A 55,513-nucleotide genomic window follows, 5' to 3' on the forward strand; every position below is an offset into this window, starting at 1 on the left:
AGGCCCATGTGGGGGTGCGGGGGCACCTGCATGCCCGGCTCGTCGGCGATGTCGTCGGGGCCGTAGTGGTCCACGAAGCACCACGCCCCCACCATCCGCCGGCCCATGTTCGGTAGCAGGCGGCGGACGACGGTGCTGCCGCCGAGGGCGGTCTCGCGCGGGGCGAGGAGTTCGTGGACGGGACCGCCCGGGGTGTCGGCGCGGCCGCCGCGCACGGTCGGGGTGGCGAGGTCGGGATCAGCCATGGTGGGCCCCGTTTCCGTGGGTCGAGCCGCGCGGGGCGGCCGGGACGATGGGAGTGCCGGCGGAGACGGCGCGGGTGACCGGGGTCCGGTCGGCGATGTCGAGCAGACGGGCGCGCTGGGCGTCGTCGAGGTCGCCGAGGAGGTCGATCCGCCGGGTGATGCGGACGGCCTTCTCCGGGCCCTTCTCGTAGCCGAGGTGGACGCGCACGGTAGTCAGCGGCCACTGCTTGCGCTGGGCGTACATCCGCAGGGTGATCGCGGTGCAGGAGCCGAGCGCGGAGAGCAGCAGGCCGACCGGGGTGGTGGCGGTGTCCGCGCCGCCGGCCGACGCGGGCTCGTCGGCGGACAGCCGGTGGCGGCCGGAGCGGATGTCGACGCGGTAGTCGTCGGCGGTGCTGGTGGCGACGGCGGCCGCGGCGCGGACGAAGCCGGCCTCGGCGTCCGGGACTCCCCCGGCCGCTGCGGCGGTCACAGCCCGAACCGCTCGTGCTGGGCGGCCGGGACCAGGTCGTGGTACTCCGGGTGCTTGGTCAGCCAGCCGCGGATGAACGGGCAGTACGGGAGCACGGCGAGGTTGTTGGCGCGGGCGTCGTCGAGCGCGGCGCGGGCGAGGACGCCGCCGAGGCCCTGGCCGCCGAATCGCGGGTCGATCTCGGTGTGGATGAACGCGATCTCGTCCGCGTGGCGGTGATACTCGGCGAAGCCGGCGAGTTCACCGTCGGAGGTGATCTCGTAGCGGGACTTCTCGGGGTTGTCGGCGACGGTGGTCGTCGTCATCTCGTCCTCCTTGGGGGTCGGGGGGTCGGGCCCTGGCGTCGTAAGTAATTTAGCATTCAACTAAAGATGGATCAAGGCCGCCCGGCGCGAAGGAGAGGATGTCGGGCGGCGGGCGCTACCGCCCGGCCAGCGCCCGCGCGCGGACCGCGCGGCGCAGGGTGTCGAGCTGGTCCACCAGTCCGCGCCGGGCCGCCACAATGAGGTCCGGATCGGCCAGACAGGCCTCGGCCGCCCGTACCGTCCGCTCGGTGGCGGCGAAGAGGGGGAACCCCACCGCGGTGAGCACCCGGGCCAGGGCGGGGCCGCGGCGGGCGGCGGCCGGTCCCAGCTCCTCGAAGTAGCGCGCGGTCAGCCCGTCCAGCAGCTCGGCCTGCTCGGGCTGCCACAGCCCCCGGGCCGTGGCGTCGGCCAGGTAGGTGGAGAGCTCGCCGTGGAACAGCGCCTGCCAGGCGGCCTCCTTGGCCGCCGGGTCGGGCAGCGCGGCGCGGCAGCGGGCGGCGCCCTCCTCGCTGGTGTCGCTCGGGTCGGCGGCCAGCTCGGCGGCGATCTCCGGCTCCCCCGCCGCGCCGAGCACGCACAGGCGCAGCAGCAGGTGCCAGCGCAGGTCCGGGTCGAGCACCGGCCCGCCGGGTACCGTCCCGGCCGCCAGCCAGTCGCGGAGCTCCGCGGCCTGCCCGGCATCGGCGGCGCCGATCACGCCGCGGACCGCCACCAGGCGCAGGCCGGTGCGGTCCGGCTCGCCCTCGGTGCGCCGCAGCAGGGTGCGGCAGACCCCGGCCAGCGCGGCCAGGGCCGCCGGACGCCCGGCCGGCGGGAGGGCGCAGTCGGCCACGAACTCGCGGGCGAAGGAGAGCACCGTGTCCGCCAGGTGCACCGAGGTCTCGCCGGGCAGGTGGGCCGCGACCAGGTCCAGGTACGCGCCGGGCGCGAGTTCCCCGTCGCGCACCTGGTCCCGGGCGGCGTTCCAGAGCACCGCCCGGGCCAGTTCCTCGGGCACGGCGCCGAGCGAGGTGCGCACGGTCCGCCAGGAGCCGGGATCGAGGCGGACCTTGACGAAACCGAGGTCGGTGTCGTTGGGCAGCGTCAGCTCGGCGGTGTCCACCCGCGCCCCGGCACCGTCGGCGGCGAGGTCGAGCGGCACGCGGTCGGCCAGTTCCAGGGCGCCCTCACTGGTGCGCCGGTAGTGACCCACGGTCAGCCGGTGGGGTCGCAGGACGCCGTCGGCCGAGGTGTGCTCGATCCGGCCGTCGGTCAGCCGCAGGGTGTCCACGCCGGTGGTGCGCAGCCAGCGGTCGGCCCAGCCGTGGACGTCGCGGCCGCTCGTCGCCGTCAGTGCCCGGAGCAGGTCGTCGAGGGTGGCGTTGCCGAAGGCGTGCGCGTCGAGGTGGTCGTTGACTCCGGCCAGGAAGGCCTCCTCGCCGAGCCAGGCGACCAGCTGGCGCAGCGCGGCGGCGCCCTTGGCGTAGGAGATGCCGTCGAAGTTCTGCAGCGCCTGGGCGGTGTCGTCCACGGTGGCGGGGGCGACCGGGTGGGCGGAGGGGCGCTGGTCGGCGTCGTAGCCCCAGGTCTTGCGGCCGGCGGCGAAGCCGGTCCAGGCGCCGGTGAAGCGGGTGGAGGCCGCGGTGACGTGGTGGGCCATGTACTCGGCGAAGGACTCGTTGAGCCACAGGTCGTCCCACCACTTCATGGTGACCAGGTCGCCGAACCACATGTGCGCCATCTCGTGCACGACCACCATGGCGCGCTCCTCGCGCTTGGTATCGGGCACGGCGGAGCGGAAGACGTAGTCCTCGCGCAGCGTGACGCAGCCGGGGTTCTCCATCGCACCGATGTTGAACTCCGGGACGAAGCACTGGTCGTAGCTGTCGAAGGCGAACCGGCGCCGGAAGACCCGGTGGTAGTGGTCGAAGCCCTGCCGGGTGGTCTCCAGCAGTTCGGCGGCCTCGGCGTCCAGGTCGGCGGCGAGCGAGCGGCGGCAGTGCAGGCCGAGCGGGATCCCGTCGTGCTCGGCGCGCACGGAGTGCAGCGGGCCGGCCACCACCGCGACCAGGTAGCTGCTGATCGCCGGGGTGGGCGCGAACTCCCAGCGGCCGGGCGCGAGCTGGTGGCCCGTGCTGTTGCCGACCACGGTCCACGGCCGCGGCGCGGTGACGGACACCGTGTACCGCGCCTTGAGGTCGGGCTGGTCGAAGCAGGCGAACACCCGCGGGCCGTCGTCCAGGAAGGACTGGGTGTAGACGTAGTCCTCGCCGTCGGCGGGGTCGGTGAAGCGGTGCATGCCCTCGCCGGTGCGCGAGTAGGCCATGTCGGCCTCGACGGTGAGTTCGTTCTCGGCCGCCAGACCGGTCAACGGGAAGCGCCCGGCCCGCAGCGCGTCGCCGTCCAGCTCGCGGCCGTTCAGCACCACCCGGCGGAGCCTGGACGGCTTGACGTCCAGGAACGTCCCGGCGCCGGGGGCGGTGCAGCCGAAGCGGATCACCGTGGTGGAGCCGAACACCTCCCGGCCGCGGGTCAGGTCGAGGTCGAGGTGGACGGTGCGGACGTCGAGCAGCCGGTGGCGCTCGACGGCCTCGGCGTGGGTGAGGACCGTGACATCAGCCATACCGGCCATGCTGCGCCATCGGGCGGTGGGCGGCACCCGCTTTTCGGCCCCGGACGCCCCCGGCCGGTCCCCCACTCCGCTACTCGGCGGCGCGGCGGGCCGCCTTGACGCGTTCGGCCAGCTCGGCGGCCGGCAGGCGGCGAAGGGTGACGCCGTGGCGGGCCGCCAGGTCGTCGGCGGGGGCCGGCGAGGCCTCGGTGATGTCGAGCACCAGCATGCTGTGGCCCTCGTCCACCTCCTCGCTGAGCACGATCAGGCCGGCGCCGCCCTCCTGGTCGCGGCGGGCCTCGGCGGCGGTGCCGAGGGCCGTGCCGGCCGCCCAGCCCAGCAGGACGCCGAGCGGGCCGCCGGGCAGACCGGCGAGCCCGCCGGCCACGCCCGCGCCCACCGTCGGCGCGCCCGCCCCGCGCACCTGGCCGGCCCGGAAGTCCAGGGTGCCGTCGGCCAGGCGCTCGACGATCGCGGACTGGTGCAGGCCCGGCAGGTGGGCGGCCCCGTCGAAGGCGGCCCGGCAGGCGGCGCGGTCGGTGAAGTCGAGCAGCAGGACCTGGTGGTTCTCGCTCATGGTCGCGACGGCTCCTCGCTCGGCGGTGGTCGGCGGTGCTCGGCGGTCGGTCGGCGGTCGGTCCGCGGTGCTCGGCGGTCGGTCGGTCCTGCGGCGTTGCCGGGCACCGCCGGACCAGTCCAGCTTGGTCCAGGACCGGGCCGTCCGCCCACCGGGGCGGGTCGGGACACTCGGCGGGGTCGGTCACCCGGCGGGGTTGGTCCTGCGGACCTTGCCCCTGGTGTCGGCCAGGAGGTAGCCGCTGTTGTGGTACTCGTCGGAGACGTAGACCCGGATGCTCGCCACGCCGTCGCCCGTCCAGGTGTCGATGATCAGGTAACGCCTGGTCGGGTCCTTCACGTTGAGGGTGTCGTCGGCCTTCTTGAGCAGCGCCGGGATGACGTCCCAGTCGTACTGGGCGAGGTCCACCGGCTTGTCCTTGCCCATCGACGAGCCGGTGCGCGTGGTGACCTTGCCGTCCCGGTAGTCGTACCAGTCGTAGCCGCGACCGTCGGCGGTGGGCACCTGGGCCATCGCGTAGTCGGGGTAGACGGTGAGCTGCTTGACCTTGGTGCCGCCGCTCTGTGCGGTGATGGCCGCCACGACGGTGCGGACGCCGGCCGGGGTCAGCAGGTCCTTGGACGCGTTCGCCGGGGGCTTGGCCGGCGGGGTGGTGGGGGCGGGGGTGGGGGTGGAAGCGGAGGTGGAAGCGGGGGCGGTGCCGGCCCCGGGCGGCGCGGGGGGCGGGGTCGTGGCGGGGCCGGTGGACGCGGCCGTGCCGCCCGGGGGCGGGGCGGCGGCCGGGTCGGCCGCGCCACCGGGCCCGTCCGGGCGCAGTGTCCAGGCGAGCACGCTCGCCAGCGCGACGCCGGCGACCGCGAGAGTGACCGTCGCGCCGGCACGGCGGCGGGTGGGCGGCGGGGGCGTCGTGGCGGGGCCGGTCCCGCCGAGGAACTGGGTCCCGGTGTCGTCGACGGGCCCGCCGCCCGGCCCGGGGACGTACGCCGTGCCCGACGGGCCGGCGAAGGATCCCGAGGAGGGCTCCGCGTACGGCCCCGGGTAGGGCCCGGCGCCCGGGGGCGCCGGCGCCCAGTACGGCTGCGGCACCACCGGAGCCGCGCCCGCGTCGGCGGCGGCGAGGGCCTGGTCGAGTTGCACGGCGTCCGGGCGGGCCGCCGGGTCGCGGGCCAGCAGCGCCGTCAGCACCGGGCCCAGCGGGCCGCAGCGGGTCGGCGGTGGCAGGGGCTCGTCGAGGACGGCCGCGAGCGTGGCCAGCGAGGTGGCGCGGCGCAGCGGGTGGTGGCCCTCGACGGCGACGTAGAGCAGCATGCCGAGCGACCACAGGTCGGAGGACGGGTTGCCCTCCTCGCCGCGGATCCGCTCCGGCGCGATGTACTCGGGCGAGCCGATCAGCGCGCCGGTGGCGGTGAGCGCGGTGGCGTCCTGCATCGCGGCGATGCCGAAGTCGGTGAGCACGGGGGTGCCGTCGGCGCGCAGCAGCACGTTGCCGGGCTTGACGTCGCGGTGCTGGATGCCGGCCGCGTGCGCGGCGCGCAGCGCGGCGAGCACGCCGCGGCCGATCCGGGCGGCCTCGGGGACGGTGAGCGGACCGCGGGCGATCCGGTCGGCGAGGCTGCCGCCGGTGACCAGCTCCATGACCAGCCAGGGGTGGGGGTGCCCGGGGGTGTCGACGATGTGGTGGATCACCGCGACGTTCGGGTGCTGGAGGCGGGCGAGCGCGCGGGCCTCGCGCAGGACGCGCTCGCGCAGTTCGTCGGCGGCGGTGGGGTCGGCGGCGGCCATGGCCGGGTCCGGCGGGCGCACCTCCTTGAGCGCCACCTCGCGGTGCAGCATGGTGTCGCGGGCGCGCCAGACCAGGCCCATGCCCCCGCCGCCGAGGCGTTCCACCAGTTCGAAGCGGTTGTCGATGAGCCGCGTCTCCGGCCCCCCAGTGTTCATGCCGCACATCGTAGGGGCCGCCATGGACAGGTGCGCCGACCGCCCTTGCGGCCGGACGGTCCGTGGACACCCCGCCCGCACCGGAGTTGGGCGCACGGCGCCGATCGGGCCCGGGCCCACGGGCGGACGGCGGCGGACGCCACGGCCACCTGGGCGAGGGGGGAGGGCCTTCCGGGTGGCCGTGGTGCGGGCACGGACCGGGTCGCCGGGCCGGCTCGTTGGGCCCGGTATGTCTGCACACGTCCGCAGGGCCTCCTGGGCCGCGCTGTCCCTGCTGGTCCTCGTCCTCCTGGCGGTGGCCGTCGGGAGCGACCACCGCCCGCCGCCCGGGCCGCACTCCGGACCGCCGCCGCCGGACACCCCGCGCGGCTGGGTGGTCGCCGCGAGCGCGGCGAACGTACGGCGCGAGCACTCGGTCGACGGCACGGTGCTGGGCCTGGCCCGGTGCGGCGAACCGGCCGAGATCGTCGACACCTGGATCTCCCCGCTGGGCGCGCGCTGGAGCCGGATCGTGGTGGCGCCCAGCGGCCTGACGGGCTGGGTCCTCTGGTCCCTGCTCGACCACCCCGCCCGGCCCGGCGAGCCCGGACTCCCCTGCCCCGCCCCGCCGCCCGGCGGGTAGGGCGTGTCCGCGCGCGCCCCGGGCGGCGCGGGGGCGGGGGTTCCGGGCCGGGTGCGGGCGGGTAGGGGCCGCTTCGAAGCGCGGGGCAGCGCGGGACGGACGGAGGTGACCCGGGTGGGCGGGGACGGGGCGGGTGCCGGGGCGCGGCCGGCCGGGCCGGGGGACGCGGACGAGCTGCTGCGGCTGCGGGTCACGGTGCTGGACGGCGGGCCGCTGGACGAGGAGTGGCGCGCCACCTTCCACGAGGACATGCGTGCCCGGCTGGGCCGCGACCCGGACCTGCTCGCCTTTGTGGTGCCGGCCGGCGGCGGGCTGGCGGCCTGCGCGATCGGCATCGTCTACCGCGGCTACCGGGGCCCGAGCCACCCGACGGGGCGGTGGGGGGGATCCACACGGTGGTCACCGGTGCGACCTGAAAGCTGCTGGATGCCAGCGCGCTGGCCCCTGAGGTGGGGTCAGCGTCTCGCTCAGTGATCGCCATAGCGAGTCCCCTAGGGAGCGTGCCGGACCGGTAACGGACCTGTACGAAGCCTCCTGACAGGAAGCCCCAAGGGCGGATGGGCCACCATCGGCTACAGGGCAAGGGGAAGGAACCGAAGGATGAACGCAAGTGAACCTCCGATGAGGTGCCGTGAACAGTGACCCGCGCAGTGGTTTGCAGTCGGCGGGAACAGGGCTAGGGCTGAGAAGCCCAAGTGACCAGAGGCGCCGGTTGCCTCCTGGTGTGATCACCACTGCCCCGGCTTATAGGAGGCGTCCTACCGGTTCCGACTCTGGCGCCAGTGGAACAGGAAAATCCCGTAGGAGTCCGGAGCGGATGCGCGCCGGTAAGCCCGAGGCAACAACGGCAGAACTCTCCTGCGGGGGAAGGATGACCCGAGAAGCGAATGCCACCAGGACGAAAGTCCAGGGGAAATCACGGCGCACGGCACCTCAGCCAGCTGTGTATAACCCGGTGGATACCGGCCAGATGGTCGGACTCGAAAGAGTGCCCACGCGGGTCAGGTAGGGCTTGAAGAGACGTTGGGCAGACGCCCTCACCAGGGTTCGAGTTAGACACTTGAAGGAGGCAAGCATGGCCAAGCAGGGCGAAGTCGTGTCGACTCCCCAAGTGAACGAGGCCCTGGGCGATGCCGAGCTGTGGCTCAGCTTCGACTGGAAGGCAGCTGAGGCGGACGTACGGCGGCTGCGCCAACGAATCTTCAAAGCAGCGCAGGATGGAGACCTGAAAAGGCTCCGCAGTCTCCAAAGGCTCATGTTGCGGTCCCGGTCGAATCTGGTCATCAGTGTTCGGCGGGTCACACAGCGGAGCCTGGGACGTCGCACCCCCGGAATTGACGGGGAACTGGCCCTGAGCCATAAGGCGCGCGGATCGCTCGTGAGGACACTCGGCGAGGTCCACGCGGCAGACTTCAGGCCCGTACGGCGTGTGCACATTCCAAAGGCCAACGGAAAGCTCCGGCCACTCGGCATCCCGGTCATCAGGGACCGAGTTCAGCAGGCCCGAGTGCTTAACGCTCTTGAGCCTGAGTGGGAGGCGCGATTTGAAGCCAGAAGTTATGGCTTCCGTCCTGGCAGAAGCTGTCAGGACGCAATGGCAGCGATCTTCACGATCATCGGTCGAAAGAGTGCCCTACGACCTTGGGTTCTGGATGCCGACCTGTCAAGCGCCTTCGACCGGATCAACCATGAATGCCTCTTGGAGACCATCGACGGATTCCCGGCCGCCACGGCCGTCCGTCGATGGTTGCGAGCTGGTGTCATGGAGAACGGGCGCTTCGCACCCACGGAGGAAGGGGCGCCGCAGGGTGGCGTCATCAGTCCTCTTCTCCTGAACATCGCTCTGCACGGATTGAGTATGGCCGCTGGCGAGGACGACTCCTTGAGTGACCATCACAAGAGGAAACGCCCAATGCTCGTTCGTTACGCGGACGACTTCGTGGTGTTCTGCTCCACGGAAGAGGAAGCGTTTCGAATCAAGGGTTTGCTTGCTGCCTGGCTGAAGCCCAAAGGGCTGACGTTCAATGAGGAAAAGACCTCGGTTCGTCATGTCACCGAGGGCTTCGACTTCCTCGGGTTCAGTTTCCGGAAGTACGGCAGCGGGAAACTCGTGATCAAGCCGAGCCGCGCGGCGGTCACCAGGGTCAAGGAGAAGGTTCGCGAAATGACCAGGGGGCTGGCGACGGCCCCGACTGAGATTGTCATTAAGCAACTGAATCCCTTGATCAAGGGGTGGTCCACCTACTACAGGGGAGCGGTCTCGTCCGAGACGTTCTCCACGCTTGAGAATTTCATGTACAAGCGGATGTACAGGTGGGCCAAACGCAGGCATCCGAAGAAGAGCGCCACATGGGTCAAGGCGAACTACTTTGGGGCCTACCACCCCGGCCGGAAGGACCGCTGGGTCTTCGGAGACCGGAAAAGCGGAAGGTACCTACAGAAGTTCAGCTGGACCAAGATTGTGAGGCATGTCCCGGTGATCGGAAGGTCATCCCGGGACGACCCCAACCTCAAGGAATATTGGGCCAAGCGCACTGCGGTACGCCCCCAACCTATCGCCGACCGGATGGTGATTTCACTGGCGGCGAGACAGAAGGGGGTCTGCCCGTTGTGCGGACTGGACTTGATCGCCGGCGCAGGCTACGAGCCTGACTCGGTCCGAGAATGGGCCGAATGGTTCACAGCAAGTCGCCGAACGATCAACCGGCACCATCTCGTTTACCGGTCCCACGGAGGGGCCGACGAAAAGTCCAACCTGGTACTGATCCATGCAGATTGTCATAGGCGGCATCACGCCGCCAACGACCGCCACACCCCCGAGGAGACCGCGAATGCAATGCTGTGACGCCCTGCTTGAGCCGGGTGCGGTGAGAGCCGCACGCCCGGTTCTGAGGGGGGCCCCGTCGCTGAGAGGCGCGGGGCCTACCCGACACCCGGCGCACCGGCGGCGCGGGCACGCCCGGGCCGTCACGGCGGCGCTGGTCGAGGCGTTCGGAGCACGCGGCTGCGGGTCGGTCGAGCTGCGGGCCACCGAGGCCGGTGCGCCGCTCTACCGGACGCTCGGCTTCGGCCCGGTGGACGGGTACATGCGGCTGAACCTCGGTCCCGGCCACTGACGCGGCCCGGCCCCGTGGAGCCCCGTCGTTCCCCCACCGAAGGAGGCCCCCCAGATGGAGCACCGCCCGTCCGACCACCCGTCCGACCACCCGTCCGGCCGCTCGCCGTTCGCCGCCGTGCTCGTCACCGATGTGCTGGGCCGGGTCCTGCTGCTGCGCCGGCCGGACGGCCGCTGGGAGTTGCCGGGCGGCCCCGTCCGGCCGGCGGAGGCTCCTGCGGCGGCGGCCGTCCGCGCGCTGGCCGCGGTCTGCGGGGTGGCCGCCGAGGCGGTGCGTCCGCTCGGGATGTTCGAGGACGGGCTCCTGAACGGGTCCGGAGGCACGGCGCGGCGGCAGGTATTCGCGCTGGCGGCGCACGCACCCGGCGCGCTGGACCGGCTCGTACTCCCCCAACACGCCACGCACGCCTGGTTCTTCACGGACAACCTGCCCGGCGTCTCCCCTGCCGCCGTGCGCTTCCTGCGGGCGTACGCGCCGGCGCGCCCGCACCTGCCGCGCCCCCAGTGGCTGGCCACCACGCCCCGCGCGTGGCTGTGCACGGCCGCCGTGGTGACCACCCCGGACGGGCGGCTGCTGATGGTGAAGTCGCGGGTCCGGGAGCCGGACCGGCGCCCGGACGCCGGGCGGTGGAACTTCCCGGGCGGGGTGCTCGACGCCCATGAGGACTCGCCGACCGGCGCGGCCCGCGAGCTGCGCGAGGAGACCGGACTCGACCGGCCGCCCGGGCCGCTGCTCGCGGTGGTCTGGCAGCACCCGGCAGCGGGCGCGGACCACCCGATCGTGCAGTTCTTCCACGACTTCGGCACCGCCGACCCGGCCGCGGTCCGGCTCGGCTGTCCGGACGGGGAGATCACCGACTGGGCCTGGCTCCGCCCGGACGAGGAGCTGGACGCCGCGGCCGGCCCGGCCCGGGGGTACGCGGCGCGGCAGGCACTGGCGGCCCGCGCGTCCGGCCGCACCGCCACCGCCGCCTACCCGCCGGGGCCGTTCGAGTCCGCACGTTGAACGAACGGACCGGTTCCGGGACCCGGCCTGCCCGAACGGACAGCTGGCCGGGCAGCGCGGACGCCGACCGCCGGGAAGGCCGGAAGGAAGCATCAGGAAGCATCAACTCTGCTGCAGAGCACGTGGGTTGACATCCACACCAGCCGACCGCCTCCCGGCCGGTGGGCTTCGTCACCGCCGCTCGTGCCCGCGCCACCTACCGCCGGGCAGTTCAGCGACATCGCCGCCCAGGAGATGGGCGGCGGCCCGGGCACCGACCTCGACCTGGCCACCGTGCTGCGGACCGGGCGCGACCCGCAGGGGCCGGGCCGCTACCAGACCCTGGTCTGCCCCGGCACCCTGGACGGCTTCCCCGTACTGACCTTCACCGCCCCGTGGACGCTGGCCGAGGCCGAGCTGAACGCCCCGCGCGCCCGCTATCTGCGCAACCTCGCCTCCGGACTGGCCGACGCGCACGGCTGGTCGGCGCGCCGAACGGCCGCCTATCTGAGCACCCGCCCGGGCGCCGCCGGACACTGGACCGTCGACGCCCTGCTGGCCGCGCTCACCGGCCGCACCGGAGGCTGAGCCTCCACAGCGGGTTCCGGCCGCAGAACCATGACCATTCGTCATCATCATTGCCCTATCGGCCAATTCGGTGGGCAAGCGGCCGTTCGATGACGGATGATCGGCACGCGGGCCGCTCCGACCGGGCGGCGGCCGGCCGAGCGGACGGGGGCAGGGCGGCATGGAGGCGATGCGGGTCTTCGCACTGGTGGCGGCGACCGTCACCACCGGAGTGACCTCCGGACTCTTCTACACCTACGCCTCGCTGACCCCGGGGCTGCGCACCGCCGACAGCATGGCCGTCGTCCAGGTGATGCAACGGCTCAACGTGGCCGTGCTCAACGGGTGGTACCTTCTGGGCTTCGTCGGCGCGCTGGTGTCCACCGGCGTCGCCGTCGTGCTGCACCTGCCGAGCGACGGGCACCGGGTGCTCCCCGCGGCGGTCGGCGCGCTGGTCTGCTACACCGGCGCGCTGGTGGCGACCAGGGCGGTCAACCTTCCGCTGAGCCAGGCGCTGGCGGAGGCCGGCGAGGAGCCGGGCCGGACGGGGTACTCGGAGCCGAACGACCCGGGCGGGGCACGGCGGGTGCGGTGGTGCGCGGTACGGGCGCTGCTGTCCACGGCGGCGCTCGGGTTCCTCTGCTGGGCGCTGGTGATGCACTGCGACGTCAGCCCGACCTGACTGGCACCGCAGGGCGGTTGGGACGAACGCCCGGGCGCGGTCAGCCGGCCGCCAGCACCACTGTGGCCGGACCGGGCCGGGCCGGCTGCGCCGGTTCGCCCGGCAAAGCCGCTCCCGCCGCCGACTCCCCGGCCGGGGCGGCCGGTCGGCGGTGTTCCTGCGGGGTGATCCCGCGCACCCGCTTGAACGCGGTGCTGAGCGCGAACGCGTCGCCGTAACCGACCCGGCGGGCCACCGCCGCGATGGTGAGCTCCGGGTCGCGCAGCAGGTCCGCCGCCATCGCCAGCCGCCAGTTCGCCAGATAGGCCATCGGCGGCTCGCCGACCAGCGCGGTGAACCGCCGGGCCAGCCCGGCCCGGGAGACCCCGACCTCGGCGGCCAGCGCCGCCACCGTCCACGGCCGGGCCGGATCGTCGTGCAGCAGCCGCAGTGCCGGTCCGACCACCTCGTCGGACTGGGCCCGCAGCCAGCCCGGCGCTTCCGGGGCGGCGAGCCAGCCCCGCAGCACGCCGACCACCAGCAGGTCCAACAGCCGGTCCAGCACCACCTCCTGGCCGGGATCGGCGCGGGTGACCTCGGTGGCGAGCAGCCGGACCAGGGTGTCCTCGGTGGTGTCCACCCCGGCGGGCCGCACCAGCAGGGTCGGCAGGTGGGCCAGCAGCCGGCGGCCGATCTCGTGCTCGGCCAGGTAGGTGCCGGTCAGCATCACCGACGGGCGCTCGTCGCCCGGCCGGGTCTCGCCCCAGGTCCGCACGCCGAGCGCCATCGAGGTGGCGACGCTGACGCCGTCCCGGGAGCAGATCTGCCCGGGGCCGACGACGATGTCCGGCTCGCTGCCCCGGTCGTCCGCGACGGTGTACGCCTCCGGCCCGCGCAGCAGCGCCAGGTCCCCCGGCCGCACCAGCACCGGCTGCCCGCCGTCGGGCAGGATCCACGCCTCGCCGTCCAGCATGGTGAGCAGCGACAGCGGCGCGCGGTCCTCGATCCGCAGCGCCCACGGCGTGCTGAGCACGGAGCGCAGCACGAACGCGCCGCGCGCCTTGGGGCCGTCGAGCAGCCCGGTCAGGGTGTCCATGACGGGCAAGCCTACGAACCGCCGACCCGGGCGATCAACGACGGGCCGGGGCCTCTTGCGGCCCGGGCGACCCGGGCGACCCGGAGGACGCTCGTGCCGTGGGTGGACCCGTCGGCGAGGCGCCGCACGGCGGCGGAGAGGTCCGTGAGCTCGTACTCGGCCGTGATGTCCACGCGCACCCGGCCGTCGGCGATGAGGCGGATCGCGCGGCGGGCGCTGTCGGCGAGGCGCTCGGGACCGGTCCGGGCGAGCAGGTGGCTGGTGCAGGTCAGCAGGGACTTCCCCTGCGCGAGCAGGTCGTCGGCGTCGGCCAGGACCGGCCCGAAGCCGCCGGGGTTGCCGTACGCCACCAGACGGCCGTGCGGCGCGAGTCGTCCGAGGCCGTCCTGCCGGGTCGGGCCGCCGACCGCGTCGAGGATCACGTCGAACGCCTGCTCGCCGAGTCCGGCCGGGAGCTCCTCGCACAGGAGCACCTCGTCGTAGCCGAACCGGGCGGCGTAGCCGGCCCTGGCGGCGCTGCCGGCCACACCCACGATCCGGCCGGCGCCCGCCGGCCGGGCGAACTGGGCGGCCAGGGTGCCGACCGAGCCGGCGGCGGCGTGGATCAACACGCTCTCGCCGGGCCGTACCCGCGCGGCGGTGCTGACCAGGTCGTAGGCGGTCGGCGCACCCCAGCCGATGCCCGCCGCCGTCCGCAGCGGCAGGTCGCCGATGTCGAGGGCGAGGACGGCGGGCGCCACGACCACCACGGCGCAGGCACCCGCGGTGGTCAACGCGGCGACGCGCTCACCGATCCGGGCCGGGTCGACGCCGGCACCGACCGCGACGCTGTGCCCGGCCGCCCCGAAGCCGGGCACGAAGGGGCGCGGCACCGGAAAGTGGCCGTCCCGGACCAGGATGTCGCCCCACTGGACCCCCGCGTAGGCGACCCGGATCGCCGCCTGGCCGGGGCCGGGCACGGGCTCGTCGAGTTCGGCGACGCGGTAGAGGTGACGTCCGCGGTGCACGCCAAGGTCCAGATCGCCTCCCTCACCGACGAGGGCCGGGCGCTGCTGGACCGCGCCTACCAGGAGGTGACCGTCCTGGAGCGCGCGCTGACCGAGGCGTTCACGCCCTCCGAGCGCGCCGCGCTCTGCGACCTCCTGGAGCGGGCCACCACCGTGCTGGTCCAGCAGACCCGCCGCACGACTGCCCCTCCCCTCGCCTGAGCCCTCGGCCACCGCGCGGGGGCCCGCCGCACGGCGGGGGCGGGGCTCAGGCCTCGAACGCAGCCGCGGCCAGGCGGGCGATCTCGGCGGCGACGGCGGCCGGGTCGGGGGCGACGGTGACGCCGGCGACGCCGTCCAGGCCGGGGTGGGCACCCACCCGGACCCCGTGGCGCGCGTGGCGCAGCAGGTCGAGGTCGTTGATGTCGTTGCCGAAGGCGTTGTAGCGCTCGATGCCCAGGGAGGTCAGGGCCTCCCACTTGGTGGTGGCGCCCGGGGCGAAGTCGGCGATCGACTCGTCGAGGTGGTGGTTGACGGTCATCCCGAGCACCCGGCCGGCCTCGGCGAGGGCCGCCAGGTCGGTGGCGTCGACCACGAGGAACTTCACGACGGCGGGCAGCTCGGCGAGGTCGACCCGGCGGGCGAGGCGGCCCTGGTCGACGCGGCCGAGGATGGGGTGGTCGGCCGGACCGGTGTAGGCGTAGTCCCAGGGGCCGTCGGCGAGGTAGCCCGCCCGGAACCGCTCGGCCTCGATCAGCAGCTTGCCGAGGTCGCCGGCGTCGAACGCGGCCCGTGCCCGGACCTCGCCGTCGACGGAGACCAGGCTGCCGTTGCCGCCGATCAGCGTGGCGCCGGGGAAGGCGCCGTCCAGGACGGGCAGGAGGTCGCGGACCGGCCGGGCGGAGGCGAAGACCAGCCGGTGGCCGGCGCGTTCGCAGGCCTCCAGGGCGGCGAGGATCCGGCCGTCGATCGTCCTCCCGTCGAAGCAGAGGGTGCCGTCGATGTCGAAGACCGTGGTGCGGGCGGCGGAAATGATCATGAGGGGATGGTAGCGAGCACGGGACGGCGGCTGATCAGCGGGCGGTGCGGCGGCGGGTCAGCAGGGCGCCGGTGAGGGCGGCCAGGGCGGCGGTGCACAGGACGGTGCGGGCGATGTTGGCGGCCGTCCAGGTCGGCGCGAAGGCGGCCCGGACGGCGGCGAGGTCGGTGATCGCGGCGGGGTCGCCGGCGGCGGCGAGCCGGTCGTTGAGCGGGACGTTGACGGTGCCGGTGAGGACGAGCGCGGCGAGGTAGAGGACGGTCGCCACGGCCGTCCACAGGGCGGCGGCGCGGTGGCCGGAGCGGTGCAGCAGCCAGGTTCCGACGGCGGGCATGGCGAGCGCGCCGACGAAGACGGCGCCGAAGACCGGGTTGGTGATCGCGGTGTTGATGTTCTGCATCGCGGTCACATAGGTGCGGTCGTCGCCGGCGGCGAGGCCGGGCATGACGGAGACGTCGAAGGCGAAGAAGAGGCCGGACATCAGGCCCATCGCGGTGGCGGCGGTGGCGAGCACCGGGCCGGTGGCGGCGAGCTCGCGGGCGGGGGCGGCCGGGACGGCGGGGGCGGTGGTGACGGCGGACACGAGGGGCTCCAGGAGGGTCGGCCCGGCCCGGGGATCGCGTGCGGCACGCGGATCCCCGGGCAGCGGGTCTCAGACGGACTTCGGGGGTGCTTACGGGGTGCGTCGGGGTGCTTCCGGGGTGCGCCGGGGTGCTCAGACGTCCCAGACGCCGGACGCGGCGGCGGCGCGGGCGTAGTCCGCGAAGTCGCGCGCCTCCCGGCCGAGCGCCCGCTGGACGCCGTCCGTCAGATGGGCGTTGCGGCCGTCCAGGATCATCGTGAACAGGTCCGCGAACTCGCCCGGCAGGCCGACCGTCGCCAGCACCGCGCGGTACTCCTCGACGGTGACCGGCGTGAAGCGGATCTCCCGCCCGGTCGCCGCGGACAGCTCGGCGGCGGCGTCCGCGAAGGAGAGCAGCCGCGGGCCGCTCAGCTCGTAGACCTCGCCGTCGTGGCCGTCCTCGGTGAGCGCCGCCACGGCGACGTCCGCGATGTCGTCCGCGTCGACGAACGGCTCGACGGCGGCACCGGTCGGCAGCGCCAACTCGCCCGAGAGCACCGGCTCCAGGAAGAAGCTCTCGGAGAAGTTCTGGGAGAACCAGGAGCAGCGCACCACGGTCCAGCCGGTGCCGGCCCCGGCGACCGCCGCCTCGGCGGCCTGCGCCGCCTCCTCGCCGCGCCCGGAGAGCAGCACCAGGCGCTCGACCCCGGCCTTGGCGGCGCGGTGGGCGAAGGCCTCGACGGCCTCCACGGCGCCGGGGAAGGAGAGGTCGGGGTAGTAGGCGAGGTAGGCGGCGGTGACGCCGTCGAGGGCGGCGTCCCAGGTGGTGTCGTCGTCCCAGTCGAACGGGACCGGCGCGGTGCGCGAGCCGATCCGGGCGGTGTGGCCGAGCGCGGTCAGGCGCTCGGCCACCCGCCGGCCGGTCTTGCCGGTCCCACCGGTGACCAGGACGGTCCGGGCGGCGGTGGTGGTGGGCTGCTGGGTGCTGGTGGTGTTCTCGTTCATGGGCATCAGTCAACTCCGCGCGCCGCCGCCCGGACATGGTCGTCGCGCTCAGCCGCATGTGTGCGCGTCTACGGCCGCGCGGACACCGGGCGGACGGCCGTGACCACGGTGGCGTCGAGGTCGTCGTCGTAGCCGAGGGCGGCGGTGAGGCCGGCGGCGGTGACCACGCCGAGGGCGGCGTCGGCCTGCTGGTCGCTGGTCTCGAAGAGCAGCGCGCCGCCCGGGGCCAGCCAGTGCGGCGCTTCGGCGGCCACCCGGCGCAGCACGTCGAGACCGTCGGCGCCACCGTCCAGGGCCGGGCGGGCCTCGTGCAGCCGGGCCTCGGCCGGCAGCAGGTCGATGTCGGCGGTCGGCACGTAGGGGACGTTGGCGAGCAGCACGTCCACCCGGCCGCGCAGGCCGGCGGGCAGGGCGTCGAAGAGGTCGCCCTCGAACACCTCGGCGCCGCTCGCGGCGAGGTTGCGGCGGGCGCAGCGCACGGCCGCCGGGTCGAGGTCGGCGGCGTACAGGCGCACGGGGTGGCCGGCGCCGGCGGCGAGCGCCGCGCCGAGGGCGCCGGTGCCGCAGCACAGGTCGACCACCAGCGCGTCCTGGCGCGCGAGCACGGCGGCGGAGCGGGCCAGGAACTCGCTGCGCCGGCGGGGCACGAAGACGCCGGGGTCGACGGCGATCCGCAGACCGGCGAACTCGGCCCAGCCGGCGACGTGTTCGAGCGGCCGGCCGGCGGCGCGGTCACGGACCATGGCGGCGAGTTCGACGGGCGTCGCGGCGGCGGCGAGCAGGATGCGCGCCTCGTCCTCGGCGAAGACGCAGCCGGCGGCGCGCAGCCGGGCGGTGACGGCGGAGCGGAGGGAGACGGACGGGTGGACAGGCAAGGGAACCCCTCGGAGCACAGGTGGGAGGACGTCGTCCGACCCGGGGCTCCTCGCGCATACGTCGCCGGACGGCGGACGGTCCCGCGCGCTCCGGACGGCCGCCGGCGCTACGGCCTGGCGTGGTCCTGCACGAGGGTGTCGCGGTCGCGGCCGGGGAGCACCCGTTCCGGCACAGCGGTCATGGGTTCTCACCTCCCCGTCTCTACACGTACGTGCTGCGGCGCCCGACACCCTACCGCACCCGGCGCGCCCCCGCGCGCCGTTCTCCGCGCCGGTCCCCGGGTGGTACACAGGCCCGATGACGATCCGGCAGGCGAATCCCCCGGCGCCCGGCGCCGTGCTGTGCGACCTCGACGGCGTGGTCCGCCACTTCGACCACCACGAGGTGGCCCGGCTGGAGACGGCCGCGGGGCTCGCCCCGGGGACGGTGTTCGAGGTGGCGTTCGCCGAGGAGCTCGGCCACCGGCTGGTGCTCGGCGGGCTGACGCGGGCGGAGTGGACGGCGGAGATCGCCGGCGGTCTGGGTGCCGGGGTGCCGGCCGGGCACGCGGCGGCGCTGGCGGCCGCGTTCACCGGCTCCCCGGTCCGCGCGGACGAGGAGGTCGTCGCCCTGCTGCGGCGCGCCCGGCGGCGGGCGCCGGTGCTGCTGGTGACCAACGCGACGGTGTGGCTGGAGGAGGATCTGGCGGCGCTCGGGCTGGCCGATCTGGCCGAGGGGGCGGTCAACAGCGCCCGGGTCGGGGCGGCCAAGCCGGACCCGGCGATCTACCGGGCGGCGGCCGAGCGGGCCGGGGTGGCGCCGGAGGGCTGTCTGTTCGTCGACGACAGTGCCCGCAACGTGGCCGCCGCCGCGCGGCTGGGCATGACGGCGGTGCACTTCCGGGCGCCGGCGGACCTGGCCCGGGCGCTCGCCCCGCTGCTGGACTGACCGACGGCGCCGCCCCGTTCCTCCCGGGAGAGGGGCGGGGCGGCGGCGCACCGGGGGCTTCAGCCGGTCGTCGAGGGGGTGGCCCGCGGCTGGACGGTGCAGGCCGCGGTCGCGTGCCGGCCGGCGAAGGCGAGCAGGCTGCCGAGGACGTGGCGGCAGACCGCTGCCTCCTTCTCGTTGCGCGGCCCCTGGGCGGCGGCCGGCTGGGCGGTGCTCAGCGGCACCGCCAGCAACGCGGCGGCGAGCAGCAGGGCGGACCCGATCGCGCGGGCGGCGGATCTGGCGAGTGTCATGGCGGCGGACCCCTTGTCGGGTGGGCGATGGGACGAGCCACTGACTACCGCACGCCGCACCCCGCCGACCGGACGCTGCGCCGTTGGTGAGCGTGTCCCCGAGCGTTGTCCCCGAGCGTTGTCCCCCAGCGTGTTCCCGACCGTTGTCCCCGACCGGGGCGGCTCAGTCCGGGGCGGCTCAGTCCGGCGGGCAGGACGCGCCGGGCGAGGCCAGCACCCGCGCCGCGCACCGGTGCCCCCGTGCGGCGGCCTCGCGCAGCCCGGCCGCGCCCAGCCCGGTCCCCGTCAGCCGGCCGTCCAGGAAGGCGGCGAGGAAGCCCGCCGCGAAGGCGTCGCCCGCGCCGGTGAGGTCGCGGACCTCGCCGACCGGCGGCACCGGCACGGTGAACGGCCGCTCCCCCGGCACGTCGACGGTGGTCGCCTCGGCGCCCGATTTGGTGACCACCGTGGTGGCCGCCAGCCGGGCCCGCTCCGGCCCGGGCCGCCCGTCCACGAGCAGCCCCAGGTACGCGGACTCCGAGCGGTTGGCGAACAGCAGGGTGGGCGCGAGTTCGGTGGCGAGCGCCAGGAAGCGCTCGCGGCCGAAGCCCTCCAGCATCCCGGTCGAGGAGGCGTCCAGCGAGGTGGTGCCGCCGGCCGCCCGGACCCGGCGCAGCGCGTCGACGGCCGCCGTGCCGACCGGCTCCCCGTCGAAGGAGTAGGCGGGCACGTGCAGGTGGCCGAGCCCGTCCAGCCAGGCGTCCGGGACGCGCTCCAGCAGGGTGGCCGCGCCCCGGTCGGGGAGCATGGTGCGCTCGCCGGCGTCGTCGATCAGCACCACGATGCTGCCGGTCCGGCCGCGCCGCGCGACCCGCACGTCCACGCCGTGGCCCGCGAGTTCGGCGGTCAGGCCGTGCCCGGCCGGGTCGTCGCCGACGCAGCCGAGGAAGCGGGTCGGGCACTGGCCGGCGGCGAAGGCGGCGACGTTGGCGGCGCTGCCGCCGCGCTGCCGGAAGACCCGGGCGGCGGAGTCGGTACCGTGCCGCAGCGGGCCCGAGACCCAGACGACGATGTCCTCGACGAGGTCGCCGAGCACTCCGAGCACCGGTCAGCCCTCGCTTCGGGCGGCGGCCAGCGCGGTGGCGATCTCGCCGCCCAGCCGGACGTTGCCCCGGTAGACCTCGACGTTCACCTCCAGGCTGCGGCCCTGGGTGTCGCGCTGGATGTAGTCGAGCAGGAACGGGGTGGAGGCGTTGCCGGTGACGCCCTGGCGCTCGGCCTCGGCCCAGGCACGGGTGAGCAGCGCGTCCAGCTCCTGCGGCGGGAGCTGCTTGGCCGGGTCGACCGGGTTGGCGATCAGCACGGCCTGCGGCAGTCCGAGACCGTCACGGGCCTCGATCACCCGGGCGGCCTGCTCGGGGGTGTCGACCTGGTAGGCGATCCGGTGGCCGGAGTCGCTGACGTAGAAGCCGGGGTAGTTGCGGGTGCGGTAGCCGATGACCGGGATGTTGAGGGTCTCGAAGCGCTCCAGGGTGGCCCGGATGTCCAGGATGGACTTCACCCCGGCGCTGATCACGGTGACCGGGGTGGCGGCCAGGGTGGTCAGGTCCGCGGACTCGTCGAAGCTCTCGGAGGCGCCGAAGTGGACGCCGCCGAGGCCGCCGGTGGAGAAGACCCGGATGCCGGCGCGGTGCGCGAGGAAGGCGGTGGCGGCGACGGTGGTGCCGCCGTGGCGGCCGAGCGCGGCGACCACCGGCAGGTCGCGCAGGCTGGCCTTGTCGAGGTCGTCAGCCCCGGACAGCTCCTCGATCTGGCCGGCGGACAGGCCCACCGTGGGCACGCCCGCGTAGACGCCGATGGTGGCCGGGACGACGCCGGTGGACCGCAGCCGCCGCTCCGCCTCCAGCGCGACCTCCAGGTTGCGCGGCCGGGGCAGCCCGTGGGTGAAGATCGTCGATTCCAGGGCGACGACGGGGGCGCCGGCGGCGACGGCCTCGGCGACTTCGTCGGAGATGCGGATGGGCAGTCCGGTCATGGCGGTGTGCTCCCTGTGAGGCTGCCACCACGGTGTGGCAGCGGTGGCTTCAGCGTAGGGAGCGATCACATCGGGATCCAGGATGAATACCGGCCCTTCTCATAGACTCCGGCCTATGAGTCTCACCCTGCGCCAGCTGGAGGTCTTCCTCACGGTGGCCGACACCCTGCACTTCGGCCGGGCCGCCGAGCGGCTGCACATCTCGCAGCCGACGGTCAGCCAGGAGGTCGCCCGGCTGGAGCGGACGGTCGGGGTGGAGCTGTTCGACCGCAGCCGGCGGGCGGTGCGGCTGACCTCCGCCGGGGAGGTGATGGCCGCCGAGTCCGCCGGGCTGCTGGCCCGGGCCGACGCGCTGCTCGCCCGGGTGCGGCTGCACGAGGAGACCCGGCTGGGCACGGCGCGGATCGTCGCCTCCCCCACCGTGGTCAACCGGCTGCTGCCGGCCGTGGTGAGCCGGGCCGAGCGGGAGCTGCCGGACCTGGTGCTGGCCGAGCTGTCGGTGGACACCGGCCGGGTCTCGCCGACGCTGGCCGCCGAGCTCGCCGACCTCGGCCTCGGCCGTTTCCTGGACGACGTGCCCGGCTACCGGCGGGAGCGGATCGCCGACGAGCCGGTGCGGGTGGCGCTCAGCCGGGACCACCCGCTGGCCGGGCGGGACGCCGTGCGGCTGGACGAACTGGGCGATCTGCCGCTGCTGTTGTGGCCGCGCGAGCAGAGCCCGCGCTACTACGACCATGTGCTGGCGCTCTGCGCCGAGCGCGGGGTGGAGCCGCCGGTGCTGGTCGGCCCGGCCCGGATCGTCGGCTCCCGGCTCTACCTGCTGGCGCAGAGCCGGGCGTTCTCGCTGGTGCCGGCCTCGATGACCGGCCACCTCACGGGGGACGTGGTCACCGTGCGGCTGGCCGGCCGGGCCGCCCTGCCGCTGGAGCTGCAGTGGCGCCTGGACGACCGCCGCCCCGCGCTCGCGGCGCTGCGCGAGCTGATCCGCGAGGAGGCGGCCGTCCTGGAGGCGTGCTGACCCGCGCCGACCGCTCAGAACCGGAGCGACCAGCCGTTGATCGTGCCCGGGAAGTAGCCGCCGACGTCGGTCACCCGCAGCCGCCAGACCCCGGCCGCGGTGTGCGCGGAGGCGTCCACGCCGTAGACGCCGGTGATGTCCGTCCGGATCTCGCCGGGGTCGGTGGCGTGCAGCAGGAACACCGCGCCGTCCGGGGCGACCAGCTCCACCTTGAGGTCGCCGGACCACCAGTAGGAGATGTCCACGGCGACGTCGAGATCGCGCGGGGCCCTTCCGGACACCCCGGTGACGGTGACCGGCGACTCCACCGTGCCGACCCCGTCGAACGGCACCGGGCCGGGCGCGGCGAACCGCGGGCCGCGTGGCCGGTTCGGCACGGTGCCGGTGTACAGCAGGCGGTCCGGGGAGCCCGGGCCCAGGTCGTGCAGCGAGCCGACGGTCGCCGCCGTGGTGAGCGCCGAGGCCACCTGGGCGGGGGTGGCGCTCGGGTGCGACGCCAGGTACAGCGCGACGGCGCCCGCCGCGTGCGGGGCGGCCATCGACGTCCCGGACATGTCGGTCCCGATGCCGCCGTAGTCGACCACGTACCACACCGAGGTGATGTCCACGCCCGGGGCGTAGAGGTCCACCAGGGGGCCGTAGTTGGAGAACGACGCCTGGACGTCGTCCCGGTCGCTCGCCCCGACCGTCAGGGCGCTCGGCACCCGGGCCGGGGAGTGCCCGTCCGCGTCGATGCCCTGGTTGCCCGCGGCGACCGTGTAGGTCAGGCCCGAGGCGATGGAGCCCGCGACCGCCGCGTCCAGCGCCGGGTCCGGTTCGCCGCCCAGGCTCATGTTGACCACGGCCGGGCGGACGGCGTGCGCGGTGACCCAGTCGATGCCCGCCACCACCTGCTCCGTGGTGCCCTCGCCCTCGTCGTTCAGCACCCGCACGGAGACGATCTTCGCGGCCTTGGCGACCCCGAAGCTGCTGCTGGCCACCGTCCCCGCGACATGGGTGCCGTGGCCGTGGCCGTCGTCCGCGACGGTGTCGCCGTCGATCGCGTCGTAGCCGTAGGAGGCCCGCCCGCCGAACTCCTCCGAGGTGATCCGCACCCCGGTGTCCACGATGTAGGCCGTCACCCCGGCGCCCGCCGTGTCCGGGTAGGCGTAGCGGTCGTCGTAGGGGAAGCGGCGCTGGTCGACCCGGTCCAGGCCCCAGGACTCCGGCGAGGTCTGCACACCGTCGGCCCGCACCCGGCGGTTCTGCGAGACCAGGGCCACCGCCGGGTCGGCGGCCAGCCGGCGGGCCTGCTTCGCAGTGAGGTCGGCGGAGAAGCCGCGCAGCGCGGCGTCGTAGCTGCGGCGCACCGTGCCGCCGTAGGAGCGGGCCAGCGCCGCCGCACCGTCCGCCACCGAAACCGCCTTCCCCGCAGCGGGTTCGAGCACGACCAGATAGCTTCCGGGGACGGCGGCGGGCGAGCCCTCGCCCGCCACCACCCCCTCCGGGACCGCCGCCGAGGCGGGGAACACCCCGCCGGCGCCGATCGACAGTACGGCGACCGCGCCGAGAACCGCGCAGGCCCTGCGCAGGCGTTGCCCTGGAACCGTCATCGGACCCCCCTCCGGTGTAGACCTCAAGACTGATGCACCGTCAGATTGATGGCAACCGGCGGCCGTTGTGCTTCGCCGACGACCCACCCGGGGTCCGCGCGGACCGGTGGTGCGCAGCGCGCCGGGACTGACACCGCGCCGGGCGGTGCGCTATCTTCCGTACGGAATCGCCCCGTTGGGGCGGGTTGCCGACCGGGTGGGGGCAGGCACCATGCAGAGCGCGCACGGCGTCACCGGACCGGACAGGGGGTCGGGCAGACCCGGCGGCGCCCCGGTCGCCGCCTTCGTACGCGGCCCGTTCACCGGGCTGGACGCCTCCGACCTGCGGGAGCTCGGGCGGCTCGGCACCCGGCGGGTCTACGCGCCGGGCGAGGCCCTGATGATCGAGGGCGAACCGGGCGACCGGGCCGCCGTGCTGCTGACCGGCTGCGTCAAGGTGGTGGCCGCCGTCGAGGACGGCGGCGAGGCTCTGCTCGCCGTCCGGCTTCCCGGTGAACTCCTGGGGGAACTGGCCGTGTTGGACGGCGAACCGCGCTCGGCCAGCGTGCTCGCCGTACGCACCAGCACCACCCGGGAGATCGGCGGCCCGGCCTTCCTCGACTTCCTCGCCGACCGGCCCGCCGCCGCCCTCGCCGTCCAGCGCTCGGTGACCCGCAAGCTCCGCTCCGCCACCCGCCACCGGATCGACGCCGGCCACGGCACCGGGCTGGCCCGCCTCGCCCGCACCCTGCACACCCTGCTCGGCTCCTACGGCACCCCCGTCGACGACGGCCTGCGGATCGACATCCCGCTCAGCCACGCCGACCTGGCCGCGCTCGCCCGGCTCTCCCCCGCCAGCGTCGAACGCTCGCTGCGCACCCTGCGCGACCAGGGCGCCATCCGGACCAGCTACCGCGAACTCGTGGTCCGCGACCGGGCCCTGCTCGCCCGGGCGGCCGGCGTGCCGCTCCCGCCGGACGGCGGTGGCCGGGCGTGAGCGGCGCGACGGGCAGCGGCGCGACGGGCAGCGGCCCGATGGCCCCCCGGCTGCGCCGGATCTGCCTGGTCGTCGACATCGAGGCGTACAGCGGCCGCCCGTACCGGGTGCAGCAGAAGGTCCAGGAGCGGCTGGACCGCGCGCTGGACCACGCCTGCGGCCGGGCCGGCGTCGACCGGGCGCGCTGCGAGTCCCAGGACCGGGGCGACGGCCAGTTGCTCCTGCTGCCGCCCGACGCCGACGAGGCGAAGGCGCTGCCGGGCCTGGTCCTCGGCCTGCGCGACGCGCTGCACACGCTCAACCTGGCGCCCGGGACCGCCGGCCGGCTCCGGGTGCGGGCGGCCCTCGCCCAGGGCGGCGTGCAGCGGGCGGCGCTGGGCTTCGTTGCCCGCTCGGTGGAGACGGCCTGCCGGCTGCTGGACAGCCAGGAGACCCGGGCGGCGCTCAAGGGCACGCCGGACACCGATCTGGCGCTGGTGGTCGCCGACGACCTGTTCACCGACGCCTTCGCGGCGGGCGGGGACGGCGTACCGGTCGAGGAGTTCACCAGCATCACGGTGGCGATCCCGGCCAAGCGCTTCGAGGCGCGCGCCTGGGTGTGCACGCCCCGCTCGGGCGAGCTGGTGGCCCTGCCCTCGCCCGCCCCGCCCGGCTCCCGCCGCCGGGCGGCGGGTTCGGCGCTGCTGCGCGGCCTCGGCGACGCGCTGGCCGGCGCCGCCCTGGGCGCCACCCCGCCGCACCACCCGCACGGCCCGCACGACGACCGGGCGCACCACGACAGCGACGGCGGGGACGGCGGACACGACGGGCACGGGCACCACGGGCAGCACGGCGAGGAGGGGCACCACGGCCACGACGGGCACGACGCCGGGCACCAGCCGGACCACCACACCGTCGAGCACACCGTCGAGCACACGGACCACCACGACGACCACTGGCCGCACCACGACGGCTGGGACACCGACGCCTGGTCCGCCGACCCGCACCACCACGACCCGCACCACGAGGACGCCGGCACCGGCTACGACGACCACCACGGCGATCACGGCCAGCACGGGCACGAGCCGTACGACGGCGGCTCCACGGACCACTGGTGGCACGGCCCGCACCACTGAGGCCCGGGGTCAGTGGCCGCCCTTCGGCTCGGTGCAGCCGCCGTCGAGGTAGTAGCCGTGCGCCTCGACGGTGACGGCCTTGCCGAGCCGGCCGGCGACGCAGGGGCCCGCGCCCGGGATGGCGACCTCGAACGAGACCTCACCGCCCGCGAGTCGGACCTGAGCGCTGTTGCGCGGGTAGCCGAGCGACTCCAGGATGCCCCGGAGGTCGTCCTGGGTCAGCGCTCCCGTGGCGGCGCGGGCCTTCACGGCGTCGGAGATGCGCTTGCTGTGCGCCTCGCCCCGGCAGCGGTCCGCCGCGCTGAGGGCCGCCATCTGCTTGTACATCGAGTTCTCGGCGTACTTGGCCGCCCACCAGTCGAGCGTCTCGGACGCGCTCGGGGCGGCGGAGGACGGGCTCGGCCGGGCGGACGCGCAGCCCAGCGCCGCCACCTGGGGGAAGAGCCGGTCGTGCTCGGCGACAAGCTTGCGCACCTGCTCGGCGTAGTCGGGCGCCGCGGGCTCGGACGCGGACGCGGCGGACGCGGTCGGGGCTGCGGACGCGGTCGGGGATGCGGCCCCGCCACCGCCGCCGGCCTCGGTGACCCGCACGCTTCCGCAGCCGGTCACCGCCACCACCCCCGCCAGCACACCCGCCGCCGCCACCGCCAGACGCCTCATCAGCCAGCCCTCCCCGGTCCGTCCCGCACCCCGTCCGGGCGCTTCGTACGGCACCCATCATGCCGGACTCCGCCCGGCCGCTGTCCGGCCGACGCCCTGAAGCTCGACGGCGACCGCCGCGTCCGGGCCCGGGTCGGACGTCGGTGGCCGCCGCTCATCACCGCACCCGGTGCGCGCCGGGCCGGTGGTCGCCGCAGAACCAGCCTCCCGCGTACGGCCGCGCCGGTGCGCCGCAGCGGGCGCCGCGGCCCGCGGAGCAGATGTCCGGCACGACCGGTGCGAGCGGCGGTCTGGTGATCGGTCGCGGGACCTCGACGGCGGCCGGCAGCGGGACGGCCAGGGTCCCGCCGTTGTCGAGGAAGGCGTCGAGGTCCTCGGCCCGCGCCCAGAAGCGGCGCAGACCGCGGCCCGCCCGTACGGTGAGCGGCAGGTAGGAGCGGGCGAGGATGTCGCGGACCAGCGCGTCGAACTGCCGGGGTCTGGGGTCCCAGCGCGGATGGCGCCGGCCGCAGCTGCCCTGCCGGCGCGCGGGGCAGGGGGTCGGCATCCGCTCGCACCGCTCCAGCGCGAGGGCCCGGACGCCGCCGCGGACCAGCAGGTGGCGGTCGTCGCGGATGGCGGCCGCCGGCAGGTCGTCCGTGCGGGTCCAGTGCACCGCGTCGATCAGCGGGGACCTCGGGTCGACGGTGTGCCAGACCGGGGTGATGCCGTCGGCGCGGGACGCCCCGTCGCGGTGCCGCGCGGTGGCCGCCGTGATGTACGACAGCTGCGGTGCGAAGCCGTACCGCTGTCCGGCGGCGCCGGTGACGAGCACGTCCGTGCGCCGCCGGCCGTCGGCGCCGACCGCGTCCACCTCGGCGGTGTGGCCGGCGCTCTCGGCCGCCCGGACGTAGCGCTCCTGGTAGGCCTTGTGCTCGTCACTCCGGTCGGCGCGGAGAACCGGGTTGCGCTCGGAGGTTTCGCTGTCGAAATCGTCCATGGCATCTCTTCTCCGCCTTCGCCCACCGGGGTAGGCTCGGGCACGAAAGGGACCGCGGCTGTGATTCCAACGCGCGTGTGTCCCCGGATGCCTCCGAATTCCGGGCTCCTTTGGACGGTTGTCCTGATCCCGTGCCGAATTCCCGGATTTTCCCGGGGAATTGACCGGACCGGCGCGGTGGACGGCGCGTTTCCGGTCGATTGCCCGGTATGCGGCCGCCCGGAATCGGCCACCGCGCCTCCGCGCGGTCCCCCGGCGGCCCGTCAGCGTTGCGCGTCCCGGCGGCGCAGCGGCGGCCGGTCGATCACCTCGACGTACATGATCCGGTCGTCCACGACGTCCAGGACCAGCATGCCGGTCGGGGGTTCCAGGGTCACACAGCGGTGGCCCTCGCCGAACGGCTGTCCCTTCGGATGAGGTGCCGTTCTGAGGCTCTGGCAGAAGTCGTCGCCGCAATCGCACTCGCCCACCAGGCGGAGGTCCCGCGCGTGGGCGGCGAGGTCGTGTTCTCCCTCCTCCTCCAGGAGGTCGGCCACCTCGGCGGCGAGGTCCGGAAAGACGTCGCGGAGGAAGGGGTGTTCCTGTTCCATCCGGTGAAGGCTAGCCGCAACCGCCCCCACCGCCGTACGCCCTCGGGAACGGTCAGGCGGGCGGGGTGGCGAAGTAGATGCCCTCGCACAGTTCGCGGGCGATCCGGGCGTAGCGGCCGACGTCCCGCAGGGGGCCGTCCTCCAGGCGGCGCCAGTCGCGGGCGGCGCGCGCCGCCGCCCGGCGCAGGTCGGCGGCGGAGGTGTCGGCGGGCAGGCGCAGCCGGGCGGCGGGGGTGCGGCCGGTGGCGAGGGCGATCAGGGCGGCGGCGGTGTCCTCGTCGAGTTCCAGCCGGTGGCCGGCCACCGCGGCGAGGGCCCGGGCGAGTTCGTGGCGGCGCAGTTCCGGGTGGCGGCGTAGGTCGCCGATCCGGGCGCGGGCCTGCTGCAGCACGTCGGCGGGCAGGCCCTCACCGGTGCCGAGGGCCGCCTCGACCGCGCCGAGGGCGGCGGCCGAGCGCAGCGCGTCGGCGGCGTCGACGAAGCGCAGCCGCAGGTGCTCGACGACGGCGGCGATGCCGGAGGCCGCCCGGAACTCGGCGAGCAGGGCGGCGGCGCCGATCGGGCGGCCCTCGGCGCGGGCCCGGCGGGCGGCCGTCAGGGCGGTGTCGACGCCGTAGACGCCGAGCAGGCCGAACAGCCGCTCCCGTTCGGGGCGGGTGAGCGGTGCGCCGTCCCAGTCGAGGAAGCGCCGGCCGGAGTAGAGGGCGCGGCGCAGGTCGGCGGCGGGGGCGTCGGCGAGCCGGCGGACCAGGGCGGCGTCCGGCTCGGTGAAGTCGTCGCCGAGAGCGGTCTGGGCGAGCAGGCCGACCACCGGGAGCACCGCGTCGACCAGTCCGGCGAGCCGGCCGGCGTTGGTCGCGGCGACCTGCCGGGCGCGCGGCCAGGGGTCGCCGTGGCCCTCGCCGAGCAGGTCGATCCGGCTGAGCACGCCGACGGCGTTGAGCGCGGTCATCCGGCCGTCGGCCTGGGCGCGCAGCGCGCCCAGCGCCTCGGCGTCGCCCGCGCCGGGGTGCGGCATGACGTAGATCATCGCGTCGGCGCGGGCGAGGGCGTCCAGCGCGGGTTCGTCGAGACCGCTGAGCGAGTCGAGGCCGGGGGTGTCGACGAGCACGCAGTCACCGGCGGGCCGCAGCCCGGCGGCCTCGACGACGACCTCGGCGATCCGGTCGGCGCCCACGCCGAGGTCCCGGGGGTCGCGCGGCAGGCCGCCGGGCTGCCAGTGGGCGGTGCCGTCCCGCCGCCGGATCTGCAGCCGGTTGAGCCGACCGGGCCGGAACCAGGCGACCACGGTGGTGCACTCGGTGGCGGCGGAGGCGGCGAGCCGGCGGCCGAGCAGGGCGTTCACCAGGGTGGACTTGCCCGCGTTCATCCGGCCGCCGACGGCGATCCGCAGGGTGCGCTCGGCCAGCCGTTCGTGGACGGCGCGCACCCCGTCGGCGGCCGGGCCGGGTGGCAGCCGGCCCGCCAGTTCGGCACAGAACCCGGCCACCACCGGGGCGAGTTCGGCGCCGGGCACCGGGACGCTCACCGGGTCACCGCCGGGGCGGAGGCGCCCGCCGGCGGAGCGCTGCCGCGCTGCTCGCGCTCCAGCAGCCTGGCCAGCCGCTGGGCGGGGCGGCGCAGCCCGGCCACCTCCTCCTTGCTCTCGCGCAGCTCCTCCTCCCAGAACCTGAGCCGTTTGGCCGCGCTCTCCACACCCTTGAACCAGGAGACCAGGCTGTCGATCCCGTTGGCCTCCTTGCGCAGGTCCTTGACGAACTCCTTCGCCTCCGCCAGGCGCTCCTCGGCCTGTCGCGCCCGATGGCCGAGCAGGGTGGAAAGGCACCACAGGACCGGCACGGCGACCGCGCGCGGCGAGCGGCCGCAGGAGACCGCGACCACCGCCCCGCGGACGCGTCCGCCACTGCCGAGCAGTTCCTCCAGCGGGGCCGTGGCGGCCCGGGCCCGGGCCCAGTCGGCGGGGTCGGTGACCAGGTCGGACTTGGTGTAGGCGAGGACGATCGGCAGCGGGGTGGACTGGTCGTCGCCGACGGCCCGGTGCAGCAGCACGACGGTGCGGCGCACCTCGTCGTGGGAGTCGGGGTCGGTGGCCAGACGGTGGGCGTCGGCGAAGACGACCACCGCGTCGGCGCGGGTGAGCCGCTTCAGCAGCTTCCGGGTCTCCGGGTCGTCGGCGGCCGAGCTGGTGAGCGCGCCGCCCCGGTAGTCGGCCCAGTGGAAGCCCAGGAGCTCCTTGCGCCCGTACTCCAGGCCGGCTTCCAGGTCGGTGCTCCGGGAGGTCGGCGGCGGGTAGACGCCCTTCGCCAACTGCTTGCCGCTGGCGATGAGTTGGTCGGCCGTTCCACGGTCGGCGGTAACCATCCGGAAGCCCTTGCGGCCGGCCGCGAGGTGGGTGAACATCGCGGCGAGGTAGGTGCTCTTGCCCGCGCTGCTGTGGCCCAGGGCGACCACGCGCAGGTTCGCCAGGTCCATGCGGTCAGCTCCGGTCCGGGTCGGGCGTGCCGGTGGTGGCGCCGAGGCCGTGGGCGAGGGCCAGCCCTTCGTCGCGCAGGGCGGTGAGCGAGCCGATCCGGCGCTCGGCGCGGTCCCGGGCGGCGCCGAGGTCGGCCGCGGCGGTGGCCAGGTTGCGGCGGTGGTCGGCGAGTCGCCGCTCCAGGCGGAGCCGCTCGTCGGCGATCGCCTGGTCGAGCGCGACGGCGAGCCGGTCGGTCAGTTCGTCGACGTGGCCGGTGATCTGGGCGGGGATCTCGGTGCTCAGTTCGGTGAGCACCCGGTTGAGGTGACGGGTGGCGTCACCGCGCACCCGGCCGAGTTCGGCGCGCTGGCGACGGCGGCGGGTGAGCACGGCGAGCATCGCGTAGCTGGCGACGGCGGGCAGCAGCACGCTGCTGGTGACCAGGGCGACCACGGTGCCGAAGGTGGCGGCGGTGCCGACCGACGGGATGACGCTCTCGATGACCCCCAGGGGTCCGCCGTCGCGGTGCGTGGAGAGCACCATCTCCGGCAGCGCGGCGCCGCGTTCGGCGCGGATGACGGCGCCGTCCTCGACCACCGCGAGCTCCGCGCCGGCCCGCCCGCCGTCCAGCACCGTGGCGCACTCGCGCCGCACCCGCTCCTCCAGGACGGCCAGGCCGCGCCGGGCGGCGTTGTCCAGCTGCAGCCAGACCGCCTCCACCTGGGCCTCCAGCTCGGCCGGGAACTCCTGGGCCAGCGCGGTGGGTTCGGAGGTGGCGATCTTCGCCTCGGCGTGCTGGCGGACGTCGTTGAGGCTGCGCCGGAAGCCGAGCTGGAGGGTGTTCTTGAGGTCGCGGGCGCCGGTCGTCAGGGCGCGCCGCCACTGGGCGCTCTCCGGCTGGAGCAGGCGCAGCGCCTCCTCGGCGCGCTCGACCTCGGCGGCCAGGGTGGGGTCCTGCTGGAGCGAGCGCAGGCGCAGCTCCTGCTCGGCGAGCGGGGCGGCGAGCGCGGCGAGGGCGACGTGCACCACGTTGGCCAGGCGCAGCTCGGCGGCGCGGGCGGCGATCCGGCGGCGCAGCAGCGCGTCCAGCGGCTCGAAGCCGCTCTCCTCCAGCAGCTCGGCCGCGTCGTCGAGTTCGCCCGAGTCCGCGGCGTCGGCGGCGTCCCGGCGGGCCCGGTTGCTGACCGGGAACCAGGGGGCGTCGGCGTGCCGGGGGGCGTGCCGGGCGAGCAGTTCGCGGTTGCGTTCGAGGACGGCGGGCCAGGCGTCGTGGCTGTCGGTCTTGGTGAGCACGAACACCGTCTCGGCGGTGCGTTCGGTCGCCCGGGCGAGGAAGTCCAGTTCGGAGCGGGTGAGTTCGCTGGAGCCGTCGACGACGAAGACCAGCGCGTCGGCGTTCTCCAGGGCGGCCAGGGCGAGTTGGGCGTGACCGCTGACCAGGCCGCCGACGCCGGGGGTGTCGATGAGCTCCAGGCCGGCGGCGAGCACCGGGACGGGCAGTTCGACCTCGACGTGGTGCACGTCGAGGCGGTGCGGGCGGCCGGTGACCGGGTCGACGGCGGCGTACTCGGCGATCCGCTCCAGCGGGATCGGCTCCGGGCGCGGCGCGGCGTCGGCGGCGTCGGCGTCGGCGTCTACGGCGGAGGTGCCGGGCAGCAGGAAGGCCTCGGCGCGCGGGCGTTCGCCGTGCCGGACGACGATGTGCACGCCGGTGGCGACGTCGGCGTCCACCGGGAGGAGGTCCCAGACGCCGACCAGGCTGTTGATGGTGGAGCTCTTGCCGCGCTTCTTCTCGCCGACGACGACCAGGGAGGCGGCGCCGTCGGCGGCCCGGGCGGACTCCGCGCGCACCCGCCGGGCGCCGTCGGCGGCGCTGGTGGACCGGTCCTCGCCGGGGTCTTCGGCGGCGGCGGCGCGGGCGGCGCGTTCGAGGAGGTCGGCGGTGCGGGTCGCGAAGTCCAGGACGCGGGCGTGGGAGGGGGCTTCGGGGCGGGGCGGGGTCATGAGGGTTCTCCCGTGGCGGGGTCGGTGCGGTCGCCGGGGTCGGCGGAGGGGTTCTTCGGCGGGTCGACGGGCGGGGCGGCGGGGGGCGTGGCGGCGGGGGGCGTGGCGGCGGGCGGGGCAGTGGGCGGGGCGGCGGGCTTCGGCGGTTCCGGGTCGTCGTCGAAGTCGCCGAACATGCCGGACAGGTCGGCCTGCTGCGGGTCGACCGACCGGGTGCGCCAGTGCGGCTGCTCGGCGGGCGGCCGCGCTGCGCCGGCCTCGGGCGCGGCGGAGCGGAACGCGTCCGGCCCGGGCGGTACGGGTGCCCCGGGCGGCACGGGCGGCCCGGCGCGTCCGCCGCCGAAGGGCGCCGGGCGCTCCGGCGGGCGGTCGGCCGGACGCGCCGGTCCGGGCAGCGGCTCGCCCAGGCCGTCGTACGGGTCGCGGCCGGTGGCCGTGGACCGGCCGTACCGGGGCTCCACGCCGGGCCGCTTCCCGGGCCGCTCCCCGGGTGGCTGCCGGTCGGGCGGCTGCGGGGCCGGGCGCCCCGGTTCGCTCCACCCGGGTGCGCCGCGCCCGGCCTCCTGCTCCTCGGGGTCCTCCGACCAGAAGGCCTCGGCCATCGCCTTCCCGAGCCTCCCGAGCCCGCGCGCGGTCCTCCCCCACGGGGACGGGCCGGACTTCGTGCCCGGTTTCGCACCGGGCTCCTGCTCCGGCCGGGGCGCCGGCTGCGGGGGTGCGGGCGGCGGCGGGGGCGGAGGCGGGGGCGGCGGAGGCCGCAGAAGCTCGTACCCGTGGCAGTCCGCGCTGGTCAGATGGGTGAGCCGCCCCGCCTCGGCGTCCGAGCGCCGCCGCCAGCCGGTGACCAGTAGGCACCGTCCCGGCTCGGCCGCGGCCGCCGCCCAGAGCCCGGGGGCGTCCGCCTCGGGCAGCAGGTGGCTCCCCGCCGGATGGGCGGGCCGCCAGGCCGGCGGCACCGGTGCCGGGCCGCTCACCGCCGGTGCCCGCGACGGCCACGGCGCGGCGACCGGCCGGGTGGTCGTCGGCTCGGCCTCCTCCCGGCCGGCCGCCTCCCAGGTCGGCGCGACCCACTCGCTGTAGACCGGTCCGGCCCAGTCGGCCAAGTGCCCTGCCAGCTCCGCGAGTTCGGGGAGCCGCCCACCGGTGCCGACCGCCCCGTACCGGTACCAGCCGACGAAGCCGTACAGCGGCCGGCCGAACCGGTCCTGCACCATCGCCCGGCTGATCAGGCCCAGCTCGCAGGCGGCCCCGACCAGCACCCCGCGCCCGTCGCGGTGCAGCAGGAAGCGCGGACCGTACTCCAGCCGGTTCCCGCCGGCGACGGCGGCGCGCACGGCGTCCCCCACCGGGCCCTGCCGGTCGACCCCGGCGGGCAGCGCCCGCCACCACTGGTCGACCCGCAGCGTGCGGCCGTAGACGACCGCCGACCAGCCGCCGGGGGCGGCGCCGTCCGCCGGGTCGGCGGCGCGTTCGGGCTCCGGCCCGTGGGGCGTGTTCCTCGTCATGGCGTCCGCCCCTCAGTCCGTCAGCAGCCGGCCGTCGTGGAAGATGGCGACCCCCCGCAGCTCCTCGTCCAGCTCCCGGCAGCGGTCCTGCGCCTTCTGCAGGTCGGCCGCCGTCGCCGAACTGCTGGCGAGCAGCCGGTCGATCTCCTGCCGGGCGCTGTTCTTCTGCGCCCCCCGGAACAGCCCGCCGAACAACCCCTGGCTGAGCGCGGCCAGTTCGCCGCGCGAGGCGTCGAGACTGCCGGCCAGCCGGTCCATCTCCTGCCGGTTCCGCACGATGCCCTCGCTGAGGTAGTGGCGGAGGCTGAAGATGATCGGCAGGTGGAGGTTCTTCGGGGCGATCCGGCTGGCGTCCACGGTGGCCTGGTCCGCCGAGCCGAAGTTGCCGAGCTGCACGGCGCAGAGCGCCACCGTGACGCCCTGGGCGTCGTCGCCGGCCAGCACCGGGACGAGCTTGGGGAAGTTCCGTCCCGCCGTCTGGAGCGCCTCGGCCGCCCGCAGGCCGGTGCGCTCGGCCAGCAGGTCCGCCTTGGTGAGCAGGACGGTCACGCCGGGGACCGGGTCGCCCTCCGCCAGGCGCTCGCTGAACACCCGGGAGATCGCGCGGCTGAAGCGGGAGATCTCCATCGGGTCGTCGTCCCGGTCGAGGTTGCCGGGCGCGCCGGCCTTGATCCACTCGGCGACGTGCTCGGAGTCCAGCGCCAGGATGATGCTGTCGGAGCGCATCAACCGGTCCTCCAGCAGCGCCACGTCGTCGGCGGCGCCGCGGCGGTCCAGGGCGGCGTTTCCGCGGAAGTCGACGCAGTCGATCGTCATCAGGTCGCGCATGCCCCGGCGGAACACGAACTCGTAGGAGATCGGCCGCTCAGAGGTGGCCTTGGGCATCGTGCCGGTGCGGCGCAGCCGGGCCCAGTCCTCGGCGAGGTCGAGGTCGAGGTCGGGGTCGGTGGTGTAGAGGTAGTAGCCCTGCACGCCCATGGAGAGCCGGTTGTACATGCCGTGCAGGTAGGCGGTCTTGCCGGAGCCGCTGGCTCCGAGCAGGGTGAGGGTGAGGATGGGGACCGTCATGGTGTCCTTCGTCTCGCGGGGTCGTCGGTGGTGGGTGCTCGGTGGCGCTTCTTCGGTCTCGGGTGTCCGGTGGCGGTCGGTCAGAACGAGAGGACGTCCTCCAGCAGTTCGCCCAGCCGGTCGGCCGGCTCCACCAGCGGTTCCAGGCGGGCCAGTTCGGCGCCGGCCAGGGCGCGGTTCCGGTCCCGGATGGAGGCCCAGGACGGCTCGTCCTCCCACCAGCTGCTGAACCGGTCCCACAGGGTGTCGCGCTGGTCGGCGTGCCGGGCGGAGGCCATCAGCCGGTCGATCGAGGCGGACAGCTCCATGGCCCGGCCGATGATGCCGAACCGGAGCGTCCACAGCACCGGCAGCGCCACGCCCTCCGGCTCCGGCCCGCAGACCAGCGGGATGAACGCCCCCTGGATGTGCCGGGTCTCCTGGACGGCCTCGATCAGCGGCAGGAACGGGCCGACGAAGCGCTCCTCCGCGTCGGGGGCGCCGAGGTCGACCAGGTCGGTCTTGGTGAGCGCGATCACCAGCGGGGTCATGCTCTCCTCGCGGTCGGCGACGGCCTGGTGGACGCGGACGACGAGCCGGCGGACGTCCTCGGCGGCCTCGGGGTCGGTGTCCAGGCGCAGGGCGTCGACGAAGAGCACGATGCCGTCCGCCGCGACCAGGTCGTCGTGCAGCCGGGCGGCCTGCGGGCTGGAGCGGCGGTGCTCGGTGAGCGCGCCGCCGCGGTGGTCGGTCCAGCGGAACGGGAAGATCTCGTCGCCGTCGTGGCAGAGCACGAACTCGTAGCAGTGGGGCCGGTCGCTGGCCCGGGGGTAGCGGCCGCGCAGGATGGCGCGGGCGTCGGCGAGCAGCGAGCGGTGGGCGTCACGGTCGGCGGTGCGCAGGGTCATGCCCTCCACGCCGTCGCACATGGCGGCGTACATCAGGGAGAGGTAGCTGGTCTTCCCGGCCGCGCTGTGGCCGAGCATCACGATGTCCATGCGGTTCCCTCGCGGGTCCTCGGGCGGGCGGTCCGTTTCCGGGCAGGGTGGGGCGCGGTGCGGCGGTGCGGTGTCGTGGACGGTGAACGCGGTGCGGGTGGTGAACGGCGTGCGGGCCGGCGGGCTCAGAACCAGAGCTCGGGATCGACCTCGTCCGGGTAGTGGGCCACGGACCAGCGGACGGAGCCGGCCGCCGTCCGCGTGCCCTCGTCGCCGGTGTCGTCAGCGGAGTCGGAGTCGGATTCGGTGCCGGCCGGGGCCGGCGGGTCGGTGAGCGCGCCGAGGGCCACGGCGGCCTTCGGGTCGGCGGCCAGATCGGGCGACCGGCCCAGCCACGCGGCGACCAGGTCCGCCACCGGTGGCGTCTGGCTGGCCGCCCCGCAGAGCACGACGGCCCCCAGCTCGTCCGGGGTCAGACCGGCCCGGGCGACAGTCCGCTCCAGCAGCCCGACCGAGGCGGTGAGCGCGGGGGCGACGGCCTGCCGGTACTCCCCGCCCTGGACCACGAACCGGTCCGGGTAGCCCGGCACCGCGAGGTACACCGTGCCGGTCTTCGACAGGGACTCCTTGGCCAGGGTCAACTCGCGCGCCAGCTGGGAGCGTTGATGGGCGGCGGCGGGCGCCGGGTCGGACCAGAGCCGCTGCCACGGCTCCGGGTCGAGGTCCAGCGCCCGGTCACGGAGCAGTTCGAACAGGGCCTGGTCGAGGTCACGGCCGCCGAAGTCCGGGTCCCCGGCCACCGCGACGGCCCGGAAGCCGTCCGCCTCCCGGCGGAGCACGGCGATGTCCACGGTGCCGCCGCCGAGGTCGTAGACGGCGATCGGCCCGTCACCGCCGCCCGCCCGGAGGTCCGCCGCGTGGAAGCGGGCGGCGGCCACCGGTTCGGGCAGCAGCTCCGGCGCGTCCAGCCCGGCCCGGCGGGCCGCCTCGACCAGCCGCTCCAGATCGTCCCGCGTCCAGTCGGCGGGATGGGTGAGCACGGTGCGCGCCGGCGCCGTCCCGCCCTGCCGGGTCCGCGCCTCGTCCGCCGCGCGGGCGAGGACGGCGGCGGCCAGGTCGACGGTGGCCACCTCGCGGTCGTCCAGCAGGACGGCCGGCTGCCGCAGCAGCGCCCGCTTCGGATGCTGCTCGGCGCGTTCCGGCCACTGGGCGGCGAGTTGGACGGCGGCCCGGCCGGTGAGCAGCCCGCCGCCGTCGTCCAGGCAGACCAGGGACGGCAGGTAGCGGCTGTTCTCGATCTCCACCGCCGCCACCGCCGCCACCGGGCCGGACGCCGCGCCCGCCTGCTCGACGCGCACGGCCGCGGTGGTGAAGCAGGTACCGAAGTCGATCGCCAACGACCAGTCAGACACGGTTCCTCACAGGTGAGTTGCGGCGGCACACGGCGCACGGGAGGAGTCGGGGAAGGATCTCCGGCACCCCCGCGCAGGATGGTAGGGCCCCGGGGGCAACTGTGGAGGAAATCGGTACATCTTGTAACAATGGCATGGCCATTGCCGGTCGATCGCGCCCCGGACGTCACCCCGGGTGGCACCCCGCCCCCCGGTCCGGGGTGCCACGACCAGTCTCGGCGCGCCGTTCGACCGAAACACCGTCAGGTGACCGAATCCGCCCAGGCCCCTGTCCACACCTCACCAGGGAGCACCCGCGGCGCCCGGGTCACGGGGCGCCGAGGCAGCGATGTGCCAATCACCGAATCTTTCGGCCAACCGTGCGAGAGGTCTGTGCATGGTCACGTCACGCCCCTACAGTGGACCGCACCCCTCGACCAGGGGCCTCTCCCACAGGTCCGTCCACAGGTCCGTCCACCGGTCGGTCCACCCGTCCGTCCGCCGGCACCCGGAACGTTCAGCGCAGCCCTGTTCCCAGCATCGAGCCGGAAGGGCCGGGCCCGTGACGCAGGCGTTCCAGTCCCCCGGCTTCGCCGCGCTGGCGGGCGACCGCGCGGTCGAGACGCGGCTCGTCGAGGACCGCTGGCAGGCGGTGGCCTGGGACCTGCGGACCGGGCGGCGCCGGGTGGTCACCGACCGGCCCGGGGGCGTGCACCTGAGCGAGATCGAGCCGGACGGCGAGGCCGTCTGGTGGTTCGACGCGGACAGCGCCGAGGAGGGTCGGTGGCGGCGCGAGCCGTTCGCCGGCGGCCCGGGCGGCGAGGCGCTGCACGGCGTGCCGCACGGGCGGGCGTACGGCGTCGCCTTCGACCGGACGGGCGCGCTCGCGGCGGTGGCCGTCGGCGTCGGCGGCGCCTCGCACTGCTACGTCGGCCCCCCGGCGGGCGAGGCCCGGCTGATCGGCTCGGCGCCGGGGTACCTGAGCCTGGCCGACCTGTCGCCGGACGGCCGGCTGCTCGCCCTCGGCGGCCGCCCGGACGGGGACGACGCCGTGCTGCTGTGGCCGACGGACCCCCGGGCGGACGGTCCGCCGCGGCTCGCCGGGGACCGCCGGCGCAGGCTCTGGCCGATCGAGTTCAACCCGCTCGCGGTGGCGGATCCGGAACTGCTGCTGGTGGTCGAGGAGGACGAGCGGTACACCGTCGCGACCTGGCGGGCCGGCACGGGCCTGCGCCGGCACCCGGGGCTGTCGTTCGACGCGCAGATCTCGGCCGGCTGGTACCGGGGGCCGCGCGAGGTGCTGATCCAGCACGAGCGGGCCGGGCGGAGCCGGCTGCTCCTCGCCGACCTCGACCCGCCGGAGGCGGCGACGCCGGCCCGGCAGCCGACGTCCGCCCGGGAGATCGGCACACCCGGCGGCACCATCCACGACCTGTCCTGCGCCCCGGACGGCACCCTGCACTGCGTCTGGAGCCGGGAGTCGACACCGCCGCGCCCGCTGGTACTGCGCCCCGGCGGCACCGAGGCGGCCGAGCACCCCGGTCCGGACCGGGACGGCACCGCCCGCAGCCGGCGCTGGACGCCCCGGCCGTACGGGCGGATCCACAGCTTCGTCAGCACCCCGGCCGGCCCGGGCCCCTGGCCGACCCTCTTCCTGGTGCACGGCGGCCCCGCCACCCACGACCGGGACTCCTACGACCCCCGCGTCAACGCCCTGGTGGGCCGTGGCTACGCGGTCGTGCGCACCAACTACCGGGGCTCCACCGGCTACGGCGCCCGCTGGCAGCACGAGTACGGCCACCGGGTCGGGCTGGCCCAGATCGAGGACCTGGCCGCCGTCCGCGCCGAACTGGTCGCCGACGGCACGGCGCTCGCCGGGCGCACCGGCCTCTGCGGCTTCTCCTGGGGCGGCTACCTGGCTCTGCTCGCGATCGGCGCGCAGCCGGAGCTGTGGACGCTCGGCATGGCCGCCCAGCCGATCGCCGACTACCCCGCCGCCTACCGCACCACCACCCCCGCACTGCGCGAGCTCGACCGGCAGCTCTTCGGCGGCACCCCGGAGGAGGTGCCCGAGCGCTACCGCGCGGCCGACCCTCGCGCGTACGTGCACCAGGTCCGCGCGCCCGTCCTGCTGGTCGCCTCGCGGACCGACGAGCGGTGCCCGCCCGACCAGGTGGCCCGCTACGCCGCGGACCTGCGGCGGCTGGCGGTGCCGCACGAGCTGCTCTGGGTGGACGGCGGCCACTACAGCCGCCGGACCGCCGACCACCGATCGGTGCTGGCCGCGATGGTCCGGTTCGCCGGGCACGCGTGGCCGGCACCGCTCCCCCGAGCCCCCCGGGGTGACCGCCCCGGGGTACCCGCCGAGCTGGTGGAAGGAGGTGAACAGCCATGAAGCGACGCAGCATCCAGAACGACCCGATCAGCACCCCGGAGCGTGACCGGGGCGCCGTGGTGGTCCAGAACTTCGCACTCGACCTCACCAAGGCCGCGCCGGTCGCGCCTGCCCTCAAGGGGCAGCCGAAGCCGAAGCCGGAGGCGAAGATCGTCAAGTGATCCACCGTCGCTCCGGGGCGTCCGCGGAAGCCGGCGCCCCGGAGCGACATCCCGCCGACACCTCACCGACCGCCCGCGAACGACAGAAACGGCCATCATGCGTATCGTCCTGCTGCACATGCCCTGGGGCGCGATCGACGTGCCGTCGCTGGCGCTCGGGATCCTGCACACCGCCGCCGAGCGCGCCGGCCACCGGGCCGACGTGCGGTACGCCAACCTGGACTTCGTGGACTGGGCGGCCGAGACCGCGGGCTTCGGCGTGGACGACTACCAGTACTTCTCGGAGAAGTCCTACTTCCAGGGCGCGGGCGACTGGGCGTTCGCCGGCGCGCTCTACGGCGACGAGGACGAGTCCGCCGCCGGCGGCGACACCGGCTCCGCGAGCTACTTCGAGTACCTCGCCGCCAACGGCGCGAGCGAGCAGGAGATCGCACTGACCCGGGCCACCCGCGCGCTCGCCCCCGCGTTCATCGCCCGGCTGGTCGACGAACTCGCCGCCGACCCGCCGGACCTGGTCGGCTTCACCACCACCTTCCAGCAGAACACCGCGAGCCTGGCCGCCGCGCGGCTGCTCAAGGAGCGCTGCCCGCAGGTGCGCACGGTGTTCGGCGGCGCGAACTGCGACGGCCCGCAGGGCGCCGCGCTGCACCGCAACTTCCCCTTCCTGGACTACGTGGTGCGCGGCGAGGGCGAGGCCGCCTTCCCGGCGCTCCTGGACGGCGGCGACCTCTCCGCGGTCCCCGGGCTGTGCTGGCGCGACGGCTCCGGGACGTCGAGGGCCAACGCGATGGCCGAGCGCCCGCTGCCGCCCGCCGCGATCCTGGCGCCCCGCTACGACGGCTTCTTCGAGCGGCTCGACGCCTCCGTCGCCGCCGGCTGGGTCGACCCCAAGCTGGTCCTCGAAGGCTCCCGGGGCTGCTGGTGGGGCGAGAAGCACCACTGCACCTTCTGCGGGCTCAACGGCTCCTCGATGGAGTTCCGCTCCAAGCCGCCGGCGGACTTCCTCGCCGAGGTGCTCACCCTCGCCGAGCGCCACCAGCTGCTGGACGTCTACGTGGTCGACAACATCCTGGACATGGGCTACTTCGACACCGTCCTGAAGTCGCTCGCCGAACTCCCGGTCGACCTGCGGCTGCACTTCGAGATCAAGGCCAACCTGCGCCGCCACCAGTTCCAGCTGCTCGGCGACTCCGGCGCGGCCCAGGTGCAGCCCGGCATCGAGAACCTGAGCACCCGGGTGCTGCGGATCATGGACAAGGGGGTGACCGGCTGCCAGAACGTCCGCGCGCTGCGCGACGCCCAGAGCGCCGGGGTCTCGGTGACCTGGAACTACCTCTACGGCTTCCCGGGCGAGCAGCCGGACGACTACGAGTCGGTGATCCGCCAGCTGCCCGTACTGCACCACCTGGACCCGCCGACCGGGGCGGGACGGATCGCCATCGAGCGGTTCAGCCCGTACTTCGACCGCCCCGAGCTGGGCTTCGCGATCACCCGGCCGGCCTTCCAGTACCGGGCGACCTACCGCCTCCCGGAGAGCGAACTCAACGAACTGGCCTATGTGTTCACCGCGCCGCCGCGCGGCATCGGCGGCGACCTCGCGGAGCGGCTGGGCGAGGCCGTGGACACCTGGCTCGCCCGGTTCCCCGACAGCCGGCTCAGCTACCGGGACGCGGACGGGCGGGTCGTGCTCGTCAACACCCGGCCCGGGTACGACTGGCGGGTGACCGAGCTGACCGACCCGGTGGAGCTCGCCGTCTTCCGGCTGCTGGCCCAGCCGCGCTCGGCCGCCGCGCTGGCCGCCCGGGTCCCCGGCGGCGCGGCGGCGGTCGAGCCGGTGCTGGAGCGCTTCACCGCGCTGGGCCTGCTGTTCCACGACGGCGACAGCTACCTGCAGGTCGCCGTCGAGTCCGACAACCAGGTGCTGATGCGGATGCAGCACCGGCACGGCCCGGTCACCGCCGTCCGTCCCCACGCTCATACCCACTCCGGCTCCGGCTCCGGTTCCGGCTCCGGCTCCGGCTCCGAGGAGGCGCGCGATGCCGTCGCGATCGGCTGAGCGGACCGACGCCGCCGCCTGGCGCGCGGCCGCCCCGGAGGTCGAGCTCTGGCTCGACTACGACCCCGCCGCACGGGAGTTGCCGGGTTTCGCGCTCGGCCGCCGCACCCTGCCCGGCCCGGCGGAGGCCGAGGTCACCGACCTGCACCGCGCCGGGGTCCGCTGCCTGCGGCTGACCGAGCCGGTGCGGCTCTGCGCGGACGCGCCGCCCGCCTCCGCGCGGGCGCTGATGCTGCTGCGCGAGGCGACCGGCCAGGGGCTGGCCGTGCTCTGGCAGGCGGTCTGCACGGACGGCTGCGCGGCGGGGCGCCGGTTCCACCACCTGTACCCGCCCGAGCAGGTGACCGGCGCGCCGCCGGAGGTCGTCGCCGACTGGCGCGCCACCTACTTCCCGAGCAAGTGCGTCTACCGGCGCGGCCCCGGCTTCGTCGAGGTGCGCGACCGCCGGTTCGGGACGCTGGAGCTGTTCACCATCGACGAGCCCGGCCACCTGGCGCAGCTGGACGCACTGGCCGAGGGCGTCGAGGCCGGCCTGCTGCCGGAGGCGGTCCACCGGGACTTCGCCGAGGCCGGCCTGATCGCCGAACAGGCGGGCCGCGCCTGGTTCCTGCCCATGCGGGTGCGCCGCTGGCCCTTCCCGTCGCTGACCGTCTAGCCGCACCGGCCCCCGTTCTTCGCCCGAGCCCGAGCCCGAGCCCCAGTCCGAGGAGAGCCCATGACCACCGCGGTCGACGACGCCGCCTCGCGGATGTCCGCCTTCATCCGCGACCCCTACCCCACGCTCGCCCGGATCCGCGAAGCCGGCGCGGTCTCCGTCGTGGAGTTCGGCGAGGGCCTGCCGGTCTACCTGGTGACCCGCTACGAGGACGTCCGGGCCGCGCTGATGGACCCGAGGTTCGGGCAGGACGTCCGCCGCAGCCAGGCCATCGCGACCGGACGGGGCTCCGCCCTGACGCTCGGCTCGGAGGTCGTCCACATGCTCAACAGCGACCCGCCGGACCACACCCGGCTGCGCCGCCAGATCCAGGGCGTCTTCACCCGCCGCCGGGTCGACCGGATGCGGCCGCTGGTCGAGCGCATCGCCGGCGGCCTGCTCGACGAGCTGCGCGAGCGGGAGGCCGCCGACCTGGTCACGGACTTCGCCTTCCCGCTGCCCATCATGATCATCTGCGAGCTGCTGGGCTTCCCGCCGCAGGACATGCGGGCCTTCCGCACCTGGTCGACGGCGATCCTCACCCAGGGCGGTGATATGACCTTCCAGCAGGCCACCGCCGAACTGAACGACTACCTGCGGGAGTTGATGACGGCCCGGCGGGCGTCGCCGCGCACCGACATCCTCACCGACCTGGTGCAGGCCTGCGACACCGGCGAGCTCACCGAGCAGGAGGTGTTCTCGATGGTCTTCCTGCTGCTGATCGGCGGCCACGAGACCACCGTCAACCTGCTCGGCACCGCCACCCTGGCCCTGCTCCACCACCCCGACCAACTCGCCTGGCTGCGCGCCAACCCGGCGGCGATGCCGGTCGCGATCGACGAGTTCCTGCGCTACGAGTCCCCGGTGAGCATGGCCACGCTGCGGTTCACCAACGCCGACGTGATGGTCGACGACGTGGAGATCCCGGCCGACGAGCTGGTGCTGCTCTCGCTCGGCGCGGCCAACCGGGACCCGGCCCGCTTCACCGACCCCGACCGGCTGATCCTGGACCGGGGCGATCTCGGCCACCTGGCCTTCGGGCAGGGTCTGCACCGCTGCCTCGGCTCCTTCCTCGGCAAGCTGGAGAGCGAGGTCGCGCTGACCGGTCTGCTGGAGCGCTTCACCCGGATCGAACTGGCCGCGGACGAGGACACCCTGCCCTGGCGCAACACGATCATGCTGCGCGGCCTGGAGTCGCTGCCGGTGTCGCTCCATGGCTAGCGCCACGGCGGGGCTGCTGCGGTTCCGCCCCAGGATCGGCGTCGCACCGCTGCGCTCACGCGGCTACCGGCTGCTGGTGATCGGGCAGGCCACCTCGGAGTTCGGCAACGCCTTCCAGGTGGTCGCCCTGCCGCTGCTGGTCTACTCGCTCGGCGGAGGCGCCCGCCAACTGAGTCTGGTGGTCGCCGCCTACGGCGCGGGGCGCCTGGCCGCCACGCCGCTCGGCGGAATACTCGCCGACCGGTTCGGTGCCTGGCGGGTGATGATGACCGCCGACCTCGGCCGCCTGCTCGCCACCGCGGGCCTGTGCGCGGTGGCCGCGGGCGGGGCGGCGAACTTCTGGCTGATCGGCGGCCTCGCGCTGGTGGTCGGCGTCGGGGCCGGGATCTTCCTGCCGGCCGCCTGGGCGATCACCCCGACCCTGCTGCCCGCCGAGGACCTGCACGCGGGCAACGCCCTCAACAGCACGGTCACCTTCGCCGCCGGCCTGCTCGGCCCGGCGGCCGCCGGCCCGCTGGTCGCCTGGCTCGACCCGGCCGCCGCATTCGGCCTGGACGCGGCGACCTTCGCCGTGTCGGCGGCCACCCTGCTGCTGATCGGTCGCGGCGCCCTCGTCGCCCCGCCCCGCCCCATCTCCGAACGCGCCGCCGTCCCCCGCGACTTCCGCACCCTGCTGCGGGAATCCCCCCTGCTGCGCGCGGTTCTGACCGTCACCGTGATCGCCAACCTCACCGTCGGCGGCGCCACCCGCGTCGCCCTACCCACCCTCGCCACCGACGGCTTCACCACCGGCGCCGTCCGCCTCGGCCTCCTCCTGGCCGCCTTCACCGGCGGCGCCCTCGTCGGCGGCCTCTTCGCGGCGGGCCTCACCGACCTGCGCTCCCGCGGCCGCACGGCGATGCTCTCCGGCCTGGTCATGGGCGCCGCCATCGGCCTGGTCCCGTTCGCGGGCCTCATCGGCGCCGTCCTGCTGCTCTTCGTAGCCGGCGCCGCCAGCACGGTGACCAACGTCCTGGTCGTCACCGGCATCCAGAAGAACACCCCACCCGCCCTCCTGGCCCGAGTCATGGCCGCCATCACCTTCTGCGCCCTGGGCGTCTTCCCCCTCTCCGTCATCGCCGCCGGCGCGGCCGTGGACGCCTTCGGCAGCCGCACCGTCTTCGCCACCACCGGCCTCTGCCTGCTGACCGCCTTCGGGTACGCCCTGACGAGACAGGAGATCCGCGACCTGTGAGCGCCCCGCGCATGTCGTGGCGCGGGCGGGCCCGGGGGCCGTCCCCGCGTGCGCGGGGGCAGGTTGGTGAGCTGCGGGACTATGCGGCGGTCGGGCCGGATTCTGCGACCAGTCGGACGTCGGGCACCTCGGACCTTCGGGGCACTTCCCCGTAAGACCGAGAGAACTCTGTCCAGGTTCCAACGGACAGGCACGACCGGCGGCTGAACCCGGCTAACGTGGTCTCCGCGATGTCGCCGGGCACAGGGGGTGCCGTGAGCGGATATGTGAATCCGCCGACCGAGCAGCGGATGACGGTGGGGGTGACCGGTCGGCGGGCTACCGGGTGGACGTTCGGGACCGGCTGCGCCGCCGTGTTGGCCGCGACGTGGTCGCTGGGCACCGTGCTGGTCGTCCCGTGGCACCCGGGGCCGCGGTGGGAGGTGCTCACCGCACTCGCCGTCACCGTCTCGCTCGGACTCCTCTGGCTGCTCGCCTCCCGGCTCGCCCCCGAGGCCGAACGCACCGGGCCCCTACCACCCCAGCCCCCGCCGTCACCCGCCGCGCTGCGCGAGGTCACGGTGCGGGCGGCCAGGCGCAGCAAGTGGTCGGTGCTGGCGGGTTGGGCGATGGTGCTGCCGGCCTTGTGGGTCGCCCCCGTCGTCTTCCTCACCGCGCACCAGCCGCTCGAACGTGAACTGATCGACCGCCACGCGGCGCTCGTCGCAGCCGGTGCCCGGTGGACCGACTGCACGGTGGCCCTCTCCGCCTACGAGGCCGCAGGCCGCCCTCGTCCACACGGCAGCGGCCTCGCCGTGCACCCGGCCGGACACCCGGAGATGTCCCTCGCGCTCGCCGACGAGCGCGGGAAACTGGACCGGTTCGCCGCCGGGGACACCCTCCGGGTCCTGCTCGACATCGAGCGCCCGGGGCTCGGCACCTTCCCGGAGCCGTACCTGCCGCTGGTCCACCCGGGCAGGCCTGTCGCGCACACAGGCTTCCCGATCGTCACCGGTGTCATGGTGCTGATCTGGCTGTGCGTGCTGATCAGGGTCCACGGACGCCGCGCCCTGCTTCCGACCAAGTGGCTGGAGGCCACGGACCGTCACACCGCACATCCCGCCGACGCCCCACAGCCGACCGGCTGGAGACGGGTCAGCGTCCACGGCACCGTCCTCTCCTGGAGCTTCCGGACGAGCAGCGACGAGGACAGCGGGACCACGTGGCGGTCCGGCATCCGGCTCGATCCCGAGCCCGCTGACGCCTCTCCCGGTCCGGGCCCGGTCGCCTTCCAGGAGTACGCCGACCGCTTCGCGGACGCGGATGCCGCCGGGCCGATGGCCGTCCGGCTGGCCGGTGCCACCGGGTGGCTGGGCCGGCAGGCCGGGGACCGACGCGGCACCCTCGCCGTCCTGGTGCTCGACGACGGCGAGACCCGCTGGGGCTCGGAACACGTCATGGCCGAGGCCTCCGACGACCCTGCCACCGATCCACCCACCGACACACCCGTGGCCGCCGACCGCCGCCTCCACCTACCCCCGCCGGTACAGGTCTTCGATCCGGGTCAGCGCTTCGTCCTCAGCGGTCTGGTCCTGTGGCCGATGTTCGTGATCTGGCTGAACACCGTGAACGCCCACCGCCGCTTCGACGGGGTGGGCGTGTTCGCGGCCGAGGTGGTCGCCGCCGCCGTGTTCACCGCTGCGGTATTCGGCGTCCGAACGCTGAGGGAGCGCCGCCGGCTCCGCCGACAGACCTCGACAGACGCCTGACCGGCGCGCCGCCCGCGCCCGGCCGACTACCCGCGCGGGCGCGGACCGGGCGCGCCGGGCGCACGGCCAGGCGTCTGTCATCGGCCACCCGGCCGTGGACCGGAACCGGGCGGGTGACGGACCGGTTGCACTCGCGTGAGCCACCTCCGCCGCGCCGTTCGCGGGACCGCACATCTCGTCACCCGCCTCTGCTCCGCGATCGAGCGCCTCGACGCCCGCGCCGACGCCGCCCTGCGGTCCCGGCTTCGCCCACTCGTCACCCGCCTGGCCGCCCTGCTGTCACGGATGGCCGCCGCCAACTGCAGCGACGCCCTCACCCGCCACCTGCCCTGCCGCACCCCCCGCGACCGCACCCGGGACGCCTCTGCGCCCACCGACCCCTCACCGCTGGATGACTGACGCACCGACGGGTCACAGGAAGTCCTCCCCGGCCGGCGGATCCCCGTCAGCCCAGGTTCGACCTCCGGCCGGGTCCCCGCGTGCGCGGGGAGCAGAGTTCGTGAGCTGCGGGTTTATGGGGGTGGGGCGGGATTCTGCAACCTGTCGGGATTCCGGCATGCCGGGCCTTCGGGGTGCCTCACGATGGGCGTGGGACGAGCCTGTCCACGGTGGGCTTGCGCGGCGCAGGAAGTCGGTGTGGCCGACTTCCTGCGGCGCGCTGCCGGGTGGACGGGCTTGAAGCCCACCCGCCGTTCGGCCCCCGCCGTTCGTCAGACAAGCGCCGGCAGCACCCGGCGGACCTCCTCCTCGTCCAGGCCCTCGACGGCCACGGCCCCCGTCACCCGCAGGGTGAGGTGCCCGAACCGCGGCGCGAGGGCGGCCAGCAGCTCCGCTCCGCCCTCCTCGGGTATCACCAGGTCCCGGACCGTCAGCGTCTCCAGCCGCGGCAGCAGCGGGGACTCCGCGAGGGCCGCCAGCACGTCGGACGTCGGCGCGTCGAACTCCACCCGGCCGAGGTCGAGTTCCTTCAGGTCCGGGTACCACTGCGGCGAGGTCGTCCAGCTGGTCCACCGAGCACGCGACCCCGAAGACGTCGCTAGCCGGCGAGCGCGGACGCGGCCCGCTCGGCGGAGTGGTGGTAGTCGGTGAGCCGAAGATCGAGCGCGCGCAGCCGGCTGCTCACCGGGTGCGCGAGGACGGCGGCGATCAGGACGCCCTCCCACTGCTCAGGGTCGTCCACGTCCACCGGACCGCCGTCCTGGCGCTCCGTCAGCGGCTGCACCGTCAGCAGCCGTTCCACCAGCGCCCGACGCCGCGGCCCGTCGCCGGGCGCCAACCGGAAGCTCGCCTCGTCGAGGACGCCGCCGGACCAGCTGAACCGCCACGAGCCGTCCGCCCGCAGTCCCCGCAGCAACTCCATCGGATCGGGCAACGGTCCCCCTCCTCCAGCCGTGTCGTCAACGGCACTGTAGGGGCCACCACTGACAGCGGCCCGCCGGTCCCCGCCTCATCCGGCCGACGGGGAGCCGATTCCGGGCATCCGCACCGGACGCCTTGAAGCCGGCGCCCGGGCGTGAACATGCTGGAGCCGACAGGTTCCCAGCCGTTCGCCGGGCGAACGGCGATCCGCAGGACCGGGCGAGTGGCGATGATCGAGAGCACGTTCAGTACCCAGGACCTGCCCCGGGCGGACCGGTGGCCGAGCTGGTACGACTTCGGCATCCGGTCCCATCTGCCGACGCTGATCCGCACCGAGCACCAGGACGACTTCCAGGGCACGATGCGCGTCCTGGACCTCGGCCCCGTCCAGGTCTCCTCGCTCACCTACAGCCCGCTGCACGTGGTCCGGACCCCCAGGCTGATCCGGCAGTCCGACCCCGGGGTGCTCCAGTTCGCGGTGCACCGGCAGGGGCTGATCGGAGTCGCCCAGCACGGCCGTGAGACCGTGCTCGCCCCGCGGGGCCAGGCCTTCTGGGACACCTCGCGACCGTTCACGGCCTGGGCCGACGCCGACCGGGGCGGGGTCGCCGGCTGCACGATCCTCCAGGTCCAGCGGGAGCTGCTCCCGTTCCGCTCGCAGGACCTCGCCCCCCTCGTCGCCGTCGGGCTGCCGCAGCACGGCGGATTCGGTGCCCTGCTCTCCCGTCACCTCGCGGAGCTCGCCGGCAACGCGGCCCAATACACGACCGCCGACGCCGTCCGGCTGGCGACCATCACGGCCGACCTGTTCGCCGCCCTGTGCGCCCACGAGCTGGAGGCTCTCGACGCGCTGCCGCCGGAGACGCACCGGCAGGCGCTGCAGGCCCAGATCCACGAGTTCATCCGGCAGCGGCTCGGTGACCCCGCCCTCTCCCCCGGCGCCATCGCCGCGGCCCACCGGATCTCCACCCGCCGGCTCTACAAGATCTTCCAGGACCAGGGGCTCACCGTCGCCGACTGGATCCGCCGGTGCCGGCTGGAACGCTGCCGGCACGACCTGGCCGACCCCCGCCTGCACCGCCGCCCGGTGCACGCCATCGCGGCCCGGTGGGGCTTCACCGACGCCGCCAACTTCAGCCGCGCCTTCCGCGCCGCGTACGGTCTCCCGCCGGGCGAGTACCGGAGCCTCCACCACCTCGGCGAGCGGCGGGAGCGGGAACAGGAGCAGGAGCGGAAGCCGGAGCGGGAATCGACAAGTACCGTGCAGGCGCTGACAACGACGCCCTGACACTCCCCCGCCAGCATGGACACCAGGACCTGCGGCCCCGGCCGGCAGGCTCCGACGGCCCACCACCGGAACGGGGAGAACCCATGCGCACACGCGTCACCATCACCGGACTCGCCCTGGGCACCGTGCTCCTGGGCGGCGGCCTCGCCGCGCCCGCCGCCCAGGCGGCGACCACGCGGACCGAGGCGGTCACCTGCAAGACCCTCAGCGCGAGCGTCACCAACTCCGCCGGCTCCCGGGGCGGCCACGTCCAGGGGACCTTCTGCATCGCCGCCTCGTCCGCCTACCTGAACGACGCGTACAACAACTTCGTCCAGGACGACGCGGCCGACGGCGTGGCGGCGCGCGCGTACGTGACCGCCTCCGGAATCACCAACGGCCCGCTCGCGACGGACAGCACCTCCACGGCGGGCGGAACCTCGCTCGGCCCGTGGGAGTCCACCGACCCCGGTGTCACCTCGGTCAGGCTCTGGGTCTGCCTCGGCACCGCCTTCCCCGGCTCGAGCGGCGCTCGCTGCGGCTCCGCCGTCATGTCCGGCTGATCCCCGGGGTCAGCGCGGCGCGCCTCCGGCCCGCCACGGCGTGCCGGAGCGGGGCGCGGACGGGGCGGGCCCGTACGGTCGGCGCATGTCCTTCGGCCTGCTCGCGGCGCTGGCCGCCGCCCTGCTCACCGGGTCCGCCACCGTGCTCCAGGCGGTCGGCGCCCGTCGTGCCGCGGCCGGACGGCGGCCCGGCGGGGCGGCCGCGCTGGCGGGGGCGTTCCGGCAGTGGCCGTTCCTCACGGGGGTGGGAATGGACATGCTCGGGTTCGGTGCCGAGCTCCTGGCGCTGGACCGGCTTCCGCTCTACGAGGTGGAGGCGGTGCTCGCCTCCGCGCTCGCCGTGACCGCCGTCGGCGCGGCCCGGGTGCTGAACGTGCGGCTGCGGCGCAGCGAGTGGGCCGGGGTGGCGGCGGTGTGCGTGGGGCTCTGCGTGCTCGCCGTCAGCGCCGGGCGCGACGGGCCCGGCCATGGCACCCCGGCACTGCGGCTCGGTGTGCTGCTGGCCGCGGTGCTGCTGATCGGGGCCGGCTGGGCGGCGGTGCGGTTCGGCGGGAGCCGGCGGGCGCCGCTGCTGGGGCTGGTGGCCGGTCTGCAGTTCGGCGTGGTCGGCGTCGCCGTGCGAGTCCTGCCGGATCCCCGGCTGCCGGACCTGCTGACCGAGCCGGCCGCCTACGCGATCGCGTTCGCCGGACTGGGCGGGTTCGCCGCGCTGACGTGGGCGATGCAGAACGGGTCGGTGACGGCGGCGACGGCGGCCATGGTGCTCGGCGAGACGCTGGGCCCGGCCGTCGTCGGCGTGCTGCTGCTCGGCGACCGCACCCGCCACGACCTCGAACCGCTCGCCGTCGCGGGCTTCGCGGCGGCGGTGTTCGGGGCGCTCACGCTGGCCCGGTTCGGGGACGCCGAACAGCCCGCCACCGCCGGGGCGGCGCCCTGACCGCCTCCGGCGGCGGGGCCACACCGGTCACGGGGAGGTTCCGGTCCGGGCGGCGGCGGTTGCCCCGCCGGGCGGCCGGGTAACCCCGGGGCGGGACGGAGGCGGGAGCATGGCGCTCTACTGCGAACTCTGCGGCAGCCGCACGGACGGTGCCGAACGGCTCGGCGTGTACTGCCCGGGCGAGTACTGCGGCACCGATCTGCGGGCCGGCCCGGACGCGGGCGTACGGGCCTGGTGCGAGCCGCCGCGCCGGTTCGGGACCGCCGGCGGCACGGTCACCCTCGACCTGCTCGTCCACAACGAGGGACCGCGCCCGACCGGATTCCGGATCGAGCCCGTCGAACCCGTCGAGGGGAGGCTGGACTTCGACCGGCGGGCCGTCGAGGAGCCGCTGCCCGCCGGGGCGAGCCGCCGGATCGAGCTGCGCTACACGGTGCCGCCGGACCTCACCGGGCCGGGCCCGGACATCGCCTCCCGCTTCGGCGTCCCCGGGTCCGGCGCGGCGGGGCGGGTGCACGGCGCGCCGCACGCCCGGGCCGGGGTGGCCCTTCGGGTGGCCGCGGTCGCGGCCCGGCAGGGCGCGGCCTGCGCGGCGTTCGCGGTGGACGTGCCCGAGCGGCCCGACGGCGTCGAGGACGGGCGCGCGTGGGACGGGAAGGGGAACGGCGAGGGTCCCGGCGACGGGCCGCCGTCCTCGGCGCGGCCGCAGCCGGCGGACCGCCGGACCGGCGGCTGCGGGCCCCTCGCGCTCGCCCTGCTGGTGGCACTCGTCGCCGCCGTCCTGGTCCTGGGCGCGCACCCGGGAGCCGCTTAGCTCGTCGTCCGACCTCGCGCCCGCTCGCGGGACACCGCTGCCGGAGTGCATCGGATAACCGGTTCCGCCGGGAGCGGGATCATGGAATGCTGCTCGCCATGGCCAACTCGTACGCTCAACCGGTCCTGAGGACGCCGGACCTCGCGGAGGCATGGCGGACTGCCGCGCGCCTGCTGGAGGTCGCCGACACCAGCGAACTCGAAGTCGACTTCGACGCACGAGTGCGCTCCGCGGAGGACCTGGAGCCGCTGATGAGTCTCCTCCCCCATGCCGACTGGTGGGCCGACGGCCCCGGCCCCGGTTCGTCCGCCAGGGGCGACTCGCCGATGGAGCACCTCCCGGTCCGGTTGAGCAGCTGGGGCATGGGTCCGGACATGGCGGGTCCGCTCCTGGCGGCAGTCGGCGCAAGCCCTGCGGCGATCCGGTGGGACTTCTCCGGCTGGCCCGAGGCTCCCGACATCGGCCTCGGCACCGGTGGAACCAGGGGTGCCTATGTGACGGTCTGCGTGAACGCCAGGGACCTCGATCTGACCGAGCCCGCGACCGACCACACGGTGTTCGTGCACGTGAAGCAGGTCGAGGCCGAACGTGCCCCGTGGCTGGCCGCTCAGGTCGGTCTGCGCGTGATCGGCGAGCTGGTGATGGCTCCGCTGTGATCCAGGCCCGGGCGTCCCGCATTGACGTGACGTCAGGTCATACGGAACCCCGACTGCGGCATGTCGGTGGGAGGTGCTTGCATACGGGGGCACGTCTGACGATCGGCAGGTGAGCGCGGGGACTCCGGCACCCGCGGCCGGGCGCCGGGACCGCCGGGGTGTCGTAGGGCACGTGTCCCGGGTGCGGCCGCCGGAGCGACGGTCCGCACCCGGGGCGCGGGCGCCGGCCGGCCTGGCCTGGCCTGGTCAGCGGCGGTTGCGGCCCGTCAGGAAGGCGATCCCCCAGGCCGCCAGCGCGGCGACCGCCAGACCCAGCACGGAGATCCACTGGGTTCCGTCCCAGGCACCCCACCACGCCTTGGCCGGGGTGAAGGGCTCGTGCTCCAGCATGAACTGGAGGCCGTCGGCCCCGCTCTCGCGGAGGATCACGAACGGCACCGCGTCGGCGTAGCCGAAGAAGGCGCCGAGCGCGGCCACGACGGCGCCGGCGATCCACGCCCCCGGGCTGCGGCGGCCGACCAGGCCCACCAGCAGGCCCACCACCGCCCCGTTGACGAAGGCGTGCGCCAGGTAGAGCGTGTGCACGGTGTCCCTGGACGGGTGGTCCCCGAACATGAACACCAGGATCGCGCTGTAGATCGCCGCCACCACGACCGAGGCGACGAGGCCGAGGAAGAAGGCGCCGACCGGGCTGCCGGTGCGCGGCGGCGCGTAGGGCGCGGGGTTGACCGGATACGGCTGGCCCGGATACGGCTGCCCCGGGTACGGCTGGCCGGGGAACGGCGGCGGGGCGCCGTAGGCCGGCGGCTGCTGGGGCACGGGCGGCTGCTGCTGGTACGGGTTGGGCTCGCCGTACGGGTACTGCGGCGGCTGGCTCAAGAAATCCCCCGGGTGAAGACGTCGCGGATCGGTCGGATCGGCGAGCCAACCTACCAACGCGGGGACGGGCGGGTCAGCAGCGCCGACACCTGGATCCATACGATCAACGGATCGTCAGGGGATCGCGGAGGACCAGGCGGCACCGGACGCTAGGCTGCGGTCCGCGAGTGATCACCGACCGAGGGGGGCGGGATGCTGACGTACCAGGACCTGACCGGGCCGGAGCAGCGGATCTGGGACGCCTGCGCCACGGGCGCGCCGGTCGACCTGCGCGGCGGCGGGCCCGGCGGGGACGACCCGGCCGGCGGGGCGGCCTGGGGCGAGGGGCGCACGGTGCGCGCCGAGGCGATCGCGACCGCGCTGCTCGGCGGCGACGGACCGGTCGGCCCGGTCCGCGTGCTCCACCTGATCGGCGCCCGCGTCACCGGGCGCCTCGATCTGCGCGGGCTGACGGCGGCCGGTGAACTGCGGCTCGAAGGCTGCCACTTCGAGGAGCAGGTGGTGCTGCGCGACGCGACGCTGAGGTCCACCAGCCTGAGCGGCTGCCGCATCCCCGGGCTCGACGGCTGGCTGCTGAAGGTCGACGGCAACCTCTTCTTCGAGAACTCGCTCCTCGACGGCCGGCTCACCCTCACCCGCGCGCACATCACCGGCGAACTGCGGCTGAGCGGAGCCCGGCTCACCGCCACCGAGCTGCTCGACGGCGACGAGCCGGCCACCGGCGTCTGGGCGCTCTGGGCCGGCGGCCTGGTGATGGACGGCGGCTGCTTCGCCCGGAAGGGGTTCCACGCCCGCGGCGGCCTGCGGCTGGTCGGCGCCCGGTTCAACGGCGGGCTGTTCATGGAACGGGCCCGGATCGACAGCCCCGGCGGCGACGCTCTCACCGGCGACGACCTCAGCGCCTCCACCCTCGTCCTCGCCGACGGCTTCACGGCCACCGGCTCGGTCCGCCTCCCCGGAGCGGCGATCCGCAGCCGCCTCTCGCTCGACACCGCCGTCCTGGACGGCCGCGGTGCGGTGGCCCTGGACGGCCGGCGGCTGACCGCCGGCGACCTCCAGCTCACCCCCGCCGCCACCCCGAACGGCACGGTCGACCTCCAGGACGCGCAGACCGCCGTCCTGCACGACAACGCCCACAGCTGGCCCGCCGACACCCGCCTCGACGGCTTCGGCTACGCCTCCCTCCAGAGCTCCGCCACCGCCGCCGAACCCGTCGCCCACCGCCTGGCCTGGCTGGCCGCGCTGCCCGGCTACTCCCCCCAGCCCTACGAACAACTCGCCGCCTGGTACCGGAAGATCGGCCATGACGACGACGCCCGCCGGGTGCTCCTGGAGAAGCAGCGCCGGCGCCGGCGCACCCTCGGCCTGCCCGGCCGGCTCTGGGGCCGGCTGCTGGACGCCACCGTCGGGTACGGCTACCGCCCCTGGCAGGCCGTGCTCTGGCTCGGCGGCCTCGCCCTGCTCGGCACCCTGGTCTTCCGCCACGGCGCGCCCCAGCAGGTCAAACCCGGCGAGGGCATCCCGTTCAACCCCCTCGTCTACACCCTCGACCTGCTGATCCCGATCGGCGGGCTCGGTCAGCGCGGCGCGTGGTACTGGACCGGGGCACAGCAGTGGTTCGGCTACTCGCTGACCGCGCTCGGCTGGCTGCTCACCACGGCGGTCCTGGCCGGCATCAGCCGCACCCTGAACCGGGCCTGAAGACCCGTCGCCGGCTGCGGCCGCCCCGGTCCGTAAATGGCTTGCGGGCGGCCGGTGCCCGGTCTACGGTGCTGCGCATGGGAACTCTGTGACAGTCGCCGCGCGGGCGCGTTGAGCCCGGCTCCGCCCCCGCGCCGCCGCCATCCGTGCTTCCGGTCCGCCCCGCGACCCAACGCCGCCTGTCCCGCGGTGTGACGCGGCTGCCCCGACGTGCGCGGATCTGTCCGCAATCCCGTTCCGATCGGCCGGCTCGGCCGAGACCAGGGGACATCCGTATGACCACCCCATCACGCAGCACCTCAGCACGCACCACCACGCCACGCACCACCACGCCACGCACCACCTCCCAGCTCACCCTCCACAACGTCACCCGCCGCTACGACGACCGCGTCGTCCTGGACGGCGTGTCCTTCAGCCTCAGGCCGGGCGAGCGGGCCGGCGTCATCGGCGACAACGGCGCCGGGAAGTCGACCCTGCTGCGCCTGCTCGCCGGGCAGGACCGGCCGGACAACGGCGAGCTGACCGTGGCCGCCCCCGGCGGCATCGGCCACCTCGCGCAGTCGCTCGACCTCCCGCCCGGCGCCACCGTCCAGGACGCGGTGGACCTCGCCCTCGCGGACCTCCGCGCCCTGGAGGCACGGATCCGCGGCACGGAGGCCGGGCTGGCCGCCCTGACGGGTCCG

At 75.1% G+C, this 55,513-nt stretch carries 55 protein-coding genes and 1 pseudogene (1 of these 56 cut by a window edge); 27 read left to right on the forward strand and 29 right to left on the reverse strand.

Annotation, left to right across the window (positions count from 1 at the left end; all coding sequences use genetic code 11):
- From ABTX81_RS28170 to ABTX81_RS28195, 6 genes and pseudogenes are all read right to left on the reverse strand, one after another.
- Window positions 1–245, reverse strand: a pseudogene (locus ABTX81_RS28170) (pirin family protein); the annotation flags it as partial.
- Window positions 238–717, reverse strand: a complete 480-nt coding sequence (locus tag ABTX81_RS28175) for an OsmC family protein (protein WP_350551025.1) — start codon at window positions 715–717, stop codon at window positions 238–240. The pseudogene ABTX81_RS28170 and the gene ABTX81_RS28175, both read right to left, overlap by 8 nt.
- Window positions 714–1,082: a GNAT family N-acetyltransferase gene (locus ABTX81_RS28180; protein ID WP_350551027.1), complete on the reverse strand. Its 369-nt coding sequence runs from the start codon at window positions 1,080–1,082 to the stop codon at window positions 714–716. The genes ABTX81_RS28175 and ABTX81_RS28180 overlap by 4 nt, the downstream gene beginning before the upstream one ends.
- Before the next feature lie 55 nt (window positions 1,083–1,137).
- Window positions 1,138–3,624 (reverse strand): aminopeptidase N, encoded by a 2,487-nt coding sequence (pepN, locus tag ABTX81_RS28185; protein WP_350551030.1) that lies wholly within the window; start codon window positions 3,622–3,624, stop codon window positions 1,138–1,140.
- A gap of 79 nt (window positions 3,625–3,703) precedes the next feature.
- Complete coding sequence (locus ABTX81_RS28190; protein WP_350551033.1) at window positions 3,704–4,189, reverse strand: histidine kinase; 486 nt, start codon at window positions 4,187–4,189, stop codon at window positions 3,704–3,706.
- A gap of 183 nt (window positions 4,190–4,372) precedes the next feature.
- Entirely contained in the window at window positions 4,373–6,127 is a 1,755-nt protein-coding gene (locus ABTX81_RS28195) for a serine/threonine-protein kinase (protein WP_350551036.1), read from the reverse strand.
- Window positions 6,128–6,356: 229 nt separating this feature from the next.
- On the opposite strand from ABTX81_RS28195, the gene ABTX81_RS28200 reads away from it, so the two are divergent.
- From ABTX81_RS28200 to ABTX81_RS28230, 7 genes are all read left to right on the forward strand, one after another.
- Window positions 6,357–6,749 (forward strand): SH3 domain-containing protein, encoded by a 393-nt coding sequence (locus ABTX81_RS28200; RefSeq protein ID WP_350551038.1) that lies wholly within the window; start codon window positions 6,357–6,359, stop codon window positions 6,747–6,749.
- A gap of 114 nt (window positions 6,750–6,863) precedes the next feature.
- Entirely contained in the window at window positions 6,864–7,223 is a 360-nt protein-coding gene (locus ABTX81_RS28205; protein WP_350551041.1) for a hypothetical protein, read from the forward strand.
- 601 nt (window positions 7,224–7,824) lie between these two features.
- On the forward strand, window positions 7,825–9,594 hold the full coding sequence (ltrA, locus tag ABTX81_RS28210; protein WP_350551044.1) for a group II intron reverse transcriptase/maturase: 1,770 nt from the start codon (window positions 7,825–7,827) through the stop codon (window positions 9,592–9,594).
- Complete coding sequence (locus tag ABTX81_RS28215) at window positions 9,581–9,865, forward strand: GNAT family N-acetyltransferase (protein ID WP_350551047.1); 285 nt, start codon at window positions 9,581–9,583, stop codon at window positions 9,863–9,865. The genes ltrA and ABTX81_RS28215 overlap by 14 nt, the downstream gene beginning before the upstream one ends.
- 54 nt (window positions 9,866–9,919) lie before the next feature.
- Complete coding sequence (locus tag ABTX81_RS28220; RefSeq protein ID WP_350551049.1) at window positions 9,920–10,870, forward strand: NUDIX domain-containing protein; 951 nt, start codon at window positions 9,920–9,922, stop codon at window positions 10,868–10,870.
- A 183-nt stretch (window positions 10,871–11,053) separates the two neighbouring features.
- Entirely contained in the window at window positions 11,054–11,437 is a 384-nt protein-coding gene (locus ABTX81_RS28225) for a hypothetical protein (protein ID WP_350551052.1), read from the forward strand.
- 169 nt (window positions 11,438–11,606) lie between these two features.
- Complete coding sequence (locus tag ABTX81_RS28230; RefSeq protein ID WP_350551054.1) at window positions 11,607–12,098, forward strand: anthrone oxygenase family protein; 492 nt, start codon at window positions 11,607–11,609, stop codon at window positions 12,096–12,098.
- A 40-nt stretch (window positions 12,099–12,138) separates the two neighbouring features.
- On the opposite strand, the gene ABTX81_RS28235 is transcribed toward ABTX81_RS28230, so the two are convergent.
- Window positions 12,139–13,173: an AraC family transcriptional regulator gene (locus tag ABTX81_RS28235; protein WP_350551057.1), complete on the reverse strand. Its 1,035-nt coding sequence runs from the start codon at window positions 13,171–13,173 to the stop codon at window positions 12,139–12,141.
- A gap of 11 nt (window positions 13,174–13,184) precedes the next feature.
- The gene (locus tag ABTX81_RS28240) at window positions 13,185–14,180 is read right to left on the reverse strand and encodes a quinone oxidoreductase family protein (RefSeq protein ID WP_350551060.1); all 996 of its coding nucleotides are present in this window, start codon (window positions 14,178–14,180) and stop codon (window positions 13,185–13,187) included.
- Between ABTX81_RS28240 and ABTX81_RS28245 the strand changes: the two genes are divergently transcribed.
- A complete protein-coding gene (locus ABTX81_RS28245; protein WP_350551063.1) occupies window positions 14,175–14,381 on the forward strand; it encodes a winged helix DNA-binding protein in 207 nt (68 codons plus the stop codon). The genes ABTX81_RS28240 and ABTX81_RS28245 overlap by 6 nt on opposite strands.
- 46 nt (window positions 14,382–14,427) lie before the next feature.
- Here the strand turns inward: ABTX81_RS28245 and ABTX81_RS28250 are convergent, their stop codons facing one another.
- The 4 genes from ABTX81_RS28250 to ABTX81_RS28265 form a co-directional block, all read right to left on the reverse strand.
- The gene (locus ABTX81_RS28250) at window positions 14,428–15,198 is read right to left on the reverse strand and encodes an HAD hydrolase family protein (protein ID WP_350551066.1); all 771 of its coding nucleotides are present in this window, start codon (window positions 15,196–15,198) and stop codon (window positions 14,428–14,430) included.
- A 34-nt stretch (window positions 15,199–15,232) separates the two neighbouring features.
- Window positions 15,233–15,781 (reverse strand): anthrone oxygenase family protein, encoded by a 549-nt coding sequence (locus ABTX81_RS28255; RefSeq protein ID WP_350551068.1) that lies wholly within the window; start codon window positions 15,779–15,781, stop codon window positions 15,233–15,235.
- A 132-nt stretch (window positions 15,782–15,913) separates the two neighbouring features.
- Window positions 15,914–16,765, reverse strand: a complete 852-nt coding sequence (locus ABTX81_RS28260) for a Rossmann-fold NAD(P)-binding domain-containing protein (protein ID WP_350551072.1) — start codon at window positions 16,763–16,765, stop codon at window positions 15,914–15,916.
- Window positions 16,766–16,833: 68 nt separating this feature from the next.
- A complete protein-coding gene (locus tag ABTX81_RS28265; protein ID WP_350551074.1) occupies window positions 16,834–17,640 on the reverse strand; it encodes a putative protein N(5)-glutamine methyltransferase in 807 nt (268 codons plus the stop codon).
- A gap of 298 nt (window positions 17,641–17,938) precedes the next feature.
- On the opposite strand from ABTX81_RS28265, the gene ABTX81_RS28270 reads away from it, so the two are divergent.
- Entirely contained in the window at window positions 17,939–18,568 is a 630-nt protein-coding gene (locus ABTX81_RS28270) for an HAD-IA family hydrolase (RefSeq protein ID WP_350551076.1), read from the forward strand.
- Between the two features lie 59 nt (window positions 18,569–18,627).
- On the opposite strand, the gene ABTX81_RS28275 is transcribed toward ABTX81_RS28270, so the two are convergent.
- The 3 genes from ABTX81_RS28275 to ABTX81_RS28285 all read right to left on the reverse strand — a co-directional run bounded on the left by ABTX81_RS28275 (window position 18,628) and on the right by ABTX81_RS28285 (window position 20,875).
- Window positions 18,628–18,861, reverse strand: coding sequence for a hypothetical protein (locus ABTX81_RS28275; protein ID WP_350551079.1), 234 nt, complete (start codon window positions 18,859–18,861; stop codon window positions 18,628–18,630).
- 178 nt (window positions 18,862–19,039) lie between these two features.
- Entirely contained in the window at window positions 19,040–19,945 is a 906-nt protein-coding gene (locus ABTX81_RS28280) for a carbohydrate kinase family protein (RefSeq protein ID WP_350551082.1), read from the reverse strand.
- Between the two features lie 3 nt (window positions 19,946–19,948).
- Window positions 19,949–20,875, reverse strand: coding sequence for a pseudouridine-5'-phosphate glycosidase (locus tag ABTX81_RS28285; protein WP_350551085.1), 927 nt, complete (start codon window positions 20,873–20,875; stop codon window positions 19,949–19,951).
- Between the two features lie 115 nt (window positions 20,876–20,990).
- On the opposite strand from ABTX81_RS28285, the gene ABTX81_RS28290 reads away from it, so the two are divergent.
- Window positions 20,991–21,893 carry a LysR family transcriptional regulator gene (locus ABTX81_RS28290; RefSeq protein ID WP_350551088.1) on the forward strand — a complete coding sequence of 301 codons (903 nt, stop codon included), beginning with the start codon at window positions 20,991–20,993 and terminating at the stop codon, window positions 21,891–21,893.
- Between the two features lie 14 nt (window positions 21,894–21,907).
- On the opposite strand, the gene ABTX81_RS28295 is transcribed toward ABTX81_RS28290, so the two are convergent.
- On the reverse strand, window positions 21,908–23,485 hold the full coding sequence (locus ABTX81_RS28295) for a S8 family peptidase (protein ID WP_350551091.1): 1,578 nt from the start codon (window positions 23,483–23,485) through the stop codon (window positions 21,908–21,910).
- A 211-nt stretch (window positions 23,486–23,696) separates the two neighbouring features.
- Between ABTX81_RS28295 and ABTX81_RS28300 the strand changes: the two genes are divergently transcribed.
- Both ABTX81_RS28300 and ABTX81_RS28305 read left to right on the forward strand, forming a co-directional pair.
- Window positions 23,697–24,461: a Crp/Fnr family transcriptional regulator gene (locus ABTX81_RS28300; RefSeq protein WP_350551094.1), complete on the forward strand. Its 765-nt coding sequence runs from the start codon at window positions 23,697–23,699 to the stop codon at window positions 24,459–24,461.
- The gene (locus ABTX81_RS28305) at window positions 24,458–25,576 is read left to right on the forward strand and encodes a hypothetical protein (protein ID WP_350551097.1); all 1,119 of its coding nucleotides are present in this window, start codon (window positions 24,458–24,460) and stop codon (window positions 25,574–25,576) included. Before ABTX81_RS28300 ends, ABTX81_RS28305 begins: the two co-directional genes overlap by 4 nt.
- A 9-nt stretch (window positions 25,577–25,585) precedes the next feature.
- Here the strand turns inward: ABTX81_RS28305 and ABTX81_RS28310 are convergent, their stop codons facing one another.
- From ABTX81_RS28310 to ABTX81_RS28355, 10 genes are all read right to left on the reverse strand, one after another.
- Window positions 25,586–26,236 carry a hypothetical protein gene (locus tag ABTX81_RS28310; protein ID WP_350551100.1) on the reverse strand — a complete coding sequence of 217 codons (651 nt, stop codon included), beginning with the start codon at window positions 26,234–26,236 and terminating at the stop codon, window positions 25,586–25,588.
- 157 nt (window positions 26,237–26,393) lie between these two features.
- The gene (locus ABTX81_RS28315) at window positions 26,394–27,215 is read right to left on the reverse strand and encodes a hypothetical protein (protein ID WP_350551103.1); all 822 of its coding nucleotides are present in this window, start codon (window positions 27,213–27,215) and stop codon (window positions 26,394–26,396) included.
- A gap of 263 nt (window positions 27,216–27,478) precedes the next feature.
- On the reverse strand, window positions 27,479–27,805 hold the full coding sequence (locus tag ABTX81_RS28320) for a hypothetical protein (protein WP_350551105.1): 327 nt from the start codon (window positions 27,803–27,805) through the stop codon (window positions 27,479–27,481).
- A 52-nt stretch (window positions 27,806–27,857) separates the two neighbouring features.
- On the reverse strand, window positions 27,858–29,333 hold the full coding sequence (locus tag ABTX81_RS28325) for a GTPase (RefSeq protein ID WP_350551108.1): 1,476 nt from the start codon (window positions 29,331–29,333) through the stop codon (window positions 27,858–27,860).
- On the reverse strand, window positions 29,330–30,277 hold the full coding sequence (locus ABTX81_RS28330; protein WP_350551111.1) for a TRAFAC clade GTPase domain-containing protein: 948 nt from the start codon (window positions 30,275–30,277) through the stop codon (window positions 29,330–29,332). The genes ABTX81_RS28325 and ABTX81_RS28330 overlap by 4 nt, the downstream gene beginning before the upstream one ends.
- A gap of 4 nt (window positions 30,278–30,281) precedes the next feature.
- A complete protein-coding gene (locus ABTX81_RS28335; protein WP_350551114.1) occupies window positions 30,282–32,264 on the reverse strand; it encodes a dynamin family protein in 1,983 nt (660 codons plus the stop codon).
- The gene (locus tag ABTX81_RS28340; protein ID WP_350551116.1) at window positions 32,261–33,769 is read right to left on the reverse strand and encodes a hypothetical protein; all 1,509 of its coding nucleotides are present in this window, start codon (window positions 33,767–33,769) and stop codon (window positions 32,261–32,263) included. The genes ABTX81_RS28335 and ABTX81_RS28340 overlap by 4 nt, the downstream gene beginning before the upstream one ends.
- 12 nt (window positions 33,770–33,781) lie before the next feature.
- On the reverse strand, window positions 33,782–34,837 hold the full coding sequence (locus ABTX81_RS28345; RefSeq protein WP_350551119.1) for a hypothetical protein: 1,056 nt from the start codon (window positions 34,835–34,837) through the stop codon (window positions 33,782–33,784).
- An 80-nt stretch (window positions 34,838–34,917) separates the two neighbouring features.
- Window positions 34,918–35,814 carry a TRAFAC clade GTPase domain-containing protein gene (locus ABTX81_RS28350; RefSeq protein ID WP_350551122.1) on the reverse strand — a complete coding sequence of 299 codons (897 nt, stop codon included), beginning with the start codon at window positions 35,812–35,814 and terminating at the stop codon, window positions 34,918–34,920.
- A gap of 125 nt (window positions 35,815–35,939) precedes the next feature.
- Complete coding sequence (locus tag ABTX81_RS28355) at window positions 35,940–37,166, reverse strand: Hsp70 family protein (protein WP_350551125.1); 1,227 nt, start codon at window positions 37,164–37,166, stop codon at window positions 35,940–35,942.
- Window positions 37,167–37,707: 541 nt separating this feature from the next.
- Here ABTX81_RS28355 and ABTX81_RS28360 point away from each other — a divergent pair.
- From ABTX81_RS28360 to ABTX81_RS28395, 8 genes are all read left to right on the forward strand, one after another.
- The gene (locus ABTX81_RS28360; protein WP_350551128.1) at window positions 37,708–39,540 is read left to right on the forward strand and encodes an alpha/beta hydrolase family protein; all 1,833 of its coding nucleotides are present in this window, start codon (window positions 37,708–37,710) and stop codon (window positions 39,538–39,540) included.
- Window positions 39,537–39,701, forward strand: coding sequence for a hypothetical protein (locus ABTX81_RS28365; protein ID WP_350551131.1), 165 nt, complete (start codon window positions 39,537–39,539; stop codon window positions 39,699–39,701). Before ABTX81_RS28360 ends, ABTX81_RS28365 begins: the two co-directional genes overlap by 4 nt.
- A 97-nt stretch (window positions 39,702–39,798) precedes the next feature.
- Window positions 39,799–41,757, forward strand: coding sequence for a RiPP maturation radical SAM C-methyltransferase (locus tag ABTX81_RS28370; RefSeq protein WP_350551134.1), 1,959 nt, complete (start codon window positions 39,799–39,801; stop codon window positions 41,755–41,757).
- Window positions 41,738–42,412, forward strand: coding sequence for a DUF5825 family protein (locus tag ABTX81_RS28375; RefSeq protein ID WP_350551137.1), 675 nt, complete (start codon window positions 41,738–41,740; stop codon window positions 42,410–42,412). Before ABTX81_RS28370 ends, ABTX81_RS28375 begins: the two co-directional genes overlap by 20 nt.
- 60 nt (window positions 42,413–42,472) lie before the next feature.
- Window positions 42,473–43,672 carry a cytochrome P450 family protein gene (locus tag ABTX81_RS28380; RefSeq protein WP_350551140.1) on the forward strand — a complete coding sequence of 400 codons (1,200 nt, stop codon included), beginning with the start codon at window positions 42,473–42,475 and terminating at the stop codon, window positions 43,670–43,672.
- Entirely contained in the window at window positions 43,665–44,906 is a 1,242-nt protein-coding gene (locus tag ABTX81_RS28385) for an MFS transporter (RefSeq protein WP_350551143.1), read from the forward strand. The genes ABTX81_RS28380 and ABTX81_RS28385 overlap by 8 nt, the downstream gene beginning before the upstream one ends.
- Before the next feature lie 254 nt (window positions 44,907–45,160).
- On the forward strand, window positions 45,161–46,654 hold the full coding sequence (locus ABTX81_RS28390) for a hypothetical protein (protein ID WP_350551146.1): 1,494 nt from the start codon (window positions 45,161–45,163) through the stop codon (window positions 46,652–46,654).
- Between the two features lie 135 nt (window positions 46,655–46,789).
- A complete protein-coding gene (locus ABTX81_RS28395; RefSeq protein ID WP_350551149.1) occupies window positions 46,790–47,053 on the forward strand; it encodes a hypothetical protein in 264 nt (87 codons plus the stop codon).
- Window positions 47,054–47,364: 311 nt separating this feature from the next.
- On the opposite strand, the gene ABTX81_RS28400 is transcribed toward ABTX81_RS28395, so the two are convergent.
- Window positions 47,365–47,601, reverse strand: a complete 237-nt coding sequence (locus ABTX81_RS28400; RefSeq protein WP_350551152.1) for a hypothetical protein — start codon at window positions 47,599–47,601, stop codon at window positions 47,365–47,367.
- An 89-nt stretch (window positions 47,602–47,690) separates the two neighbouring features.
- Window positions 47,691–48,026 (reverse strand): hypothetical protein, encoded by a 336-nt coding sequence (locus ABTX81_RS28405; RefSeq protein WP_350551155.1) that lies wholly within the window; start codon window positions 48,024–48,026, stop codon window positions 47,691–47,693.
- A 216-nt stretch (window positions 48,027–48,242) separates the two neighbouring features.
- Here ABTX81_RS28405 and ABTX81_RS28410 point away from each other — a divergent pair, with 216 nt between their 5' ends.
- The 5 genes from ABTX81_RS28410 to ABTX81_RS28430 all read left to right on the forward strand — a co-directional run bounded on the left by ABTX81_RS28410 (window position 48,243) and on the right by ABTX81_RS28430 (window position 52,250).
- On the forward strand, window positions 48,243–49,301 hold the full coding sequence (locus tag ABTX81_RS28410) for a helix-turn-helix domain-containing protein (protein ID WP_350551158.1): 1,059 nt from the start codon (window positions 48,243–48,245) through the stop codon (window positions 49,299–49,301).
- Between the two features lie 83 nt (window positions 49,302–49,384).
- Window positions 49,385–49,843 (forward strand): hypothetical protein, encoded by a 459-nt coding sequence (locus ABTX81_RS28415; RefSeq protein ID WP_350551161.1) that lies wholly within the window; start codon window positions 49,385–49,387, stop codon window positions 49,841–49,843.
- Between the two features lie 85 nt (window positions 49,844–49,928).
- The gene (locus ABTX81_RS28420) at window positions 49,929–50,780 is read left to right on the forward strand and encodes a hypothetical protein (protein ID WP_350551164.1); all 852 of its coding nucleotides are present in this window, start codon (window positions 49,929–49,931) and stop codon (window positions 50,778–50,780) included.
- A gap of 109 nt (window positions 50,781–50,889) precedes the next feature.
- Window positions 50,890–51,594 (forward strand): hypothetical protein, encoded by a 705-nt coding sequence (locus tag ABTX81_RS28425; protein ID WP_350551168.1) that lies wholly within the window; start codon window positions 50,890–50,892, stop codon window positions 51,592–51,594.
- Window positions 51,595–51,680: 86 nt separating this feature from the next.
- Window positions 51,681–52,250, forward strand: coding sequence for a hypothetical protein (locus tag ABTX81_RS28430; protein WP_350551171.1), 570 nt, complete (start codon window positions 51,681–51,683; stop codon window positions 52,248–52,250).
- Between the two features lie 246 nt (window positions 52,251–52,496).
- On the opposite strand, the gene ABTX81_RS28435 is transcribed toward ABTX81_RS28430, so the two are convergent.
- Entirely contained in the window at window positions 52,497–53,129 is a 633-nt protein-coding gene (locus ABTX81_RS28435; protein ID WP_350551174.1) for a hypothetical protein, read from the reverse strand.
- Window positions 53,130–53,321: 192 nt separating this feature from the next.
- Here ABTX81_RS28435 and ABTX81_RS28440 point away from each other — a divergent pair, with 192 nt between their 5' ends.
- Both ABTX81_RS28440 and abc-f read left to right on the forward strand, forming a co-directional pair.
- Window positions 53,322–54,830, forward strand: coding sequence for an oxidoreductase (locus ABTX81_RS28440; protein WP_350551177.1), 1,509 nt, complete (start codon window positions 53,322–53,324; stop codon window positions 54,828–54,830).
- Between the two features lie 275 nt (window positions 54,831–55,105).
- Window positions 55,106–55,513, forward strand: partial view of a ribosomal protection-like ABC-F family protein gene (abc-f, locus tag ABTX81_RS28445; protein ID WP_350551180.1) — the 5' end (the start) only. 1,365 nt of this gene lie beyond the right edge of the window; 408 of the gene's 1,773 nt are visible here — the first part of the coding sequence; it begins with the start codon at window positions 55,106–55,108; its stop codon lies beyond the right edge, outside the window.

It is taken from the genome of Kitasatospora sp. NPDC097605, from assembly GCF_040302725.1.
In the GTDB taxonomy this organism is placed as follows: Bacteria; Actinomycetota; Actinomycetes; order Streptomycetales; family Streptomycetaceae; genus Kitasatospora.

Excerpts from the sequence above, each read along its gene's own strand:
- ABTX81_RS28375 (WP_350551137.1), top strand. The coding sequence starts at position 41,738 with ATGCCGTCGCGATCGGCTGAGCGGACCGACGCCGCCGCCTGGCGCGCG.
- ABTX81_RS28215 (WP_350551047.1), top strand. The coding sequence starts at position 9,581 with ATGCAATGCTGTGACGCCCTGCTTGAGCCGGGTGCGGTGAGAGCCGCA.
- ABTX81_RS28365 (WP_350551131.1), top strand. The coding sequence starts at position 39,537 with ATGAAGCGACGCAGCATCCAGAACGACCCGATCAGCACCCCGGAGCGT.
- ABTX81_RS28320 (WP_350551105.1), bottom strand. The coding sequence starts at position 27,805 with ATGGAACAGGAACACCCCTTCCTCCGCGACGTCTTTCCGGACCTCGCC.
- ABTX81_RS28260 (WP_350551072.1), bottom strand. The coding sequence starts at position 16,765 with ATGAACGAGAACACCACCAGCACCCAGCAGCCCACCACCACCGCCGCC.
- ABTX81_RS28415 (WP_350551161.1), top strand. The coding sequence starts at position 49,385 with ATGCGCACACGCGTCACCATCACCGGACTCGCCCTGGGCACCGTGCTC.
- ABTX81_RS28200 (WP_350551038.1), top strand. The coding sequence starts at position 6,357 with ATGTCTGCACACGTCCGCAGGGCCTCCTGGGCCGCGCTGTCCCTGCTG.
- ABTX81_RS28290 (WP_350551088.1), top strand. The coding sequence starts at position 20,991 with ATGAGTCTCACCCTGCGCCAGCTGGAGGTCTTCCTCACGGTGGCCGAC.
- ABTX81_RS28295 (WP_350551091.1), bottom strand. The coding sequence starts at position 23,485 with ATGACGGTTCCAGGGCAACGCCTGCGCAGGGCCTGCGCGGTTCTCGGC.
- ABTX81_RS28230 (WP_350551054.1), top strand. The coding sequence starts at position 11,607 with ATGCGGGTCTTCGCACTGGTGGCGGCGACCGTCACCACCGGAGTGACC.
- ABTX81_RS28270 (WP_350551076.1), top strand. The coding sequence starts at position 17,939 with ATGACGATCCGGCAGGCGAATCCCCCGGCGCCCGGCGCCGTGCTGTGC.
- ABTX81_RS28430 (WP_350551171.1), top strand. The coding sequence starts at position 51,681 with ATGCTGCTCGCCATGGCCAACTCGTACGCTCAACCGGTCCTGAGGACG.
- ABTX81_RS28440 (WP_350551177.1), top strand. The coding sequence starts at position 53,322 with ATGCTGACGTACCAGGACCTGACCGGGCCGGAGCAGCGGATCTGGGAC.
- ABTX81_RS28340 (WP_350551116.1), bottom strand. The coding sequence starts at position 33,769 with ATGACGAGGAACACGCCCCACGGGCCGGAGCCCGAACGCGCCGCCGAC.
- ABTX81_RS28250 (WP_350551066.1), bottom strand. The coding sequence starts at position 15,198 with ATGATCATTTCCGCCGCCCGCACCACGGTCTTCGACATCGACGGCACC.
- ABTX81_RS28285 (WP_350551085.1), bottom strand. The coding sequence starts at position 20,875 with ATGACCGGACTGCCCATCCGCATCTCCGACGAAGTCGCCGAGGCCGTC.
- ABTX81_RS28190 (WP_350551033.1), bottom strand. The coding sequence starts at position 4,189 with ATGAGCGAGAACCACCAGGTCCTGCTGCTCGACTTCACCGACCGCGCC.
- ABTX81_RS28335 (WP_350551114.1), bottom strand. The coding sequence starts at position 32,264 with ATGACCCCGCCCCGCCCCGAAGCCCCCTCCCACGCCCGCGTCCTGGAC.
- ABTX81_RS28275 (WP_350551079.1), bottom strand. The coding sequence starts at position 18,861 with ATGACACTCGCCAGATCCGCCGCCCGCGCGATCGGGTCCGCCCTGCTG.
- ABTX81_RS28420 (WP_350551164.1), top strand. The coding sequence starts at position 49,929 with ATGTCCTTCGGCCTGCTCGCGGCGCTGGCCGCCGCCCTGCTCACCGGG.
- ABTX81_RS28330 (WP_350551111.1), bottom strand. The coding sequence starts at position 30,277 with ATGGACCTGGCGAACCTGCGCGTGGTCGCCCTGGGCCACAGCAGCGCG.
- ABTX81_RS28315 (WP_350551103.1), bottom strand. The coding sequence starts at position 27,215 with ATGGACGATTTCGACAGCGAAACCTCCGAGCGCAACCCGGTTCTCCGC.
- ABTX81_RS28425 (WP_350551168.1), top strand. The coding sequence starts at position 50,890 with ATGGCGCTCTACTGCGAACTCTGCGGCAGCCGCACGGACGGTGCCGAA.
- ltrA (WP_350551044.1), top strand. The coding sequence starts at position 7,825 with ATGGCCAAGCAGGGCGAAGTCGTGTCGACTCCCCAAGTGAACGAGGCC.
- ABTX81_RS28385 (WP_350551143.1), top strand. The coding sequence starts at position 43,665 with ATGGCTAGCGCCACGGCGGGGCTGCTGCGGTTCCGCCCCAGGATCGGC.
- pepN (WP_350551030.1), bottom strand. The coding sequence starts at position 3,624 with ATGGCTGATGTCACGGTCCTCACCCACGCCGAGGCCGTCGAGCGCCAC.
- ABTX81_RS28220 (WP_350551049.1), top strand. The coding sequence starts at position 9,920 with ATGGAGCACCGCCCGTCCGACCACCCGTCCGACCACCCGTCCGGCCGC.
- ABTX81_RS28380 (WP_350551140.1), top strand. The coding sequence starts at position 42,473 with ATGACCACCGCGGTCGACGACGCCGCCTCGCGGATGTCCGCCTTCATC.
- ABTX81_RS28195 (WP_350551036.1), bottom strand. The coding sequence starts at position 6,127 with ATGAACACTGGGGGGCCGGAGACGCGGCTCATCGACAACCGCTTCGAA.
- ABTX81_RS28235 (WP_350551057.1), bottom strand. The coding sequence starts at position 13,173 with ATGGACACCCTGACCGGGCTGCTCGACGGCCCCAAGGCGCGCGGCGCG.
- ABTX81_RS28345 (WP_350551119.1), bottom strand. The coding sequence starts at position 34,837 with ATGACGGTCCCCATCCTCACCCTCACCCTGCTCGGAGCCAGCGGCTCC.
- ABTX81_RS28370 (WP_350551134.1), top strand. The coding sequence starts at position 39,799 with ATGCGTATCGTCCTGCTGCACATGCCCTGGGGCGCGATCGACGTGCCG.
- ABTX81_RS28300 (WP_350551094.1), top strand. The coding sequence starts at position 23,697 with ATGCAGAGCGCGCACGGCGTCACCGGACCGGACAGGGGGTCGGGCAGA.
- ABTX81_RS28350 (WP_350551122.1), bottom strand. The coding sequence starts at position 35,814 with ATGGACATCGTGATGCTCGGCCACAGCGCGGCCGGGAAGACCAGCTAC.
- ABTX81_RS28310 (WP_350551100.1), bottom strand. The coding sequence starts at position 26,236 with ATGAGGCGTCTGGCGGTGGCGGCGGCGGGTGTGCTGGCGGGGGTGGTG.
- ABTX81_RS28410 (WP_350551158.1), top strand. The coding sequence starts at position 48,243 with ATGATCGAGAGCACGTTCAGTACCCAGGACCTGCCCCGGGCGGACCGG.